The 57,671-nt window shown below is 54.5% G+C and carries 52 protein-coding genes and 2 pseudogenes (1 of these 54 running past the window's edge); 25 read left to right on the top strand and 29 right to left on the bottom strand.

Going from position 1 to position 57,671, the window contains the following annotated elements; genetic code table 11:
* The 6 genes and pseudogenes from JXR15_RS13710 to JXR15_RS13685 form a co-directional block, all read right to left on the bottom strand.
* A protein-coding gene (locus JXR15_RS13710; protein WP_422053960.1) for an ABC transporter permease crosses the window boundary here: on the bottom strand, positions 1-134 show its 5' end (the start). The gene continues 940 nt to the left of window position 1, outside the view; 134 of the gene's 1,074 nt are visible here — the first part of the coding sequence; it begins with the start codon at positions 132-134; its stop codon lies off the left edge, out of view.
* The gene (locus tag JXR15_RS13705; protein WP_422053777.1) at positions 134-1,651 is read right to left on the bottom strand and encodes an ABC transporter ATP-binding protein; all 1,518 of its coding nucleotides are present in this window, start codon (positions 1,649-1,651) and stop codon (positions 134-136) included. Before JXR15_RS13705 ends, JXR15_RS13710 begins: the two co-directional genes overlap by 1 nt.
* A gap of 40 nt (positions 1,652-1,691) precedes the next feature.
* Positions 1,692-2,684: a BMP family protein gene (locus JXR15_RS13700; RefSeq protein ID WP_422053776.1), complete on the bottom strand. Its 993-nt coding sequence runs from the start codon at positions 2,682-2,684 to the stop codon at positions 1,692-1,694.
* 531 nt (positions 2,685-3,215) lie between these two features.
* Positions 3,216-5,654, bottom strand: a complete 2,439-nt coding sequence (locus JXR15_RS13695; protein WP_422053775.1) for an ATP-binding protein — start codon at positions 5,652-5,654, stop codon at positions 3,216-3,218.
* Positions 5,655-5,903: 249 nt separating this feature from the next.
* A pseudogene (locus tag JXR15_RS13690) lies at positions 5,904-6,239 on the bottom strand (transposase); the annotation flags it as partial.
* 412 nt (positions 6,240-6,651) lie between these two features.
* Positions 6,652-8,031 (bottom strand): annotated as a pseudogene (locus tag JXR15_RS13685) (IS3 family transposase).
* A gap of 241 nt (positions 8,032-8,272) precedes the next feature.
* Between JXR15_RS13685 and JXR15_RS13680 the strand changes: the two are divergent.
* From JXR15_RS13680 to JXR15_RS13665, 4 genes are read left to right on the top strand one after another with little or no spacing between them, the layout of a single operon-like run.
* The gene (locus JXR15_RS13680) at positions 8,273-8,857 is read left to right on the top strand and encodes an alginate O-acetyltransferase AlgF (RefSeq protein WP_422053774.1); all 585 of its coding nucleotides are present in this window, start codon (positions 8,273-8,275) and stop codon (positions 8,855-8,857) included.
* 4 nt (positions 8,858-8,861) lie between these two features.
* Positions 8,862-10,238: an MBOAT family O-acyltransferase gene (locus tag JXR15_RS13675; RefSeq protein ID WP_422053773.1), complete on the top strand. Its 1,377-nt coding sequence runs from the start codon at positions 8,862-8,864 to the stop codon at positions 10,236-10,238.
* 11 nt (positions 10,239-10,249) lie between these two features.
* Complete coding sequence (locus tag JXR15_RS13670; RefSeq protein ID WP_422053772.1) at positions 10,250-11,263, top strand: alginate O-acetyltransferase AlgX-related protein; 1,014 nt, start codon at positions 10,250-10,252, stop codon at positions 11,261-11,263.
* A complete protein-coding gene (locus JXR15_RS13665; protein WP_422053771.1) occupies positions 11,260-12,564 on the top strand; it encodes an alginate O-acetyltransferase AlgX-related protein in 1,305 nt (434 codons plus the stop codon). The genes JXR15_RS13670 and JXR15_RS13665 overlap by 4 nt, the downstream gene beginning before the upstream one ends.
* A gap of 420 nt (positions 12,565-12,984) precedes the next feature.
* Here JXR15_RS13665 and JXR15_RS13660 read toward each other — a convergent pair whose 3' ends face one another.
* From JXR15_RS13660 to JXR15_RS13625, 8 genes are all read right to left on the bottom strand, one after another.
* Positions 12,985-14,022, bottom strand: a complete 1,038-nt coding sequence (locus JXR15_RS13660) for an AbrB family transcriptional regulator (RefSeq protein WP_422053770.1) — start codon at positions 14,020-14,022, stop codon at positions 12,985-12,987.
* Between the two features lie 39 nt (positions 14,023-14,061).
* The gene (otnC, locus tag JXR15_RS13655; RefSeq protein WP_422053769.1) at positions 14,062-14,703 is read right to left on the bottom strand and encodes a 3-oxo-tetronate 4-phosphate decarboxylase; all 642 of its coding nucleotides are present in this window, start codon (positions 14,701-14,703) and stop codon (positions 14,062-14,064) included.
* Positions 14,700-15,980, bottom strand: a complete 1,281-nt coding sequence (gene otnK, locus JXR15_RS13650; protein WP_422053768.1) for a 3-oxo-tetronate kinase — start codon at positions 15,978-15,980, stop codon at positions 14,700-14,702. Before otnK ends, otnC begins: the two co-directional genes overlap by 4 nt.
* Positions 15,974-16,657: a hypothetical protein gene (locus JXR15_RS13645; protein ID WP_422053767.1), complete on the bottom strand. Its 684-nt coding sequence runs from the start codon at positions 16,655-16,657 to the stop codon at positions 15,974-15,976. The genes otnK and JXR15_RS13645 overlap by 7 nt, the downstream gene beginning before the upstream one ends.
* Positions 16,658-16,738: 81 nt before the next feature.
* Positions 16,739-17,824 (bottom strand): isocitrate/isopropylmalate dehydrogenase family protein, encoded by a 1,086-nt coding sequence (locus JXR15_RS13640; protein ID WP_422053766.1) that lies wholly within the window; start codon positions 17,822-17,824, stop codon positions 16,739-16,741.
* A gap of 64 nt (positions 17,825-17,888) precedes the next feature.
* Complete coding sequence (locus tag JXR15_RS13635) at positions 17,889-19,436, bottom strand: tripartite tricarboxylate transporter permease (RefSeq protein ID WP_422053765.1); 1,548 nt, start codon at positions 19,434-19,436, stop codon at positions 17,889-17,891.
* 10 nt (positions 19,437-19,446) lie between these two features.
* Positions 19,447-19,878: a tripartite tricarboxylate transporter TctB family protein gene (locus JXR15_RS13630; RefSeq protein WP_422053764.1), complete on the bottom strand. Its 432-nt coding sequence runs from the start codon at positions 19,876-19,878 to the stop codon at positions 19,447-19,449.
* A gap of 64 nt (positions 19,879-19,942) precedes the next feature.
* Complete coding sequence (locus JXR15_RS13625; protein ID WP_422053763.1) at positions 19,943-20,932, bottom strand: Bug family tripartite tricarboxylate transporter substrate binding protein; 990 nt, start codon at positions 20,930-20,932, stop codon at positions 19,943-19,945.
* A gap of 410 nt (positions 20,933-21,342) precedes the next feature.
* Here JXR15_RS13625 and JXR15_RS13620 point away from each other — a divergent pair, with 410 nt between their 5' ends.
* From JXR15_RS13620 to JXR15_RS13610, 3 genes are read left to right on the top strand one after another with little or no spacing between them, the layout of a single operon-like run.
* The gene (locus JXR15_RS13620) at positions 21,343-22,263 is read left to right on the top strand and encodes a GntR family transcriptional regulator (RefSeq protein ID WP_422053762.1); all 921 of its coding nucleotides are present in this window, start codon (positions 21,343-21,345) and stop codon (positions 22,261-22,263) included.
* Positions 22,264-22,290: 27 nt separating this feature from the next.
* Positions 22,291-22,644 (top strand): methylglyoxal synthase, encoded by a 354-nt coding sequence (locus JXR15_RS13615; protein ID WP_422053761.1) that lies wholly within the window; start codon positions 22,291-22,293, stop codon positions 22,642-22,644.
* A 32-nt stretch (positions 22,645-22,676) separates the two neighbouring features.
* Positions 22,677-23,624 (top strand): D-2-hydroxyacid dehydrogenase family protein, encoded by a 948-nt coding sequence (locus JXR15_RS13610; RefSeq protein WP_422053760.1) that lies wholly within the window; start codon positions 22,677-22,679, stop codon positions 23,622-23,624.
* Between the two features lie 421 nt (positions 23,625-24,045).
* On the opposite strand, the gene JXR15_RS13605 is transcribed toward JXR15_RS13610, so the two are convergent.
* The 12 genes from JXR15_RS13605 to JXR15_RS13550 all read right to left on the bottom strand — a co-directional run bounded on the left by JXR15_RS13605 (position 24,046) and on the right by JXR15_RS13550 (position 36,968).
* Complete coding sequence (locus JXR15_RS13605; protein WP_422053959.1) at positions 24,046-24,750, bottom strand: IS6 family transposase; 705 nt, start codon at positions 24,748-24,750, stop codon at positions 24,046-24,048.
* 31 nt (positions 24,751-24,781) lie between these two features.
* Positions 24,782-25,858: an alpha-hydroxy acid oxidase gene (locus JXR15_RS13600; RefSeq protein WP_422053759.1), complete on the bottom strand. Its 1,077-nt coding sequence runs from the start codon at positions 25,856-25,858 to the stop codon at positions 24,782-24,784.
* 41 nt (positions 25,859-25,899) lie between these two features.
* The gene (gene comE, locus JXR15_RS13595) at positions 25,900-26,454 is read right to left on the bottom strand and encodes a sulfopyruvate decarboxylase subunit beta (protein WP_422053758.1); all 555 of its coding nucleotides are present in this window, start codon (positions 26,452-26,454) and stop codon (positions 25,900-25,902) included.
* Positions 26,451-26,957 (bottom strand): sulfopyruvate decarboxylase subunit alpha, encoded by a 507-nt coding sequence (locus tag JXR15_RS13590; RefSeq protein ID WP_422053757.1) that lies wholly within the window; start codon positions 26,955-26,957, stop codon positions 26,451-26,453. The genes comE and JXR15_RS13590 overlap by 4 nt, the downstream gene beginning before the upstream one ends.
* A gap of 27 nt (positions 26,958-26,984) precedes the next feature.
* Complete coding sequence (locus JXR15_RS13585) at positions 26,985-27,395, bottom strand: universal stress protein (protein WP_422053756.1); 411 nt, start codon at positions 27,393-27,395, stop codon at positions 26,985-26,987.
* Between the two features lie 27 nt (positions 27,396-27,422).
* The gene (locus tag JXR15_RS13580) at positions 27,423-28,403 is read right to left on the bottom strand and encodes an alcohol dehydrogenase catalytic domain-containing protein (RefSeq protein ID WP_422053755.1); all 981 of its coding nucleotides are present in this window, start codon (positions 28,401-28,403) and stop codon (positions 27,423-27,425) included.
* The gene (locus tag JXR15_RS13575) at positions 28,400-29,164 is read right to left on the bottom strand and encodes an SDR family NAD(P)-dependent oxidoreductase (protein ID WP_422053754.1); all 765 of its coding nucleotides are present in this window, start codon (positions 29,162-29,164) and stop codon (positions 28,400-28,402) included. Before JXR15_RS13575 ends, JXR15_RS13580 begins: the two co-directional genes overlap by 4 nt.
* Positions 29,157-30,464, bottom strand: a complete 1,308-nt coding sequence (gene hisD, locus JXR15_RS13570; protein ID WP_422053753.1) for a histidinol dehydrogenase — start codon at positions 30,462-30,464, stop codon at positions 29,157-29,159. The genes JXR15_RS13575 and hisD overlap by 8 nt, the downstream gene beginning before the upstream one ends.
* Before the next feature lie 27 nt (positions 30,465-30,491).
* Complete coding sequence (locus JXR15_RS13565; RefSeq protein ID WP_422053752.1) at positions 30,492-31,538, bottom strand: DUF475 domain-containing protein; 1,047 nt, start codon at positions 31,536-31,538, stop codon at positions 30,492-30,494.
* 3 nt (positions 31,539-31,541) lie between these two features.
* A complete protein-coding gene (locus JXR15_RS13560; RefSeq protein ID WP_422053751.1) occupies positions 31,542-34,016 on the bottom strand; it encodes a TRAP transporter large permease subunit in 2,475 nt (824 codons plus the stop codon).
* A 117-nt stretch (positions 34,017-34,133) separates the two neighbouring features.
* On the bottom strand, positions 34,134-35,228 hold the full coding sequence (locus JXR15_RS13555; protein ID WP_294114083.1) for a TRAP transporter substrate-binding protein: 1,095 nt from the start codon (positions 35,226-35,228) through the stop codon (positions 34,134-34,136).
* 141 nt (positions 35,229-35,369) lie between these two features.
* Complete coding sequence (locus tag JXR15_RS13550) at positions 35,370-36,968, bottom strand: GMC family oxidoreductase (protein ID WP_422053750.1); 1,599 nt, start codon at positions 36,966-36,968, stop codon at positions 35,370-35,372.
* 105 nt (positions 36,969-37,073) lie between these two features.
* On the opposite strand from JXR15_RS13550, the gene JXR15_RS13545 reads away from it, so the two are divergent.
* Entirely contained in the window at positions 37,074-37,841 is a 768-nt protein-coding gene (locus tag JXR15_RS13545; RefSeq protein WP_422053749.1) for an IclR family transcriptional regulator, read from the top strand.
* Positions 37,842-38,156: 315 nt separating this feature from the next.
* Entirely contained in the window at positions 38,157-38,663 is a 507-nt protein-coding gene (locus JXR15_RS13540) for a hypothetical protein (RefSeq protein ID WP_422053748.1), read from the top strand.
* Positions 38,664-38,803: 140 nt separating this feature from the next.
* On the opposite strand, the gene JXR15_RS13535 is transcribed toward JXR15_RS13540, so the two are convergent.
* Positions 38,804-40,195: a tetratricopeptide repeat protein gene (locus JXR15_RS13535; protein WP_422053747.1), complete on the bottom strand. Its 1,392-nt coding sequence runs from the start codon at positions 40,193-40,195 to the stop codon at positions 38,804-38,806.
* 96 nt (positions 40,196-40,291) lie between these two features.
* Between JXR15_RS13535 and JXR15_RS13530 the strand changes: the two genes are divergently transcribed.
* The 9 genes from JXR15_RS13530 (at position 40,292) to JXR15_RS13490 (ending at position 49,539) form a co-directional block, all read left to right on the top strand.
* Entirely contained in the window at positions 40,292-40,561 is a 270-nt protein-coding gene (locus JXR15_RS13530; protein ID WP_422053746.1) for a hypothetical protein, read from the top strand.
* 12 nt (positions 40,562-40,573) lie between these two features.
* Positions 40,574-42,217: a sulfatase-like hydrolase/transferase gene (locus JXR15_RS13525; RefSeq protein WP_422053745.1), complete on the top strand. Its 1,644-nt coding sequence runs from the start codon at positions 40,574-40,576 to the stop codon at positions 42,215-42,217.
* A 394-nt stretch (positions 42,218-42,611) separates the two neighbouring features.
* Positions 42,612-43,019 carry a hypothetical protein gene (locus JXR15_RS13520; RefSeq protein WP_422053744.1) on the top strand — a complete coding sequence of 136 codons (408 nt, stop codon included), beginning with the start codon at positions 42,612-42,614 and terminating at the stop codon, positions 43,017-43,019.
* A 232-nt stretch (positions 43,020-43,251) separates the two neighbouring features.
* Entirely contained in the window at positions 43,252-43,995 is a 744-nt protein-coding gene (locus JXR15_RS13515; protein ID WP_422053743.1) for an HlyD family secretion protein, read from the top strand.
* An 86-nt stretch (positions 43,996-44,081) separates the two neighbouring features.
* Positions 44,082-44,354: a hypothetical protein gene (locus tag JXR15_RS13510; RefSeq protein ID WP_422053742.1), complete on the top strand. Its 273-nt coding sequence runs from the start codon at positions 44,082-44,084 to the stop codon at positions 44,352-44,354.
* A gap of 1,227 nt (positions 44,355-45,581) precedes the next feature.
* Complete coding sequence (locus JXR15_RS13505) at positions 45,582-46,196, top strand: thermonuclease family protein (protein ID WP_422053741.1); 615 nt, start codon at positions 45,582-45,584, stop codon at positions 46,194-46,196.
* Positions 46,197-46,334: 138 nt separating this feature from the next.
* Positions 46,335-47,612, top strand: a complete 1,278-nt coding sequence (locus JXR15_RS13500; protein WP_422053740.1) for a hypothetical protein — start codon at positions 46,335-46,337, stop codon at positions 47,610-47,612.
* A complete protein-coding gene (locus tag JXR15_RS13495) occupies positions 47,609-48,394 on the top strand; it encodes a hypothetical protein (protein WP_422053739.1) in 786 nt (261 codons plus the stop codon). The genes JXR15_RS13500 and JXR15_RS13495 overlap by 4 nt, the downstream gene beginning before the upstream one ends.
* A gap of 149 nt (positions 48,395-48,543) precedes the next feature.
* Entirely contained in the window at positions 48,544-49,539 is a 996-nt protein-coding gene (locus JXR15_RS13490) for a helix-turn-helix domain-containing protein (protein WP_422053738.1), read from the top strand.
* Positions 49,540-50,270: 731 nt separating this feature from the next.
* On the opposite strand, the gene JXR15_RS13485 is transcribed toward JXR15_RS13490, so the two are convergent.
* Positions 50,271-51,611, bottom strand: coding sequence for a hypothetical protein (locus tag JXR15_RS13485; protein WP_422053737.1), 1,341 nt, complete (start codon positions 51,609-51,611; stop codon positions 50,271-50,273).
* 62 nt (positions 51,612-51,673) lie between these two features.
* Here JXR15_RS13485 and JXR15_RS13480 point away from each other — a divergent pair, with 62 nt between their 5' ends.
* The 4 genes from JXR15_RS13480 to JXR15_RS13465 all read left to right on the top strand — a co-directional run bounded on the left by JXR15_RS13480 (position 51,674) and on the right by JXR15_RS13465 (position 55,314).
* Complete coding sequence (locus JXR15_RS13480; protein WP_422053736.1) at positions 51,674-51,937, top strand: hypothetical protein; 264 nt, start codon at positions 51,674-51,676, stop codon at positions 51,935-51,937.
* The gene (locus JXR15_RS13475) at positions 51,937-52,626 is read left to right on the top strand and encodes a DUF3299 domain-containing protein (RefSeq protein WP_422053735.1); all 690 of its coding nucleotides are present in this window, start codon (positions 51,937-51,939) and stop codon (positions 52,624-52,626) included. The genes JXR15_RS13480 and JXR15_RS13475 overlap by 1 nt, the downstream gene beginning before the upstream one ends.
* Positions 52,627-52,683: 57 nt before the next feature.
* Positions 52,684-54,123 carry a guanitoxin biosynthesis MBL fold metallo-hydrolase GntH gene (gntH, locus tag JXR15_RS13470; protein ID WP_422053734.1) on the top strand — a complete coding sequence of 480 codons (1,440 nt, stop codon included), beginning with the start codon at positions 52,684-52,686 and terminating at the stop codon, positions 54,121-54,123.
* Positions 54,124-54,204: 81 nt separating this feature from the next.
* The gene (locus tag JXR15_RS13465; RefSeq protein ID WP_422053733.1) at positions 54,205-55,314 is read left to right on the top strand and encodes an HlyD family secretion protein; all 1,110 of its coding nucleotides are present in this window, start codon (positions 54,205-54,207) and stop codon (positions 55,312-55,314) included.
* A 354-nt stretch (positions 55,315-55,668) separates the two neighbouring features.
* Here JXR15_RS13465 and JXR15_RS13460 read toward each other — a convergent pair whose 3' ends face one another.
* The gene (locus JXR15_RS13460; RefSeq protein WP_422053732.1) at positions 55,669-55,905 is read right to left on the bottom strand and encodes a helix-turn-helix domain-containing protein; all 237 of its coding nucleotides are present in this window, start codon (positions 55,903-55,905) and stop codon (positions 55,669-55,671) included.
* 121 nt (positions 55,906-56,026) lie between these two features.
* Here JXR15_RS13460 and JXR15_RS13455 point away from each other — a divergent pair, with 121 nt between their 5' ends.
* The 3 genes from JXR15_RS13455 (at position 56,027) to JXR15_RS13445 (ending at position 57,327) form a co-directional block, all read left to right on the top strand.
* Positions 56,027-56,524, top strand: coding sequence for a hypothetical protein (locus JXR15_RS13455; protein WP_422053731.1), 498 nt, complete (start codon positions 56,027-56,029; stop codon positions 56,522-56,524).
* 505 nt (positions 56,525-57,029) lie between these two features.
* On the top strand, positions 57,030-57,194 hold the full coding sequence (locus JXR15_RS13450; protein ID WP_422053730.1) for a hypothetical protein: 165 nt from the start codon (positions 57,030-57,032) through the stop codon (positions 57,192-57,194).
* Positions 57,187-57,327 carry a helix-turn-helix domain-containing protein gene (locus JXR15_RS13445; protein ID WP_422053729.1) on the top strand — a complete coding sequence of 47 codons (141 nt, stop codon included), beginning with the start codon at positions 57,187-57,189 and terminating at the stop codon, positions 57,325-57,327. The genes JXR15_RS13450 and JXR15_RS13445 overlap by 8 nt, the downstream gene beginning before the upstream one ends.
* The last annotated feature ends 344 nt before the right edge of the window (positions 57,328-57,671 follow it).

The raw sequence follows: 57,671 nt of genomic DNA, 5'->3' as shown, positions 1-57,671 counted from the left end.
TGATAGGCTGTGGTGACATCTGCTCCGGCAAAGGCCAGCGGCAGAGCCGCCAAGGCCAGCGCCACAAAGGCGGAGAGCACCGGGATGCCCAAAGTCATCAGGCGCGAGGAAGACTGTCTGGGTTCGATGCGGATCATGTCAGCTCTCCCGCCATCATCAGGCCAATGTGCGCGCGATCGCGGCCGTCCGCCTCGATCAAGGCGCCGTCGTGGATCACCATGATGCGGTCCGCAAGGCTCAGGACTTCGTCGAGGTCTTCGGAGATCAGCACAATGCCTGCGCCGCGGGTACGTGCTTCCAGAAGACGGCGGGCCACTTCGGCGGCGGCCCCCATGTCAAGGCCACGGGTGGGTTGGTTGGCCAGGATCAGCTTCGGGTTTTGCTCAAACACCCGCGCCAGGATTAGTTTTTGGATGTTGCCGCCGGACAGAAGCCGCGCGCGGGCGGTCACACCGGGGCCGCGCACGTCATAATCCGCCGTTAACCGGTCCGCGTTGGCGTGAATGGCCTCGCGTTTCAGCAGGCCATTCGTCTGCACTTCCGGTTCATCCAACCGCTCGATCACCATGTTTTCGGCCACGCTCATCGCCCCGACGATGCCGTCGTGGTGGCGATCTTCCGGGATACGCCCCACCCCGGCGTGGATCATCTTGCGCGGGGTTGGATGTGCAATGGCCGTTTCGTCCACCGTCAGCGTCCCACTGGTGGGCTGGTTCAGGCCGGAGATCACGCCTGCCAAGGCGCTTTGGCCGTTGCCGGAGACGCCTGCAATGCCCAGTATTTCATGCTGGCGCACAGTGAGCGTGACATTCTCAAGTGAGTCCCGCTTGGAGCGGCCTGTCACCGACAGGTTTTTCAATTGCAGCACCGCGGGGCCCGGTGTCAGGTCGCGGCGCGGGGTTTCGGGTGTATCGGCCCCCACCATCATGCGCGCAATGACACGCTCGTCTGCCTCGTCAGTGGCAATCTCGCCCACCTTTTCGCCATGGCGCAACACAGCAATACGATGGGAGAAGGCCAGAACTTCGCGCAACTTGTGGGAGATGAAAATCACCGATAGCCCTTCACGAGTCATGGCGCCAATGCTGTCAAACAGCGTGTCAGCCTCTTGCGGCGTCAAAACGGCGGTGGGCTCGTCCAGCACCAGAATCCGTACATCGCGATAAAGCGCCTTGAGGATTTCCACCCGTTGGCGCTCGCCCACGCTCATCTTGCCAACAGGCACGTCGAGCTGTGCCTGAAGGCCGGTGTGCTCCATAATGCGCGCGATCTTGGCACGCGCGCCAGCACGGTCGCGTTTGAGCATCCGCAAAGGCTCTGAGCCCAGCACGATGTTGTCGAGCGCGTTGAGGTTTTCGGCCAGCGTGAAGTGCTGGTGCACCATGCCAATCCCCGCCGCTAGCGCCGCTTGCGGATGGCCGAGCGTCAAGGGGCGCAGAGCACCTGAGCCGTCGGCCACATCCACGGTGCCCGCGTCGGGCATGTAGTGCCCAAACAGCATGTTCATCAACGTTGTTTTGCCCGCGCCGTTTTCTCCCAACAGCGCCAGCACTTCGCCGCGATGCAGGGTCAGATCAACCGCGTTATTCGCCACAACGGAGCCAAACCGTTTGGTCAGCTCGTTTAAAGATAAGACTATATTCTGTGTCACAATGTGAAAAGGCCGACCGCGAGGATCGGCCTTCCCCAAATTAATTGTCAGAGACCGGGCGGTCGTCGTTCACGTTCACACGGAACATGCCGCCCAAGATGTCAGCCTCTTTGGCACGCACGGCTTCGACCACATCCGCTGGCACCAGCTTGTCGTCCAGCACCAAGGAGCCGCCGCCATATTGCATGAAGCTGTATTGTCCGTAGTCTGCCGCCTCATACGAGCCGGTGGCGACACTCTCGATGGCTTTGTCGATGGTGGCTTCCATGTGCCACAGAGCCGACGCCAGTACGGTACCCGGATAGTCACCTGAAGTGTCAATCACGTTGCCGATGGCTTTGACACCGCGCTCCACAGCGGCGTCAGACACGCCAAAGCGCTCGGCGTACATGATGTCCGCGCCTGCATCCATCATCGCAAATGCGCTCTCCTTAGCTTTGGGTGGATCGTACCAGCTGTCGATGAAGTTCACGATGAACTTCACATCCGGGTTCACCTCGCGTGCACCGTCCATAAAGGCATGCATCAGGCGGTTCACCTCTGGAATGGCGTAGCCGCCAACCATGCCGATCACATTGGTTTCAGTTGCCTTACCGGCCACCATGCCCGACAGATAGGACGGCTCATGGATCCAGTTGTCAAACACCGAGAAGTTTGGCGCCACCGCTCCGAAGGACGAGCCCATTAGGAATGCGGTTTCCGGATAGTCCCCAGCCACTTTGCGCGCTGCGCGCTCAAGGCCAAAGACCTCACCCACAATCAATTGCATGCCCTGCTCGGCATATTCACGCATCACACGTTCGTAGTCTGTGTTGGCCACATTTTCGGAGAACACATACTCGATGTCTCCCCTTTCGGAGGCCGCATTTAGCGCCAAATGAATGCGGCTAATCCATTGCTGCTCCACCGGCAGTGTGTAAATGGCCGCAACTTTCACAGCCTCGGCGGCGGCAATTCCCGCAGACGCAAGAACGCTTGCACCCAAGGCGGATGCGAGCAGCACCCGACGAGACATCTTCCCAACGATCTTCATAGATAACCCCCTGATTGAACCCCTCCAATCTCGACAACTTTGACCGTTTGATCAATCCATTTGTTTGCAATTGAGTTTTTCACTGCAAGACAGGACGGCTTTGCCGCAAAATTAGGCCAGATGCTGAACGACAAGTCTGGTTCAGAGGAATACTGGCCCTGTATCTCAGACAGAACACTTTCGGTCTTCTGGAAAGAGGTGGAAGATGTGAAACAGGCATACTGATGTCCCACCCAGACACATTCATGCATCCGTTCGCCTGTTCGACCTCCAGTGCATCTTGACCTTGAGCTCACAAGGACACCACGTCCGCTTCTTGTTGAAGATCACCAAACAGAGACCTACAGCTTACGTTCGAGTGAACAGCGCCGCGTATGTTGGCAAAGGCTACTAAGAACCGAGCCTCCCCAACCTGCAATTCCGACAATCACAGTATTGTCCTAGTACCAACGAAAATTTACGGCAGTCAGAAAACGATACCGTCACATTCCGCACGCAACCGCAATACACGGACGGAAATCTCCCCGGATCTCAGTGGCTGCGGGCGTCTAGTTCATGAACTTTTTCGCTGTTCAGATAGCCGTAATCGCGAGTGATCGGATGGCTGATCGCCTCAATCAATTCGTTCCGCTTTACAGGTTTGCCAATCACGCCGTCAACGCCGGACCTCAGGCACAACTCCACTTGAGTTTTGTGCGTATTTGCCGTCAGCGCAAAGATTTTGCACGGTGGGAGCCCCAGATCCAGTTCAAGTTTTCGGATGTGAGAAGTGGCATCAATTCCGTCCATAACGGGCATTGATACATCCATAAAAATCGTTGCGGGCCGTAACGCCTTGTATAAATCCAACGCCTCCAACCCGTTGCTGGCAAAATCCACCATAACCCCCACTGTTTCCAGTAGTTTTCCGGCCACCAGCCGATTGGTTCTGTTGTCATCGACGACGAGAACCCGTCCTGAACCCAAAGTGTTTTTGCAGGATTCCAAGCTGGCCGTTTCCTTGCCATCGACGGAACGCCCCAGATCTGTCCTTATTTCGGGATGGAGAACCTGTACAATTTCTTCACTTCTCACCGGCTTGAGCCAAGTCGCCGAAAAATCTACGAGGTCAGTTTCAGCAGAAGTAAACCGGAGGGGCGTTGAAACCATCAAGGCATGCGCACAATGGGCCGACTGTTTGTTGAACACTGCCCCAAAAGCCGTCTCCTTACGGTCAACGTGATCACCATCCCAGATGACCGTATGGAATTGTCCACCGTTGTTCAGAAGCTGTTCAGCATTCTCAAATGCAAACGCGCGGCAATTCATCGCCATCAAAGTTCGTTCCAGGACTTCATTTGACTCAGTTCGAGGCCCCACAATAGCCACATCGTAGGTCGGCGCCCGCCCATGCCGCTCGCTTGATTTTGGTCTCGCGCCGGGACAGACAGGCAAATTCAGGGTCACAACAAAACAGGACCCTTTACCAACACGCGAGGTGACTTCGATCGCGCCTCCCATTTGCTCGGCCAAGACCTTGGAGATCGCGAGACCCAACCCGGTCCCCTCAACTGCGTTTTCCGAGGCTTGTTGGGTTTGCTCATACGCGGAAAACAACGTGCTCATTTGATCCTTGGGGATACCGCGACCGCTGTCCACAATCGCCAATGACAGCTGGGCCGTGCCGTCAACAATTTCACAGGCTGCTCGCAAACCGAAATGCCCCTTGTCAGTGAACTTTAGCGCGTTCCCAAGGTGATTGAGGAGAACCTGCCGGATACGCGCACTGTCACCGATAAAATAAGACGGCATCGCGGGTGGGTATTCTATCCAGAAGTCTAGGTTCTTGTCATGTGCCAACGGCTGTATCAGCCCGGCCGCTTCATAAATGGTATCCTTTAATGAGAACCGCTCATTGGCAAAGGTGAATTTACCTTCGGTCGCTTTGGAATAATCCAAAATGTCATTTATGATACCTAAGAGGCTGGTCGCCGAGCCTGCGATGGTTTTCAGGTAGGAGCGTTGTTGCGGGTTCAATGCACTGTGTTGCAACACCTCCGTCAGGCCGAGGATGCCATTCATGGGCGTGCGGAGTTCGTGACTCATTCGGGCAAAAAACCGGTCTTTCGCCAGGCTTGCCGCTTTTGCCTCCTCGTTTGCCTTCGCAAGGTCTCCTGCTTTTTGCTCCAACTCCTGCTGATACTCGTAGTACTGCGTCACATCCGAACGCAAACCCACAAGATCGCCGTTTTCGCTTTCCACTTCCTGAATACGTAGAAACTTGCCACCTGGCAATTTGCGCTCGACAGGGGCTCTTTTTCTGTTTTCACGGTCAAGACGTTCCGCCAACCAGGCGTCCTCTTGGCCTTCTGCTTCGGGATATTGCCCATTTTCGATCCCATACCGCATGATCGATTCAAACGTCACTCCAACTTTGATTGCTGACGCAGAATGTTTATAGAGCTCTGTGTATTTCGAATTAAACGCGACCAAAATGTCGTCGCGATCAAACATCGCGAAACCTTCAGGAATTGAGTTCACCGCATGCTCGAAACGGGATTTCACTGTTTCGACCTCACCCTGTGTTGCCTTCAAGCGCACCCGAAGTGTCTCACGTTCGGTTACATCAACAAAGCAACAGAAAATATGCGCGTCGTCAGCCCCAAGTTGGGCAGGGAGTGCGACCTCGAAATCAAACCACCGCCTATCGCTATCAGCACCTGACACGTTTAGTGCGTTTCTCAACCGGACCGTATCCGTCTTCTTTTCTATCAGGGCTTTCTGCAGAAAATCCGCCGTTTTGCCGTTTAGAAAATGCAACGGTGAACTGTTAAGGCATTCTCCGTCTGGGCGATGAACCAGTTTGGTACAGGCAGAATTGATCCAAACCACCTTCGCAGACGCAAGCCCCCCCGCGCCTTCCAGCGCCAGAACAAAAGCTGGATCTCGCTGGGTCAGCAGAACCGAAGAAAGAAGATCATTTACCGACACCAAAGCGTCCTTTCGAACCAATCCTTTAATTTTGTACAGAAAACCTTAAGGATCTATGAAATGGCACGTCTATTTGGGATCCTCACGCCTCATTTTACCCAACCCATCGTTGAATAGCCTTTTGGACTTGGGGCTCCCTGAAAACCCAGCCCCAATGGCATTTGTGTCTTTCTCACAAAAACCACGTACTGGCATTGTTTGGAAATGGGGCGGGCGTTAGTGTGTTGTTGGTACCGGGGCACCCGTGGCGCCCCCTTTTTTCGCGGCCATGCTGGTCGCTGTGCGGTGGGCTTTCAGACACATCGCGTCGATTGAGACCGCCTTCTCCTCGCCATGATCAGCGGCCAAACCAATCAGTACCCCTGCGAAGATGCCTTTGTCGCTCCACCGCTTGCAGCGATTGTAGAGTGCCTTGTCCGGGCCGTATTCCTTGGGTGCATTTGGCCATCGTAATCCGTTGCGGTTGATGAAGTTAATGTCGTTCAGCACCCGGCGATCATCCAAACGTGGTTTTCCATGGAACTTTGGGAAGAAGGGTTCCAGACGGGCCATCTGCTTGTTGTTCAACCAGAAAAGATCGGACATGTTCACTGCGTATTTTTTGAGCGATGAATCACACCGCACGGCGGAAATCAATGGATCCTGAACCTAGCCCCCCTCGAAGGTTTCGAGTTATCCACATAAACGATCAGCCAACCAGATGCGGACCCCAGGACTTCCGCATACGTCACCTCCAAGCGCGCTAAAATCCTTGTCGCCCATTTTTGGGGAGGCAGTCATTTTGGCCAAACGAACCAGCATCACGACGACAGCAATCGGTGGTACAAACCGCCCGCCATCTGGCGTTGCCTCTTTGCCATCGTATCCGCCCCCTCCTGTAAATCCAAAAGTCGACGACCATTTGAAGGAGCAACTCCCTCAACTGTCCGTAGTCAGGATTTTTGGAACCAAGAGCGGCCTAAACTAAGAGAGAGTTTGGCTCATCTGGTTGGTTTGATTATGCGGCGTGTTGTCTGTGATGCAATCGGTTCGCTTCGAGTGTCTTTCGTTTGATCCTTTCGCGTTGTTTTAGAGTGCTTTATCGCGCCCAAAATAGACGTCAGCGGGTGTGACGTTGTTGATGCTCTCGTGGTCGCGCTGGTGATTGTAGTGGTCGACGAAGGCTGCGATCTGAGCTTGGAGATCACCTGGCAGGAAGTAATTTTCCAGCAGGATGCGGTTCTTCAAAGTCTGATGCCAACGCTCGATCTTGCCCTGCGTTTGCGGATGATATGGCGCGCCGCGAGAGTGCTTCATACCTTTGTCCTGCAACCATTCGGCCAATTCTCCGGACACATAACTGGAGCCGTTATCGCTGAGCAGACGCGGTTTGTGAACGACGTGAACCTGATCACAACCTGATGCCTGCAATGCCAATTCCAGCGTGTCGGTTACATCCTCGGCTCGCATATTTGTGCAGAGCGTCCATGAGACGATGTAGCGGCTGTAATCGTCGAGAACCGTGCTGAGATAGAACCAGCCCCAGCTGTCAGCCGACAGGGTATTTCGAAGCAATGTCCCGAAAGGCCCAGTACTTTGATGTAGGTGAAGTCTGCTTGCCAAAGCTGGTTGATCCCAGTCGTCTTGTGCTGGAACTCACCGGCCGCCTTCAGGACAATGAACGCCGATCTGGTGATCAACTCATGCGCTTTAAGCGTGCGGTATACTGTGGATTCTGACACAAAGTAACGTTCCTGATCCGTGAACGTTACGGCCAGCTCACGGGGCGACAGCTCTGTCTCTTTCAAAGCGAAGTCGACAACCTTGCGCTTCACCTTGTCAGGCACGCGATTCCAGACGTGTTTTGGCTTGGGAGATTGGTCCCGCAATCCAGCCTCACCGCGCCGCAGATACCGATCATACCACCGATAGTGTGGTACGAGGAATACCCAGCTTGGCCAGTGTCCGACGGGCCGATTGATGGCTTTCTTCGACCAGTCGAATGATCTCCAGCTTTTCAGATGCAGCATACCTCATTCGCGGTCGTCCCCATCCCCGAGCATGCTTTTTTGAGAAGGCGCAGTTCAAGCGTCTGCTCCGCAACCACCTCCTTGAGATCCTTGGCCTCACGGCGAAGCTCCTTGACCTCATCAGTGTTGGCAGCACGGGTCGTATCACCAGCGAGCCGCTTCTTGCCAGCTTCCATGAAGTCCTTCGACCACTTGTAGTAAACACCCTGGGAAATCCCCTCACGGCGGCAAATCTCCGCAATGCTATCTTCGCCACGCACGCCATCCAGCACGATCCTGATCTTCTCTTCAGCTCAATATTGTTTGCGGGTTGCCCGTTCGATGTCTTTGACGATCTTCTCGCCGGGGCTCTTGGTTTGCTTCCTCATCGTCCACTCCTCGGTGGTCACGATGAGCCAGAAATACTCTCTTATCAAATCGCCCTATTTGGACCCATAGGCGCTGACGGCAAACACAGTACAGCCTAGTGCAGCGCCAGGCCCGCACAGGGTTTTGCCAACTCAGCCCCCAAAGAGGAGCCCGGTAACCTTTGGAGATAGGTGAGTATCCTTTAGCTGCTGCCCAGAGGCGCCCACGTATCGATAGACCTTTTCGAAAGGGAGTACCTCGATGCACCGATCAAAGTTTTCAGCGATTGTAATTTTTGCAGTTTCATTGCTGCCAGGTCCTATTTGGGCGGCCGACAACGAACTCTATGACGCCCCACCGCCCGAGGACGCGGTATTTGTTCGATGGATTGAGGAAGAAACCGCGCCGGGAATACTGGGAATCCAAATTCCTGAAGAGCCCGGTTACGTTTATTTTTCAGTCTCTGCGGCTCTGACCGATGGCGGGCATGTAGGATCGTTTTACACGGCAGCCGTTGATGCAACAGGCAATGTCCATATTATTCGAGAGCCGGATCGAGGAGACAGATCAAAGGTACTTCTAACACTGCTAAACCTCTCAGATAGTCACGCGCGACTGGTGCTGGCGGAGCAAAACATCGACGTTATCGGCAATACCGACGTCAACAGCGCTGGTGGCAGAACCGTCAATCCTGTCGCCGCCAAACTTTCGGTCATTACCTCTTCAGGGGCCGTCCTTGGGAGTTTCGATATTCAACTGCGAAGAGGGCAGAACCTCACGTTTGTGGCGCGCCCTGACGGAGCGGACCTCATAGAAAATCGGTTTGGCCCCAATATCGGGGAGTGATGGAATGGTTTTCTCGACCCCCATCTTCGTGTTCGGTTTCTTGCCGTGCTTTCTGGCCGCCTACTATGCGCTGCCGAAAGCTCTTAGGAACTGGCTGATCCTGCTGGCCTCAACGTTGTTTTACGCCTGGTGGCGCGCCGATGCCCTTGTCGTGCTTTACGCCATCGCCGGTGGCAGCTACCTTGCGGGCCGCGTTGCATCAAGAACCAATAGCCCCAGAATCAAGGCATGGGCGGTCAGGCTTGGGGTTGCCTTTAACCTCGCCGTCCTCTGTTGGTTCAAATACACAACCTTTCTGCTTGGCAACCTCAATACGGCGCTGGGTGGGGAGACCCTGATTGTACCGGAGATCATCCTGCCAATCGGGCTGTCGTTCCTGGCGTTTCAATCCATCAGCTATGTGGTTGATGTGGCGCGCGGCGATGCGCCTGCCGCTAGGAAGCTCTCGGACTTTCTCGCGTTCTCGTCATTGTACCCGCAGCTGATCGCCGGACCGGTGCTGCGCTACAAGGACCTTGCGCATCAATTTGAGCACCGCACTCACACGCTTTCGCTTTTCTCAATAGGCCTTCGTAGGTTTCTGCAAGGGCTGGCAATGAAGCTACTTGTGGCGGATAGCGTCGCGCCACTCGCAGACAGGATGTTCGCTTTGCCCGACCCGACAATGGCGGAAGCCTGGCTCGGCGCCGCAGCGTACTCCATTCAGCTGTTGTTCGACTTTGCAGGCTATTCAGCCATGGCGATTGGCTTGGGTCTGATGATTGGGTTCCACTTCCCGGAAAACTTCAACGTGCCCTATGTCAGCCGGTCCATCACCGAGTTCTGGCGCCGTTGGCACATCAGCCTGTCCAGTTGGTTGCGCGACTATCTCTATGTGCCCTTGGGCGGCAATAGGAGCGGCAAGGTTAAGACGTATCGCAATCTGCTTTTGACAATGGTTCTGGGAGGGATTTGGCACGGCGCCAATTGGACCTTTGTGGTCTGGGGCATTTGGCATGGTAGCCTAATGGCAATTGAGCGGGCCTTGGGCGCAAAACACCAGGAAACGGTGTGGCCAAAGGCCGTTGCCTGGCCGCTGACCATGGTGTGCGTCATGCTTGGCTGGGTTGTGTTCCGCGCGGAGACGCTTGCCGATGCCGGTGCGATGTATGCGGGCATGTTTGGCGCACATGGCATCGCAATGCGACCGGAGTTGATCACGCTCACCACTACAACGGAATTGTGTTTTCTGCTTATAGGGGTCGCCTTCTCTATCGGTCCGCGCTTGGCACTTCCCAAGCGGACGCTCTCACCAGCGCTACAATCCGCCCTGCTATCGATCCTCTGTTTTGTCGCTCTGCAGGCGCGCACCAACAGCCCTTTCCTTTACTTTCAGTTTTAGGGAGCAATCCTATGCAAGCTTCATTGGACAGCCTTTGCACACTCGGGATCGCCGCGCTTCTGGCAGGCCTCTCGGTCACGGCGTTTTCGCACACCGATGCGGGTGATACATCAAAGGGATGGGCAAATGGCACCTATCAAAGAGGCTATGAGGACCGCTTCGAAACCTCTGTCCCGGCCCATGAAAGCGCGGTTGCACTGTGGTCTGCAGCCAAATGGGTATTCTTTCGTCAACCCGCAACAGGGGCGGTTTCTGGCAACGGCGGCTGGCTCTTCACCGCCGAAGAATTCACCGAGCCGGACACCCCCCGCGATCTCAAAACCGAGTTGGCGCGGGTCACCGACACGTTGGCGGCGGACGGCATAACGCTCGTCCCTGTGATCATTCCCGACAAGGCACGCATTCACGCACACCGGCTAAAGCGCGGGCGATCCGAAGGCTTTGAAACACGTTATGATGCGGCCCTCGCCACGATCCGCGCGGCCGAGTTGATTGAGATTGATCTGCGCAAAGCCCTTCGGTTTGAAGGCAGCTTCATGCGCACAGACACCCACTGGAGCCCGGAAGGCGCGCAAAGCGCAGCGGCAGCCATCGCCAAGCCTCTAGAGAACACAACGTTACCGGAGGCGCAGGTGACCACCATTGCAAAAGGCGCGGCACCATTTGACGGTGACTTATTGCCGTTTGTCGCGACCGGTCGCTATCGGGATCGAGTGGGCCCATCAGCCGAACTCATCAATACGTTCGAAACCACCGTGACCTCATCCGGAGGACTGTTTGGCGCTGCCGATACCCCTGTTGCCCTCATAGGCACGAGTTACTCGGCTAAAGCAGAGTTCCACTTCGAAGGCTTCCTGAAACAGGCTCTGCAGGCCGACGTTCTCAATCTCAGCCGCGTTGGCCAAGGCCCCTTCAAACCAATGGATGTGTTCCTGGAGGAGCGCTCCAACCTTTCGTCGCTCCCGTCCATCGTTGTCTGGGAGATTCCTGAACGTTATTTGACCAGCCGGAGAAAGCTCCCATGAAATTTCACCTCCCATTGATCGCGAGCCTTGTTCTAGGCTCTGCCGCGCAATCCGCTCCCTATTGCGAAAACCTTCTCAACCGAGAAGCTCTTCCCAAAAAATACGCAAAGATAGCCCCAATCTACAGCAATCAAGCTAGTGGCTGGGTCTTCACGCAGGACCAGTTGAAAGACCGCTACGAGATGAAGTCATCTTCACTAAAACTGGTCCAAGCCATCGTTGACGAATTTGCGGCTCGTGACGTGCCTCTGGCCATTGTGGTCGCGCCGCCCCGACCGGTTATCGCCGGGCAAGACAACCTCGATGCGGCCATGGGGCAGTACCTTTACAGCGTGGCAGACGCACGCTCATCATTTGACAAATTGATCGAGCAGCTCGCAAGCACGGGCGCCATTGTGCCTAACCTGTCAGATGTGGCTCTGGCCGACCCCGACCTCAGGGACCGCTTCTATTTTCGGCGCGACACGCACTGGACCGCCGTCGGAAGCGCCGTGAGCGCCACTGCACTCGCACACACCGTGAACACACAAGCACCTGATCTTTTTACCAATGATGGAGACCTGGCTTTCCGGGACCTTGAGGCCTCGGGCGCGATACAGGAAGAAGGGTCCCTTGCCGAAGTTGTTCACAAGGCATGTGGAACAGCCTTGCCCCCAGAAACGTCAGCAACTTTCGACCTGTCGCGAAGTGGCGACCTTCTGGACGCGCTCGCGGACGGGCCCGCAATTGCCCTGCTTGGAAGCAGTTTTTCCAATCGCTACAAACGAGATCACTATAGGGTCGCGGACGCGTTGGCCCGCGCCTTTGATGCTGATGTCGAGAACTTCTCCGTATCCGGCGGAGGCCCAATTGGTGCCATTGAAGCCTATGTGATGTCCGGTGCATTGGATCGTAAAAATCACGACCTTGTGGTTTGGGAGCTGCCCTATACTGAAAGCTTCAACTCGCAATCCTTTTTACGCCAATTGCTGGGCGCCCTCGGCGAAAGCCGCGCACCAATCAAGGCCGCTGAATTGCAAAAACAATCTCAGGCAACCCTAGTCAAACTTGCAGAGGGCGTGACAACTTCCGGCATCGAAATAGAGGCCGAGGATATCGCCAAACAGAGTTTTAACTTGGAGGTGCGCTTCGATAATGGATCAACTGCCAAAGTTTATCTCGGACGCCGAAACTCTGTTCCTGTCGACATGCGCGCATCTAGCTTAAGAAGCAGCCTATCCCACTACGGAAACAGAGCCCCAGTTGAGATTGTGATCACACCCATAAAAGGGGCGCGCATCAAACATGTGGCGGTGTTTTAGCGATGCCGTCCACGGTGCGGCAAACGGCCCCTAAAATGTGCGCGGCTCCTAGGCCAGGTTTCTGGAGTGCGCACAAGCCATAAAGGGCGCGCCACCAAGTAAAGATGTGTCCAAGTGCGCGTGAGTCAATTGGTGCTTTCGCGAACAAACCGGCCTTTGATTTTCAAATGAGCTACGCCCGCAAAGGATCGCCCGCTTGACTTTCCAAACTCTGCTCTGTGCACATTGCCACCTTCGGTTGGCGATTGCCCAGGCGGTAGAAATCTAAACCTCAGGGCCGTCCAACACTACCGCAATGAAAGGCCGCTTCTGCCGAAATCAGAGGTAGCAGCGCGGCCAAGAACTGTCCGAAATAGACTTTGAAGGTTTTCAATCTTGGGAGCCAAAGAACCGGTGCACGGACCGAACTCCAGATCGGGTCTAATTCTTGTTTGGTTCCTGAAAAATCCTTAGCAATATCGGAGCTGCAATCAACGCCTCCAAGACCCGTATCACGTGGTGCAAGCCGACAACGGCTGGATCTGCGTCCGTTGCCACCGCAATGAGAGACATTTCTGCAAGTCCGCCCGGAGCGTAGGCCAAAGTCATAGTAAGGACATCAAACCCCATCGATTGTGCGACCAAAGTCGCTGCTGAATAGGCAACCGAGATTTGAACCACCACGACTAACACAGCGGAGCCAAAAACCGCTGACAGCGCTTTAACCGTGACCCCTGCAAAGCGACCGCCGACATTGATCCCGATGAAGGCCTGTACCGCATCCGACAGGGCACCAGGCACGACAAAGCCGCTCACTCCGCTGACATGCAATGCACCACTGACCACCATAGGCGCCACGACAAGTGGAGCTGGAATTTTCAGGTACCGCTTCGCCAAAAACCCAGCGCCTACGCTGAGCGCAAACCAAAAAAGATCCAGCACCGTAAATGTCACTCCTTCCGCCGCTTGAGCCGAGGAAACAGACAACCCGGTGGTGAGGCTAATCAACAACGGAAGAATCAGAATGGTCAGCGAAATTCTCAGCGCATGCACAATAGAAACCCGAGTTTGATCCGCGCCAGCGCTCTCCGAAAGCAGGATCATTTCTGCGATACCGCCAGGAATGGAACACAACAACGCAGACGGTCGGTCAAACCGCGCAACCTTGCGCAATGCAACAAAGGCCAGACCAAACATCACCGCCATCGCAATCAATAAGCCAGTGATCGAGGCCCACCACTGCGGAAACGACGTGATCAATTCTAATGTGAAGGCCGTGCCCAGCATCGCGCCAACAGACGCACGCACAACATTGAACACTCCAGAGGGTTGCTGCATCGGAAGCTTTGATAGTGCCAATGCGGCAGTTGCCAGCATTGCGCCGATCATCCAGCCCAATGGTATGCCAGTGCGACTTACCAACCAGCCGCCAAGACCAGCAGTCAGCACAGTTATGAGTTGCTTTGAAATTGCATTCATCGTTGCATGTCCGACGTCGGTTTGGTCACAGTTGTCGGCCTAAATCTGGCCAAATGTTTGTTTGATCTCTGCCACATGTTCCGGCGTCAGGCATGTGGCTTGCTGCCCTTTAAGCGCGACCAAGAGTTTGGCGGTTTCTTCAAGCTCTTCGGCGGCGCAGACTGCCGAAAACAAATCCTTGCCGGACACCACCGGGCCATGATTGGCAAGCAGAACCGCGGCGCATTCTCCGTTGAGAGAACGGATCAAATTGCCGGATTTTGGATCGCCTGGAATCACGTAGGGCACGCGTTTCACGGTGCCGACTCGCATTACCACATAAGGCGTCAGCGGTGGTATACAGTCCTCTGGGTCGACATCTTCCAAACAAGAAAGTGCGGTCGCCCAAGTGGAGTGCAAATGCACAACAGCGCCTGCCTGTGGTCGCGTTTCGTAGAATGCTTGGTGCAGGAAGACTTCTTTTGTGGGTTTGTCTCCACTCACATGGTTGCCGTCGAGATCCAGCTTGGCGATGCGATCCGGACCGATGGCCCCAAGTGTAGAGTTTGTCGGCGTCATCAATATCCCGTCCGGCAGTTTTGCCGACACGTTCCCGGCAGTGCCAACAGAAAACCCTCGAGCAAAGAGCGACGCGCAGAGCGTCGACATCTGCGCGCGTAATTCACGTTCCTGATCCGTCATGGCGCCCCCTCCATCATGGTGAGGGCCTTGGCAAAAAAGTCAGATGCGCCAAAATTGCCGGACTTGAGGGCCAGAGTCACAGGCACCTCCTCACCCAAGGTCAGAATAGGAATGCCCGGATCAATCTCCCGCCCCACCACCATGGCAGAGACATTCAATGCCTCCGCGACGGCTTGCGCCACCGCACCGGAAGTTTCCCCACCGGCCACCACGATCCGTCGATAACCAGCTCGCACCAACGCACGCGCGACATTGGCAAACAATGCATCCAAGCGATGCGCCACCGCCTTCCGCCCAAAGCGCGCCTGAATCTCAGCGACAGCGTCCGGTTTGCCCGCTGAATAGGCCAAAGGTGCCTTGCCTTGGTTGGCGCGATAAAACTCAAGGAGCGTGTCTTCTGTAACTGTTCCTTCCATTACGCCAGGCACATCTATGGCCAGCGTTGGATGTGCTTGCTCGTGCTCTTCAATCTGGCCTCGCGTGGCGCCGGAGCAAGACCCAGCCAAAATAGCTTCGGGCCCGGAAACTGTTGCTTCTGCTTCCACGTCCTGTGCACCAGCCAGCCCGGCCTGATGGAAATTACGGGGCAGACCCAGCGCGATGCCTGACCCGCCCGTTATCAAAGTCGCACTGCACAGAGCTTGGCCGAGCCGCAGCAGATCGGCGTCAGCCACCGCGTCCGCTACAAGGAAGCGCTCCGTCGCGGACTCAAATGCCCTTTGCAGCGTCGCGCCACCTGCTTGCACCTGCGCCAGCGGAACCAACCCCACGGAACTGGCCGTTTGTCGCCGCAAAACCCGGCTCAAATTTGGGTCGGTCATGGGCGTCAATGGGTGGTTTTGCATCCCGCTTTCATTCAGCAGACGATCTCCGACAAACAAGTGCCCTTGATAGATTGTCCGCCCCGTGCCCGGAAATGCCGGACAGACGACTACTCCTTTGGCATCCAGCGCCTTTGCCAAGGCGTCAGCGACTGGGCCGATGTTCCCAGCGGGTGTGGAATCAAAGGTGGAGCAATACTTGAAGACGATTTGTTTACAGCCTTGGCTCAGCAGCCATTCCAAAGCTGCCAAACTTTCTGAGACGGCGTCCTCAACCGGGGCCGTCCGGCTTTTGAGGGAAATCACCCCAGCTTCAATGCCATCGCCAATCTCGCCGGTTGGGATGCCGCAAAATTGCGCCGTTTTGAGCCCACCCTCCGGGGCCACACCCTTCACCAATGTATTGGCAATATCACTTGCGCCAGTGAAGTCGTCGGCAATCACGCCAATCAGCATGCGATGTCTTTCTCTTGTTGTTGCAGCCGTTCTTTGATTGCCAAAATGGCGGAATCCGGGCTGCTGAGGATTGGGATGTTAGTCTTTTCCCGTGCCAAGCCTGCGGCGTCTGCCATCGAGAACTGCGCCAGGAGTATGACATCTGCGTCGGCAATGCTGGCCGCCGTTGCAGCGATCAACGCGTCATGCTTCGCATCATCTCCCGTGTGTTTGGCTGCCAATGCGCCTTCGCAAAAATAGGACCTTACCTGGGCGTCGCTTCCACTTGCCTTGGCGGTCTCGCGGAATTCTTCTTCCATGCCTTCAGCCGCTGGAGGGAAGGTGTAGATCATGGCCACACGGGTCCCAATCGCCAGAGCTTCGGTGAACATAGCTTGGTTGGGTTTCAGAACAGGTACTTTGGCGCCATCGGCGGCGTCCTCAATGGCGCGGCCAAATGCGGAGCAAGTGAACAGGATCGCATCTGCGCGGATATCCTCGGCATATCGCGCCAGTCCAATGATGCGGTCCCAAAGATCCAAGCTGAGCTCTGCGTCGTTCTGCCGGTCGGCGGAGAGGCCTTCTTCGAGAATGGTGACGGTTTCCGCCTCTGGCCACAGCTTCTGTGCCGCGGATTCAATTGGGTCAATGGCCACGCGCGTGGCGTGGATCAAGGCCAGTCTGGGTTTGCGTGTCATTGTCTTTCCCTCAGATATGCGGCGGCGCCAATGTCGTGCTGGCGCCGCCAGTCAATGTGAGCATGCGCTCACTGGAGGAACTCAGGCAGCCAGGGCTTTGGCCGCAACTGCCTCGGCCACCAAACGACCAAAGGCATCGGTGTTCACGGAGCCGCCAAGGTCGCGCGTGCGATTGGCTGGCTCGTCGATGACCGCATCAACTGCATCGGCAATGGCTTGACCCGCTTCCATCAACTTGGCCACACCTCGCTGCTCTCCGAGCCAGGTCAGCATCATTGCCGCTGACAAGATAAGCGAGGTCGGATTGGCCACGTTTTGTCCCTGGATGTCCGGAGCCGATCCATGCTGCGCCTGCGCACAGCAGAGACCGGTTTCCGCATTGGCGTTAATGGATCCAGCCAACCCAAGGGAGCCAGACAGCTCAGACGCCAAATCTGACAGAATGTCACCGTAGAAATTGGTCGCCACGACAACGTCATAGGTCTCAGGCTTGCGCACCAACAGCGCCGCAAACGCGTCCACGATTAGTTCCTCGGTTTCTACCTCTGGAAAGTCTTTGGCCACTTCCCGGAAGCACTCAAGGAACAGGCCGTCGGTCATCAAGAAGGAGTTAGCCTTATGGATTGCCGCCACCTTTTTCTTGCGTTGCATCGCCAGTTTGAAGGCCTCGCGGCAAATCCGCATAGACCCATTGCGGGTGATTTTCCGCACCGACAGCGCCATGTTCGGATCGGGCATCATTTCGCCGACGCCTTGATACATGTTGCGGTCTGGATAAAAGCCCTCGGTGGCTTCGCGCATGATCACAAGATCCATGCCTTCTGCCTTGTTCTGCAAGAAGTCCCGACTCCGTGCCGGGCGCACGTTGGCATAAAGATCCAGTCCAATGCGAAAGCCTGCAGAGACGTTGCGCCCCCCTTCGACAACCGGCGGATAGTCCATGTGCGATTGGGTTCCAAGGATCACGCCGTCAAACCCCGTACGGGCACGCTCCAGCACTTCGTCACGCAGGGTGATACCGTGGTTTTTGAGGCTGGTGAAACCACTTTCTTCTTCGTGGAAGGTCAAGCCCAGGTCAAATTTCTGGTTGGCGGCTTCGACCACTTCAAGCGTCGCCGCCATGATTTCCGGGCCAATGCCGTCACAAGGCAAAGTCATGATACGCATAGTATTTCTCCGATTGGTGCCGCCTTGGCCGCACAGTCATTGTGAGATTGGGAGGAGCAGCAGGTCAGTCGCCTGCCGCAATTTCTTCATGGTGAGAACCAGCGTTCTCCATCCGCTTTTTCATCCGGCGCCCCATCAGCATGGGCAGAACAAATCCGGTGATGGCGATGATCCAAAGGATGATGGCCAAGGGACTTCCAACAAGGACAAACCAGTCGCCATCCGAGATCGTCATGGCACGCCGCAGGTTCACTTCCATCTGGTTGCCAAGCAGGATGCCGAGGATCACAGGCACCAATGACACATCCAACTTGCGCAGCACCCAGCCGGCAATGCCAAAGCCCACCATCAACATCACATCAAAGCTCGAACCTGTGATGCTGTAGATACCAACGAAAGAGATCATCGCCACAATCGGCATCAGGATGCGTGTCGGAACCATCAGCACGCGAGTGAAGATGCCAACCAGTGGGATGTTCATGGCCAGCAAGATGAAATTGGCCAGGAACAGTGCGGCGATCAGCCCCCAAACGATATCCGGGTTCTTGGTGAACAGCAGAGGGCCAGGTGTGATGTTCAGCTGCAGCAGGACCGCCAACAAAACTGCCGTTGTGCCAGAGCCAGGCACGCCAAGCGCCAACATGGGCACCAAGGCGCCGCCAGAGGCTGCATTGTTGCCCGCCTCGGGGGCGGCCACACCACGTGGATCGCCTTTGCCAAAGGTTTTGCCGTCCCGATCAACCGATTGCTTTTCAAGAGAATAGGCAAGGAACGAACCCAGTGACGCGCCTGCCCCCGGCAATACACCAGCAAAGAAGCCTAGACCGGTACCCCGTGCCATCGAGGGAATGCAGCGTTTGATCATGCTGAAGTCCGGCATGATGCGACCGACTTTGGTTGCTTTGGCCGATCCAACGGCGCCGCAGCGATGATGCTCAAGGAAGATAAACACTTCACTCAGCGCAAACAGACCAACAATCGCAATTAGGAAGTCGATTCCATCATAGAGGTGGATGTGGTCAAAGGTGAACCGCTGCGACCCAGTTTGGGAGTCACTGCCAATCATTGCGATGCCAAGCCCAAGTGCGGCGGCAAAGGCTGATTTGGCTTGGTTTGTCGAAGAGATACCACCCAAAGTGGCAAAGGCCACTGTGAATAGGACGAAGTATTCGGCAGGGCCAAACAACAGAGCGATTTTCACCAGCTGCGGGGCCAAGAGCACCAATCCGCATGTGGCAAAAAATGCGCCTACAAATGAAGCAACACCAGACAGAGACAAAGCTTCGCCAGCCTTACCTTGTTGGGCCATTGGATAGCCGTCCAAGCAAGTCATCATCGCCGGTTCGTCACCGGGAATATTGAGCAGGATCGAGCTGATACGGCCGCCATACATGGCGCCGTAGTAGACACTGACCAACAGGATCAGGGATGGCGTTGGGCCAAGCCCCATCGAAAAGGCGATAGGAATGAGGATCGCCACGCCATTGGCGGGACCAAGTCCGGGCAGTGCGCCCATGAGCGTGCCCAGAAAACAACCTGCAACAGCGAGGAAGAGGTTTTGCGGCGTAATAGCAACGGCGAAGCCGTCCGCAAGAAGAGATAGGATTTCCATGATACTTTCCTCAGAAGCCCAAGGGACCTTTGGCCAAAGCAAGGCCGAGGATCTTGTGGAAGACGACGTAGATGCCGACCGACGTTGCAACACCGACAACCAGTGACCACAGTGGCTCCGTGCCAAGGCGCCAGGTCAGATAAGCGGTTGCAAAAACTGTGGAAATCAAGAACCCGAATTCTGGCAACGCCCAGCAATACGCGAACATGACTGCGGCCGCGAAGACGATCTCTGTAAACTCCCGCATGTGCGGCCATTCCGGTTCATCGTCCGGACGCAGGATAAAGTAGAGCGAACAAAGTCCGATGATGGTTCCAACGATGTAGGGGAATGCTCTTGGCCCGACGACGTCGACCATAAAGCTGTCTTTGATGATGGACGCGGCCCAGATGTAAAAAACAGCCAGTGCCAATCCAAAAGCGCCAAATATGCGGTCGCTCATTTTTGCCTCCCTGAAGCATTGATCCAAGCCGGCCAGCGGGTGCTAACCGGCTTAAAACTATTGGTTATTGAATGATGCCGATCTCTTTGGAGAGCTTGTAGACATCCTGAATGCTGCCCTCGACGAACTTGTACATGTCGTCATCAAAGTTGTTGAAAGGCGCAATTGCAGCTTCTTCCAAAGTGGCTTGAAAACCAGGGTCGGCCGCCATGGTTTTGATGGCATTGGACCAGAACTCTTTGGCTTCGTCAGACGCACCCGCTGGCATGTAGAGACCGCGCCAGTTTGCGCCCACCACATCATATCCCAGGTCTTTTGCGGTCGGGATATCCGGATAGTTAGTCAGACGCTCCGGCGCCATGATGCCGATGATGCGGATGTCCCCTGATTCCAGGAAACCCAGCATTTCTGAGAAGTCACCGGACAACGCTTCGGTTGCGCCGGACAGCAGGCCGGTCATGGCCTCCCCACCGCCATCAAAAGACACGTATTTCAGCTTGGTGACATCTTCCATGCCCGCTTCGCGCGCAACCAGCATCGGCTTGATGTGGTCAAAGCTGCCGATGGAGGAGCCACCTGCGATGCCAACGGACCGAGGATCTTCCAGAATGGCGTCCATCATGTCCTTTAGCGTCTGATAGGGCGAATCCGCACGTACCGCGATAGCACCGTATTCTGCGCCAAATGTCGCCAGGAAGTGCACGTCGTCTTGAGTCGCGTCCTCATAAATGCCTTGCGCAATACGGGCGCTGGTCGACATAGAGGCCGCCACAATCAGATTGTTGTCCTCATTGCGCTCTTTGGTGACATGAGCAAAAGCTACCCCGCCGCCACCACCGGACATGTTGGTCACCTGCATGGAGTCTTCGATGACTCCCAGATCAAACAAGTATTTCGCGGTCGTGCGACAAATAAAGTCCCAGCCGCCACCTGGATTAGAAGGCGCGATGCACTGTGGGCTTTCCGCCTTGAAGCCATCCGCAATGCCCCCAGTCGCGCCCGCCAAAGTGGCCGCTACTGCGATTACGCCGATACGTGTGAATTTTGTGAACACAGGTTCTCCTCCCCTGAATTTATGCATGTCGAAGCAAGACGAATCTCGCCCCGCCCCCAAGTGATTGCATATTGAACCCCCAAAAGCCAATATTAAATTGCTTTTTGGCGATCAAAAAAGCAAAGCCACTATATCAACGCAACCAACATGGCGGCAAAGTCACATTAACACACTGAAATTTCACCTTTATTCTCGGAGAACCCCTCCTAAAGATTGATAAGGAACGTCGTGGACACCCAAAAATTCACCTTGTCAGAGCCGTTTCGACACTCCAAAAAACCAAATATATCGTTGCAAAACCAATAATTCTGGCTTTTTATAACCCAAAATCCAAACAGTTCGGATTGCGGTCGAACAAAAAAGCAATTTGGCCGTCGCATCGCAAAACGGATACACAGAAAGACCACATCATGCGCGCCAATGCCCTGGCTTCAAAAATCTCCAACCGGCTGCTCCAAGACATTCTGGCAGGTAACATGGCCTTGGGCAGCCATATCAGCGCACAACAACTGGCCGACCGCTATGGCGTATCGCGTACCCCGATCCGAGAAGCTTTGGAGGCATTGGAAACCCAGGGCGTGCTCACCCGACAACCCAATCGAGGGTACTTTGTGGCGGAAGAAATACCGGCTTCCGCGCGCGCCGCTTTGGAAAACGAAGAACTCGCAGACACGGATGACTATCAAACGCTTGCGGCCGATTGGCTAAAAAACGAAATCCCCGAAGAGGTCACAGAGCAATTCCTGCGCCAAAAATACGACTGGACCAAGGCGCAGGTTGGCGAGCTCTTGGTACGCGCTGCGCGTGAGGGCTGGGCAGAGCGCAAAGAAGGGTATGGATGGCGCTTCTTGCCAGTTGCCAAAACACCGGAAGCGTTTGACGAAATTTACCGCTTCCGCATGGCGATTGAACCCGCGGCGATGCTGGAGCCCTCCTTTGAACTGGACCACAAGGTGCTCGCCGAACAGCGCCGCATTCAGGAGAACATGCTGGAGATGGACATCTCCAATGCGCCCGGCGAAACGCTCCTGTCCAATGGTGCGCTTTTTCACGAAGAGCTGATCAAGCTGTCCGGTAATCCGTTTTTCTTCATGGCGCTGCAACGAGTTAACCGCATGCGACGTCTGATGGAGTATCGCGCTGAGGTCAACCGCGACCGATTGATCGAACAATGCACGGAGCATCTCGAAATTCTGTCGCTTCTGGAACGCGGCAACACCGTGGACGCGTCATTCCGGATGCGTCAGCACTTAAGCGGCGCGCTCAAACGCAAATCCCCGTTGGCCTGGACCTGGGCGGCGGATTCGCATCTTACTGGCTCAGACGACTAAGCTTTCACCCCGAATACGGAGTTCAGAATGAAAACCATTGCCCTGGTGGCACATGACCAGAAGAAAGATCAAATGATCGCCTGGGTGCAATCGCACTTGGATGCACTGGCCGATAAAGCCATCTATGCTACTGGCACCACGGGTGGCAGAATCCAAGATGAAACGCCGCTTAAAGTGCACCGCCTCAAAAGCGGACCCTTGGGCGGAGATGCACAAATTGGCGCGATGATTGCAGAGGCCCAAATCGATGCGCTGGTCTTCTTTATCGATCCACTGGCAGCCCAGCCGCACGACGTCGACGTAAAATCGCTCCTGCGCCTGGCAATTTTGTATGACACGCCGCTGGCCGTAAACGAGGCCACCGCATCGTTAATGATGTGACGGGGTCGGCTTCTATTGAGATTGGGAAACAAATGCGCATCGCCATTCTGGACGACTATACCAACGCTGCACCAACCGCCGCCGACTGGGGTGTACTGCCAAACGCTGAACTAACCCCTGTTATGACGTCTATGATGGCCACGGAAGCCGAACGCGCTCAAGCGCTATTGCCCTTTGATGTTGTTGTCGCAATGCGGGAGCGCACCCCGTTTCCCAAATCTCTCATCGAGCAGCTCCCCAACCTAAAACTGCTCATCACGACAGGTATGCGGAATTTCAGCATCGACATGAACGCCGCGCGCGCCAAGGGCATCGATGTTTGCGGCACCCAAATGACGCCCTACGCCGCGTTTGAACACAGCTGGGCGCTTTTGATGTCGCTCGCCAAGCAAATTCCGGCGGAGCATCAAGCAATGGCGTCGGGAGGCTGGCAAGCGCGCACCGGTGTCGGATTGAACGGCAAAACCATAGGCATATTGGGGCTTGGCAAAATTGGCGCAAAGATGGCCCGCGCGGCCAAAGCCTTTGACATGAATGTCATTGCCTGGAGCCCGAATCTAACAAAGGAACGTGCGGATGAGCACGGAGCTACTCTGGTCGATAAAACCGAGCTTTTCGAAACCTCCGATTTTGTCACAGTTCACATGATCTTAAGTGATACTACTCGCGGGTTGATCGATGATCGCGCACTTTCTGGTATGAAAAAGTCCGCGTTTCTCATCAACACCTCACGAGGCCAAATAATCGATGAAGCCGCACTCATTGGATGTCTGGAGGATCAACACATCTCGGGCGCCGCTCTGGATGTTTTTGATATCGAACCTCTGCCAACCGCGCACCCGCTCCGCAAGTTGTCAAATGTGATCCTGACAGGACACACCGGTTACGTGGTACAAGAGCTATTTGACTTGGCATACGGCCAAGCGGTCGAAAACGTCGTCGCTTGGCGGAAAGGCGATCCGCAACGACTGTTGAATTGACCGCTTCTCCAATCTGAACGCGCGCACCCTTTCAGAAACTTGTGCACTGAAAAATGTTGAGCCTTTGGGGGCGCCGACATCGAAAGAAGGAACAGGTCTAAAATTTTGGGCGACGTATTTGAATGCAGACGTGTCGGGCTTCAACCAATAAAAAGCTTTTGCATTGGCGGTTTTCAGACCTTGGTGCAAACCTCAGCGAAAGACCTCTTTCCGCCGTTTTCGACGACGTCAGCTACCGGCCCGTAGCGGACTTTCGACAGCTTGCGTGCGAACGTCCGCAACATTCAATCGAGAGCAATCCAGCGCGCCGTCTTTGAACCCACATAAGGAGCAATGACCATTCCCGGATTTCTCGGGCGTGGCCTAATTGGCGTGGTCAGACAAACTCGACCTCGTGTCAAGTGAGACAGCATCACTGTCTTTATCCCGCGCAGAGACTGCGCCACTCAGACAGAGAGGCTGCACGGTTAAGTTTGAATTTTGATCTGGAGTAGAGGCTGCGCTCCGAGTTGAAGACGTTGTAGACTGAAGCATGAACGGCGGCGAATGTCCGCAGACTTCGCATGCGCCTGAAACACAACATTGCCCGCTCCCTTCGTCGAAAAGGCAGGTGCGAACTCTCAACTCGGTTGTTTAGCCAACGGCTCGTTTTCTGTTTGTGGGCGTTGCCGAGTTCCTTCATCGCAACCCCGTACGACTTCAATCTGTCCGTCACGATCACTTCAGGTTGACCATACTTGCGCATTGCTTTTCTTAGGAATTTTAGCGTAACCTTCTTGCCTCGTTTCCTCGCAACATAGCTACCGAGCACCTCGCCTTCGTGGTCAACAACACACCTGAGGTAATGCCGCTCACTGTTTTTCCCCACCAAAACGTCATTCAGATTCCTACGCCAGCGAATAGGTTTCGTGCCACGGATACGGTGTTTGCTGATCTCAGAAGCGAACGAAGGCCCTAACCGATACCACAAGTATCGCACTGCTTCATGGTTTTCATCGACACCGCGTTCTTGCAGGAGATCCTCTTCATTGCGAAACAAGCGCGGGAAACGGACGCAAAGCATCACTGCAAGGCGGGTAATCTCTGGACTGGTTTTGAAGTAGAGAAACGGAGATTTCTTGGGCATGTCCGGACGTTGGGTCAGCAACTTGTTCTCTTCAACTGCGGCTTCCTTTCACAGTACTGTCACGCTCCAAACCGGACAAACCGACCATTGCCATAGCAATGCTCAATTCCTCTTCCAGCACTTTCCACATTTGAAAAAGGCCCGTCTCTCCATTTGCTGCAATGGCAAATTGAAGGATGCGCCCGACAAAAACAAAGTCCGCCCCCGAAACTATCGCTCTGAGAATGTCGCTGCCAGACCTGATGCCGCTATCCAAGAAAATTGCGTAGTCGGCTCCCAATTTAGACCGGAAATTGGGAACGACCTCGATCGGCGAAGGGCCACAATCAAACTGGCGCGCGCCGTGGTTGGAAACTTGCACCGCATCTACCCCGCGTTCCTTCAACCAAATAGCGTCTTGAACATCCAGGACACCCTTTACGACCAGTTTACCGTGCCACCTTTCCCGTAGTTCCGACAACGTATCCCAAGTCGCTTTGGCCCGGCTTTCCGTTCGGTCAAAGTCAAACCCGTCCTTCCTGAAGTTTGCCATATCTGGCCGCCCTGACCTCAAAGTTCTGAGTGACCAAGAAGGATGCAGCGCGAAATCCACAAATTGCCGGGGCCCAATCCTGAAAGGCATCTTAAATCCATGGCGCAACTCCCTTGGCCGCCTCCCGACCTCCGGTACGTCAACGGTCAGGACAAGCGTTTGATACGCTGCGCTTTTTGCCCTATCGACCAACCGAAATGTCCCCTCTCCGTCACCGCTGAAGTAGAGTTGAAACCAGGCATGCCCCTCAGCGGTCTCTATCATCTCCTCCATAGGGGTCGAAGCCACAGTGGAAACGCCGACAGGAACTTTGTACTTGGCCGCAAGTCTCGCAAGCATCAGATCGGCTCCGGGCGCAGACAGATCGCACATCCCCATCGGCGCAATTCCAAAGGGTACACCCGCTTTCGCGCCAAACACTTCCGTTGCAAGTGAGCGCGTGCTGACATCTCGCAAGATCCGTGGCGTTAAACTCACAGCGTCCAATGCTTGGCGGTTTCTCAACGCTCCGGCTTCGTTGCCAGCCGCGCCATCGATGTAGTCAAAGATCATTCTGGGCAGACGACGCTTGGCCATTTGCCGAGCATCCTCTGCCGAATGGATCTCCTTTTGGAGCATCAACCAGCCACGGCTTTCATGAAACGGTCACGGATGACAACAGGATCCATTGAAATAACAGGCATTTTGGCGTTCCCACTATCGCACTTTACAACCATCACAGTGGCGACACCGTCCTCTATAGCTTTCTGCAAGGCCTCGCCTGTGTCGACGTCCTGAACCTCGACCACATTGTCACAACCGGCGGCCCTCGCCATGCCTGCAAGGTCTGTTTTCATGCCAGAATAGGTCGGCTGGTCTCCGGTTGAGCCATAGGATCCATTGTCGATGATCATCAGGATGTAATTGCTCGGTGCATTGTTCCCAATGGTTGGCAAGGTACCGAGATTGGTCAAAACGGATCCGTCACCATCAATGACGATGACTGGTTTTGGCTGCGCAAGCGCGAGTCCTAAACCGATCGAGGAAGCGAGCCCCATGGTCCCGAGCATGTAGAAGTTTGTCGGTTGATCGTCGATGGCATGCAGTTCTTGCGAAGGAATCCCGATATTACAGACCACAAGTTGGTCACGAAGGATCGGCGCGATGTCTTTAAGAATTTCAGAGCGGATCATTGGTCGCCGTAGCCTCCCCAGAAGTTCGCGTCAGTCAAGATTGCCACAGGTTTGTTGCACATGAAGGTGTATTTCAGAATGTTGTCGAACTCTTCGACGTCTTGTTGCCAATGGAAGTGGTAGGTGGGGATGTTCAACTGCGCCAAAAGCGCTTTGGTGTGCACCGCCATTTCAACCTGGCAAGCCACGGGCTCACGCAGCTCGCCGCGATAGGAAATGATCATAGGAAGCGGCATCCTGTAATACTGAATGAGCGTGGCAAGCGTGTTAATGGTGACGCCAATTGCAGTGTTTTGCATGATGATTGCAGGACGTTTTCCACCCATCCAGGCCCCTGCGCAAAGTCCCATTCCTTCATCTTCCTTGTTTGAGGGAATGTGAAAAATGTCGTCCCGCCGGTCGACTTCTTCGATCACGCCGGCGAGTTGCTTGCAGGGCACAGTGGTGACAAACCGAATGTCGTTGGCAACGAGATCATCGGCGATTTTCTTGTCTATATTCAATGTATTCCTCCTGATTGACGATTGACTTCAGCTGTCGCGATGAACATGCACAGCGCAGGGGGCATGGCGGACGACACGTGCTGCGGTTGAGCCAATGAGGTAATCAACCAAACCCGGTTTGTGAGATCCTATGACGATGCAGTCATGCCCGTGTTTTACGGCATACTCGATGATTGCAAGATGAGCTTGTCCACGCGTGATCTCGGCGCGCACACCTTCCATGCCGGCGACTTTCTCGTTGAGGATTTGGCGCGCTCGAACAAAACCTCGCTCCACCGTTTCCTCACCGATGTAAACACTTACAGACCCCTTTGGCACCTCGTAAACGTGCAGAGCTGTGATCTGCCCCTTCTCACTGCAGAGAGCGCGAGATATTTCCAGCGTTTGAGCTGATATTCCGTGATCGAGTGCCAATGGCACGAGAATACTGTCATACATGTCTTGCTCCTTTCAGGCTCTAACGGCTTATGCCCATGGATCTAAAACGATCTTGGGCGAAGCAACCCGCCCAGCGTGAATATCTTCGAATGCTCTTGCCCCATCTGAGAGAGCGCGGGTTTCGAACCAGTCGAGCGGCCCAAGCCTTCCGTCAAACAGTGCCGAAGCCGTTTCAGAAAAACTCTTCGCTGTGTACGTGTAGCTACCGATGAAGGTGATCTCTTGCAGCGTCATACGCCGAATGTCCAAGCCGTCAGCACTGTCCCCTAGACCGACATGGACAATAACACCTCCGGGCTCCACCCATTTTGTGGCCGATGCCCGTGTCACTCCATACCCAACCGCATCGATGACAATTGGCGCAGTGTGCTCGGGCGCATTACTGACTTTCAAGCCGCACCGTTCCGCCAGAAATTTGCGTCGCAAGGGGTTGGGTTCTGTGATTTTAACGTCTTCAACGCTCATTGCCTTCAAGGCCAGTGCTGCCGCGAGCCCAATGGCGCCTCCACCGATGACCAAAGCACTCCGTTTCACATCCGGATGGATGCGCCCCAAAGCCAACGTCGCCGAATGCCAACTTACCGCCAAGGGTTCGCAAAGAGCGGCTTTTTCCAACGGCACAGCATTAGGAACCTCGATCAAGTTTTGACTCGGAATGGAGACGAACTGAGCAAAGGCTCCTTCGCGCGGCGGCATCGAGATAATTTGCCGATCAGGACACAGGTTTTCTCTGCCAGAATTGCAATAGTGGCAGGCTCCACATGTCACCAAAGGATTGATCGTCACACGTCGCCCTTTCCAAGGGCCTTCCTCGACCACACCCGCCGCTTCGTGCCCTAGGATCAGAGGCGCTGGTCGCCGATCGTCGTGCCCGAAATAGGCGTGCATATCAGAGCCACAAATTCCAACCGACTGAACACGGATCAGTTGCTCCCCTTTTTTTGGAACCGGCCTTTCAACGTCACGCAAAGTGAGCGTTTCAACACCTTCATAAACCAGCGCTTTCATTTTGCCGTGAACCCCCCGTCGACCATGAGAACTTGTCCGGTTACAAAGCTGGACGCCTCGGAGCACAAGAATAGTAGAGGGCCATCAATGTCCTCCAAACGTCCGTTGCGCCCCACGCAAGTTTGAGCCGCGTTACGCTCTCCCCTTTCGGGATCGTGAAACACCGCCTGAGTCAGCTCCGTCGGAAAAAAGCCAGGGCCGATGGCATTTGCAGTGATGCCAAATCTTGACCAAGATTCCGCCATGGCACGCGTCAATTGCGCCACGCCAGCCTTGCTCGCGCCATAAGCGATGCCACCTGGAAATGCCCTTGTGGTCTGCAGTGACGCAAAATTCACAATGCGCCCCCAGCCCTTCGTTTTCATCGGCCCGACAAGAGCTTGCGACAGAAAAAACGGCGCAGACAGATTCAGCTCCAACGTTTTATCCCACCCTTCGCGGGTCACGTCGTCCGCCTCCTGTCTCGTATTCACCCCTGCCGCGTGTACCAAGATGTCAGGGGACCCAAATGGAACTGCGAGATCCTTTGTGAACTCTGTCAGCTTTTTTTGATCAGCAATGTCCGAAACGATATAGGACACCCGTTCGCAGTTGAGGCCAACGACGAGGTCCTGAAGTTCTTTCTCTCTTCTTGCGACCGCAACAACGCATGCTCCAGCCCCGCATAAGGTTTGCGCGGCTCGGCGCCCCAAGCCGGAACTCGCGCCAGTCACAACCGCAACACGCCCGGTAAGGTCAAAGAGATCTCTGGAATCAGCCATGCGCGGTCAAATCGAAGGTTTCGTCGGGGAAGTACTTCGCGAGCCTGACATCGGCAGCGCGTGCGTGGCCCTCCATACCTTCCAATCGCGATATCCGCGCTGTGGCCTCGGCAACTTGCTTGGACCCCTCGCGCGTTGCCCGCTGCCACGTGACAATCTTCATGTACTTGTGAACACTCAGCCCGCCAGTGTAGCTCGCCGCTCCTGATGTAGGGAGAACATGGTTCGTGCCTGCTGCTTTGTCTCCATAAGACACGGTTGTTTCCTCGCCTAAGAACAGCGATCCATAGCAATGGAGGCGATCTAGCCACCAATCGAGGTCATCAGCCTGTACCGTCAGATGCTCCGGCGCATACTCGTCCGATGTGGCCGCCATCTCTTCTCGATCAGAACAAACAATCACTTCGGCGTAATCGCGCCATGCGGCCTCTGCGTTCTCGCGGTTTAGTTCCGGGAGGTCTGCGATCAGGCCAGGGACACGTGACAAAACGTCTTCAGCCAATGGTCGATGGTCCGTCACCAACCAAACAGGCGAGTTATATCCATGCTCTGCCTGACTGACGAGATCAGTTGCCACGATGTGAGGATCAGCATCCTTGTCCGCCAGGATCAGGCTATCTGTCGGTCCGGCTATCATGTCGATGCCAACGCGGCCATAGAGAGTGCGTTTGGCTTCTGCAACGAACTGATTGCCAGGCCCAACAATGATGTTTGCCCTTGGTTGACCAAACAAGCCAAATGCCATGGAAGCGATGCCCTGAACCCCACCAATTGCCATGATTTTGTCTGCACCGCAGACATGCGCAGCATATACGATTGCAGGAAAAATACCCACGCCCGGTTGGGGCGCTGAACACACAGTGATGTGCGCACACCCGGCAACCTTTGCCGTGGTGACCGTCATGATGGCACTGGCAATATGACGATAGCGGCCTGCGGGCACATAACACCCGGCTGCAGAAACCGGGATGGCTTTTTGCCCCGCGAGCAGCCCTGGATTGATCTCAAATTGTACATCCGCAACGGTGGATTTCTGAACTTCAGCGAACCGACGAACATTGTCATGTGCAAAGAGAATGTCGTCTTTGAGTTTTTGCGGCACCATCGCGCATGCAGCGTCAATTTCGTCCTGCGTTAACTGCACATTCCCATCATATTTGTCGAACTTTGCGGCATACTCCAAAGCGGCTTCTTCGCCTCTCGCCTCTATGTCGGCAAGAATTGCCGCAACCGTTTTAGCCGTGTCGCCGGCGTCGGAACGGGAAGTAAGAGTGGCCTTTTTCAAATAGATACGAGACATTTTGAAGTCCTATAGATGAGAGGAAACTCAAGCTTCGCGCTTGTTGTGAAGAATGGAAGCGAAGAAGGCCAAGCTGATAAGCGCGATGCCGATGCCGCCAGTTATCAGTTCATGCACGTGCACGATCGACTGCAAAAACATCACGATAGACAACGCAAAGATCGAATAGAACGCGCCGTGTTCTAGATATCGAAACTCCGCCAAGGTGCCGCGTTCGACTAGCATAATTGTCATCGAGCGCACGTACATGGCGCCAATACCCAGTCCAATTGCAATGAGCAGGATGTTTGTCGTCAGCGCAAAGGCGCCAATCACGCCATCGAAAGAGAAGCTCGCGTCAAGCACTTCAAGGTACAGGAACGCACCCAGTCCCCCCTTGGCACCGATCTCTGTCGTTTTGCCTGCAATGTTGTCGAGATAGGTACCGAGGCCATCTACCAGAGTAAAAACAAGCAAGCCCATAACCGCAGCAGAAAGGAATGGCGCCAACTCTTGAACCGGTAGAGAGCGGGAAATCACCACGACAACGAGAAGCACGAAAGCAATCTCGAAACCGCGGATCGACCCCCAAAGCCGCAGACGTCTTTCTAAAGCAACTAACCAATCAACCGACTTGTCTTCGTCTATGAAGAACTTCAGGGCCACCATCATTAGGAAGGTACCGCCAAAGGCCGATATAGGACCATGTGCATGGCCGATTATTCTGGAATACTCGTCAGGATCAGACAGCGCGAGATGCATGGCCGCAAAGGGGTTAATCCAGGCAAAGATCGCGACAATCGCCAGTGGAAACACAATCCGCATTCCGAACACGGCAATCAAAATGCCCCATGTCAGGAAGCGCCGCTGCCAAACAGGCGTCATCTCCACCAGCTTGTTTGCATTCACGATCGCGTTGTCAAAGGACAAGGCGATTTCGAGTGCGGCAAGCACGGTCCCTACAAGGAGAAACGAAACGACTCCTCCCCAATTCCCCTCTGTCGCCCAACCCAACCATCCGCTGAGTCCAAGACCAATCACGGTCGTGATCAAAGGCCATTTCAAATAAGACAAAGAACTACGTGGTGTACTCATTCGTTAGTTTCCTGACATAAAGGCCGGCAGCCAAAGCACAAGCTGCGGGAAGATGAACAGAAGGATCAGGCCAAAGAGCTGCACGAGCATGAACTGCATCATGCCAAGGTAGATGTCCTTGAGGTCCCAGTTGGGCACCACGCCCTTTAGGAAGTAGGCCGAAAGGGCTACGGGTGGTGACAGCCAAGCGGTTTGAAGGTTCACGGCGACCAGAATGCCGAACCAGACCATCAAGTCGTAACGCTCCAAGCCGTAGACATCCAATGCCTGAACGGTGGGCAGCAAAATTGGGACTACGATCAAAACAATAGGAACCCACTCCAACGGCCAGCCCAACAAGAAGATCAAGGCCATCACAAGGAGGAGGATCAGGTAAGGCGACATGTCCAAACCGAGCAGGAGCTCGGTCATCATCTTTGGTGTTCCAAGTGCACTGAACTGTGCACCAAAGAAATTCGAGGCTGCCACGAGGAACATGATCAACACCGTGATCTCTAAGGCCTTGACCAAGCTGTCAAAGAAACTCGGGATGGTGAACTTGCGATAGGCCAACGAAAGGAGAATGGCCCCGAAAGCGCCCATGGCCGCTGCTTCGGCAGGCGTTGCCAACCCTAAAAGGATCGAGCCCAACGCAAAAGAAATCAATATCGTCGGAGGCATCAAGCCTGCAAAAAACTCATCCCAAAGTTCCGAGAAGTAGAAGCCACCGTCAGCCTCGGCGCTGTAAATCGGCCTCGCAAGGAATGCCAAAAGAAGCGTAAAGACGGCAAAGGTGGTGGACCCAATTGGCAAACCGCCATCGTCACCCATGTTGGCTACGATCATGTAGAAATGGAACAGCACAGCGATTGGCAGAACCATTCGCAAGACATTGAGACGCCTGTATGCAGCATGAGCCACGGCCACCGCGAAGGCCAAAACGATCAGGCCTCCAAACGGCATGACAGCTCCAAAGGCACCTCCCAGGCTCAGCCCGAAAACGCGGCAGACAGTTAGGATGCCAAGGCAGATAAGCGCCACTTCGGCGCCGTAGAACTTGGATGTGTCCGGCTGATCTTCCTCTGGCAATACCGGCCCCAGCTCAGGGTTCAGCCAGCAACGTCCCAAAGTGTAGATCAGATATAGTGACGCCAATATCGCGCCAGGAATAAAAGCGCCGCGGAACAAGTCGAGCGTGGAGACTTCCAAAACCGGGCCCATCACGATCAACATGATTGATGGCGGAATGAGAATGCCGAGGGTTCCCCCTGCAGTGATCGTCCCCGCCGCAAGTTGTACGTTGTACCCCGAGCGGCTCATTGTCGCCCCGGCCATAATGCCAAGCAAGGTAACAGAGGCGCCGACGATCCCCGTAGCAGCTGCAAAAATCGTAGACACGATCAGCACAGCGATAAAAAGTGCACCCCGCACCCGCGCCATGATCATTTGGATCGAAGCGAACAATCGCTCCATCAATCCAGCGGCCTCCATGACGATGCCCATCAAGACAAACAACGGAACCGCCATTAGCTGATCATTTAGCATGGTCGAGTTGGTATTAAGGGTTAGCAACAGCGTGGTCAGCTTGAAATTCGACCCCCAAATCCCAAACACAAATCCCAGAAAAATAAGGGTGAAGGAAATCGGAAACCCGATGAAGATCACAAACAGCATCGCGCCAAGCATGATCAAACCGATTGTGGGTTTGGAGAGTCCTGGCCGTGCCTTCATCACATCCGTAAACCACTCACCGCCCGGCACCGTGTCTGGCAAAAACACAGCAAGGACAAGCCAGATCAAGCCAATCAAATAGAGTGGCAACAAGCGAACAAACCAGCGCTCTCGGTCTTTGCCCATTTTGTGAAAGGCTCGAAATATCTCAGGAATACCTTGCAGGAGCAGCAGGAAAGCCCCCACAGGCATTGCCGTCCGCGCGGGCCATAAAAGCGGTCCCCAAGCGCTGTCGATTTGCATCGTCTCGCCTTTGGAAAACGCAAGCCACCAAAACTGAGACGCAACAATTGTGAAGAAGATCATCGACGGGATGAAGAACAACAGATACAGCGTCGCGTCGACTGTCGCCTGGGTTTTGTCCGTCCAATTGCGATAAAGAAAATCCGCACGAATATGGACACCGCGCATCAAACCATATCCTGCCGCAGCCATAAAAAGCATGCCTGCAATCATACGACTGGTGTCATAAACCCAAAGCGTCGGCCCAAGACCCAATGAACGAGCCAGATCCTCAAACCCAGCGTTTTGCAGGATTGAAAAGGAATTCCGCATAAAAACTTCGTACACAACAACCGCGATCAACGGCACCATCATCAAGGCGATGATCTGGCCGGCGCGGTAATTGATGCGGTCAATAGCGGCAGTGATTGGGCGTTGCCAGGACGTCATATCTTCCGGCGTTTCGCCAGGAGCTTCAGCACGCCTTTCTGCAATCAGTTCGTCAGCAATTTCGAGCTCATCAGGGTTCACCTCCTCTGCAGCCATGCCATTGTCTCCCTTGTCCCGTTCAGCGCCCATTTATTAGGTCTTCAGTTTTGAAAAGGACGCATGTCCTCATCAAAACTGAAGCGCGGGGCCAGCTTGGCCCCGCACGTTTCTAAGTCACTTCAACGTTGCGGCATGCGCTCTGCCGAGCCCCGCGTTTGACGTTTGAGCGCCAGCCCAGAAGGGAACCGCGATGTCTGCGAAATCCTTTTGGGACTGCCAAACTTCAGCAAAGAACTCATTTTCGTCCGCGGCGGCCTGAAGGGCATTCTTGGCTGCGGCCATGTACTCGGTGAAGTAATCAGCCGGAGTGTCTTCCAAAATCACGCCATGGTTCTCGGTCAGGTCCTTAAGGGCCTTGCCGTTCTCATAGATCCGGTATGATAACGATTTGGACAGAGAGGCGTTCGCGGCAACTTCCAGCGCCTTTTTCTCGGTGTCACTCAAGCTGTTATAGAAGTCGAGGTTCACATACATGTCTGCGTTCACAGTGACCTGGTGCAGACCCTGCAAGTAGTAGTGCTTCAAGACTTTCTGGAAACCAAACACGCTGTCGGGCTTCGGGCAGCACCATTCGGCTGCGTCGATGGTACCCTTTTCCAGCGCTGGCAGGATATCTCCGCCGCCCATAGCAACCGCGGGAACACCAATGTCGGCGTAGGCTGCGCCAACCATCCCCGGAGGGGCACGGAACCGCATTTGGCGGAAGTCATCCATGGACTCGATGGGTTTTGGGAACCAACCCAAAGCTTCTGGACCAACTGGCTGCAGCATGAAGCCTTTGACGTTCACACCCATTTCGACCCAGAGCTGATCGTAGAGCTCTTTGCCGCCGCCGTATTGGAACCAACTGAGAAACGCTATGTTGTCCAAGCCAACACCTGCACCCGCCACCGGCGCGCCAAACAGGTTTGCTGCAACGTGTTTGCCGCCCCAATAGTGGGTCCAAGCAAAGCCTCCTTCGACGAGGCCCGCGTCAACTGCATCCATAATGTCGCGTGGCCCAACAACCGCGCCCGCAGGCAAAACTTCGATCGTCAACGAGCCATTTGTCAACGCTGCGACGTCCTTTCCAAATTCGTTCAGCATATGAACTTCGTCAGCGGTGTTTGGCAGCACTGATTGAATACGTAGCACCTTTTCCGCCATTGCGGCTGACGCCATGAGCGCCAGCGCAGCGGCACTGGCTGCTACCTGCTTAAGTTTGAACATTTCTAGTCCTCCCTTGAAAAAAGCCCTCTGTATTTTTCTGATTTATCGCAGGGCTGAAGGCGGTGCCCCGGAGTTTTTGGGGCCATTCTGATGACCCATGTTTCACGCGCGAAAGCGGCAACCTGATTGCTGTGCCTGGCGTCATTTTGCATCCTCCAGCACAAGGTCTGCGGCTTTCTCTCCAATCATGATGCAAGGCGCATTGGTGTTCCCACTCACGATCTGAGGCATGATCGACGCATCGGCGACGCGCAGCCCGTCGATCCCTCTCACCCGCAAACGCGGATCCACAACGGCACGATCATCGTTGCCCATTCTGCAGGTTCCCGTGGGATGATAGATCGTGACCGATGTTCGCCGTGCCCAATCAAGTGTCGCTTGCTCATCATCTAGAGCCACTCCGGGACCTGGCGCATGTTCTTCTGATACGTGGGATTTGAGAGGGGCTGTTTGCGAGATTTTCCTCGCAATCTGAATGCCCTTCACAATCGTCTTGCAGTCCAGATCCGTGGCCAGGTAGTTCGGATGAATCTCCGGGTGATCTTCCATTTTTGAGGAACGTAAAGAAAGGTGGCCCGCGCTTTCGGGGCGCAATTGAAGAACCGAGGCCGTGAAAGCGGAGAACTTATGAGGGCCATCCGCAGGTTTGTCCGCACTCCAGGGCTGAATGTGGAACTGTATGTCTGGGGTCTCTAGATGGTCCTCAGTCTTTAAAAACCCCGCTCCAAGGCTGGCTGCCATCGTCATAGGGCCACGTTGTGTCAGCGCATATTGAAGCGCCATCAGGCCCTGCTTGAAGAGGCTATTGGCTTCTGTGTTGATCGTGCTGAGATTGGTTTTGAAGACAGGCCGCGCCTGCAGGTGGTCCTGCAAGTTTTTTCCAACGCCCGTAAGCGCGGCGCGCGTTTCTATGCCGAGTGGGGACAATTCGTCAGGGTCGCCTACGCCAGACAACATCAAAATCTGAGGGGATCCAATCGCGCCGGCGCTCAGGATCACCTCTTTGCGTGCCCGCACGCTTTTCATGGAACCATGGCGTTTAACACGAACCCCTGTGGCCCTCTGTTGTTCAATCAGGACCTTTTCCGCCTGCGCATTTGTAAGAATGGTGAGGTTTTTTCGGTCTTTGATCGGATTCAGATACGCAACTGCGGCAGAACATCGGCGACCGCCTTTCATGGTCAGTTGGAAGTATCCAACCCCTTCTTGATCCTCGCCATTGTAGTCGGCCGTACGCTTGAAGCCCGCCGCCTCAGCCGCATCGAGCCACACATCCACCACTGTACGAGTCAATCGCGACTCTTGTACCGAAAGCGGACCTTCCGCCCCTCGTACACCGCTCTCATCTACGCCGTGCCAGGTTTCGGCCCGTTTGAACAGCGGTAGCACATCTTCCCAAGACCACCCGAGGCACCCCAGTTGCGCCCAATGGTCGTAGTCCTGCGGTTGGCCCCGCACATAGAGCAACCCGTTGATGGAGCTCGACCCTCCAAGAACCCGGCCTCTGGGCCATGAAATGGCCCGGCCAGAAATGCCGTCGTCCGGTTCAGTGACATACATCCAGTCAGACTTCGGATTGCCCATTGTTCGGAAATATCCAACCGGAATGTGGATCCATGGGTTCCGATCCGCAGGCCCCGCTTCGATCAAAGCAACAGAGTATCGTCCGTCCGCTGACAAGCGGTTCGCCAACGCACAGCCTGCAGACCCAGCTCCAACGATTACGAAGTCGAACTCCATTTCACCTCAAAACTCAAAAATTGAGACTTTTGATCTCGTTTTTCACAAATATTGACGCTACAATGATTCGCGGAAAATGCACTATTGTTTTTTGAAGAGGCTTTCATGTCGCCGACTGACCGGATTCCAACCAATCTGCGCACACTCCTGATCTTGGAGGTTTTGGGGAAAAGCGATCATCCGATGACGGCGACCCAGATCAATGAGCAGCTTGGACTTCCAAAACAAACGGTTCACAGGCTTTGCGTGACTCTTGAGGAAAACGGGTTTCTGACACGCCCCGGCAAGTCGAAGAGTTATCAGGTGGCCCGTCGCCTGAGAGACTTGGGGTCAGGTTTGCTGCACAACTCAAGAGACCACGTCGCGCGGCATCAAATCCTCACTGACGTGGCACGACAGATTGGCGAGACAGTGAATTACGCTGTTCCCGGAAACTCCGGGATGAACTATCTGGATCGCGTTGAGACCGATTGGCCGTTCCGAATTCAGCTGCCAATTGGGTCCAGCGTCCCCTTTCATTGCACGGCAAGTGGCAAAACATTTCTGGCAAGCCTTGCGCCCCAAAAGCGTAAGACTTTAGTCGCCTCGCTTAACCTCAAAGCGATGACCCGACACACACTTGTCGATCCGCAAAAGCTCTTGGATCAACTCGCCACCATCAGGAAGCAAGGGTACTCTCTAGACCAGGAAGAATTCTTAGACGGCATGGTTGCGATCGCCGTTCCGGTTCTGGATCCAGCCAGCCGTTACTTTGCAGCTTTAGCCTATCACGGCCCAGCTCAAAGGATGTCTCTGAAAGAAGCCGTGGAACGGAAACACATTTTGCATGATGCGGCCACTCGGCTGAGCAGCGTTTTGTTTCAAGAAGACTGACTTGGTTGCAAGGTATAGGATGTCAAAACTTGGACAGATTTAATTTAACGATTCTGCTCGAGACCTGAATTACTGAGGGTTGTCTTGAAGACACCCAACGGCAATTAAACGACCATCGCTGCCACAAAACCTCCCCCCAAACGAGACAGTACAATTTTCTTACTGAACTAAACACATTGGCTAGTGCAACTTTTGAGTATGGCGAAGCTTAGGCGCGATCCTTAGAAACGCCGGAATCTGCCAATCCATGCAACCGCTACAATCTTCACCAGTCTTCTCCTCTTTTGCAAAGAGTTCATCGCAGAGACCAATCGGTTGCGTGCCTCGTCTCAATCGTCTCGCGCATCCAAGGAAACCGAACTCGCCAAGACAAGTCTCGCGCTGGAACGTCTGGTTCAGGCACTCATAGACGGCGCACCAGCATTCACAGTCAAGGATAAGATGGCTAAGTTGGAAGCGAGGAAAGCCCAATTGGACAGTGACTTGAACGCGGCGCCAGCGTCCCAACCTACCCTGCATTCGAACATGTCAGGTATCTATCACTCAAAGGTCAGCAACCTTGCCGACGCTCTCAATAAGCCCGATGTGCGTGGCGAAGCTGCGGAGGCGCTGCGCGCTCTGATCGACCATGTGGTTCTGACGCCGTCGGCGGAAGGATATGACATTGATCCACATGGCGATCTTGCAGGTATTTTGGCTTTAGCGACTGTTGAGAACGCAAAAACCGCCGTAGCCGATGTGGCTGAGGCGGTTTCGCAAGCATCGTTGGTTGCGGGAGTACGCAACCGCCGATGTCGAACGGAATTAAAATGCCGCATTTGATGGCTATCGGCCGATAGCTGGCATTGACCGAATGCGAAGGCACGGCATTACGACTCTCCTAAAGCGGCCATTGAAGCATACGCACAGAATGACTCTTAGCGTTTTCTGATCTGGAGCGCCTTCCCAAGAAACATGAAACGCTACTCCGAGTTCACAGCGCTGTTATTTTGGTTCGGCGACCACCCCGCTCCTTCCATGCCTTTCAAGAGCTTCGCGGCATCCTCTGGGTCGCGAAACAGCTTGTCGGATAGCAAATCCACTCGTTGGTCAGGCCAGGACTGAGTGTATTTTTGGACTAACTCAGATGCTTGCTGATCTTCTCCAAGAAAATGATGTCCTGCCATAAGATACGCCACGGTGATCGGCCCAAGGGGAGCTCCACTCGCAATGGCCTCTTCAAATCCCTCAATTGCCTGCCGATAATTTCCTTGATGGAAGAAAGCCGCTGATCTCGCGTTCTGGAAAACAAATGGCGCTTTTTCTTGTGATCTTCCAACCAATTTGGATGTGACGTCGACAACTTCTCTAAATTCTCCACTGTAAAGTGAAATGAGAGCATCGAATTCCAAAATATTCAGATCATCAGGGGCCAACTCTCTGGCTCGACGTGACCACATCAAAGCTTTGTCGTAGCTCCCCGAGGCAAATTTTGTCCAAGCGTGAGCTGAAATTGCCCACGCGGAGTCGGGCTGCAACGCTAGCGCTTTGTCCGAGTTCAATTTTGCAGCATCAAGCATTGCGGCAGATTGGACTGGGTCCGCAACGATCACCGCCATCAATCCGGACACCTGCGCCAAACCAGCGTACCCGCCCGAATAAGCTGGATCCAAATTGACCACAGACTCAAAAATCAATTCAGCTGCAATCAGTCTTTTCATATCGGTCGCCGGGAAAATGATGCCGCGTCCCTGTTTGGCCAAGTTGATGGCTTGCAGTCGTTCTGGAGACGTATCGAACAGCACCTTTCTTTGTTCGTCAGCACTGGCAGACACTGTCACCGTGGTTGTGGATCGCCCCCATTCGGAGCCAAAATACACGAAGCCGGAAAAAACGAGCAAAATGACAATTCCCGAAACGCTCCAAATCATCGATGACCTGCGTGTTGCGCGCCCAACTTGATGCACTTCGGTGTCTAAATTGACATCTGCCGCGGCGATCTCAAAGACGGGCCGGTACTGCCCTTTGGGGAGCTGAAAGCGCAAGCTCTCTCCGGCGCCTTCTTCGGAATAGTATTCGTCCAGTTTTCTACGTAAACGCCCTGCGTCTACTCGTACGACGCTCTCGCGCTTTTCTATTTCGGTCGTGTCATACCCATAGAAATCCATCGCTATGGTCTTGGCTCGAACCAACGCACCTCGATCTGCCATCTCTTCTTTTACAACGTATTCCAGGAACCCTATCAACCGATCAGAACCGGAAAAGGTTTGCGAAGTTGAAATCCTACTAAACGCCTCGCCCACGCTCTGGGCGCTAATGCCTGACCTTTCGTCTGTTTCAAAATTTCGCCCTGAAGCGCGGTTCTCAATTGCCATTAAGTGCTTTAGAATCCTGAAATCTCTATGCGTATGAAACCGTAGCATGCGCCTTGAAACGTTCAAATGCTAGTGTCGCGCTGCAAAAGTGGCGAGATGGATTTAGAGCGTTCCAATATTTTGCATTCCGAGCAAGTCTTAGAGCAGTTGTTTGGCATTTGTCCGCAGCTTGTCGCAAAATTTCGCGCGCAAGATCCTTTGTTCGATGAACTGATCGAAGATTACCTGACGATTTCTGAGACACTCCGGAACTCAAGGCGGGCATCAAACGAAACCAACCGTCAATTCCGGTCGGACTTACTTGAGACGCAACGCTCCCTAGAAGCCGAAATCAAAATGCATCTCTCAAAAGCCGCACAAACATGAAAAGGATACAAAATGATGCGAATAGCATGGGCATTGCCCGCGATACTGTCAGGCTCTCTCGCCACAGCACAAGAATCCCCGATCATTCAAGACGGGGAGTACAATTTTCTGCGCGCACAATTCGGTGAACAATGGGATGCTCAGGACGATGAAGTTGACGCGCGCCTCGAGGAAATCAGGGAAGCCAACGGAGGCAAACCACCCAACATTGTGTATATCCTGATCGATGACGTGAGCTTTGGGTTGTTGGGAAACAGAACGCTGAACTATGTGACGGGCATTAGCACCCCGCGCATCAACGAATTTGCCGAAGAAGGCATGTCCCTGATGCGCATGTATACCGAACCATCTTGTACACCGACGCGGACCGCAATGCTGACTGGACGGCATCCCGTGCGGGCAGGTGTGGAAGAAGTGAAGGTCGCGCTCGTTGGAGAAGGTCTGGCCGAGGAAGAAGTGACAATCGCCGAAATTCTTAAAGATGTTGGGTACAACACCGCGCACGTTGGCAAGTGGCACCAGGGCGACATCGAACAGTCGTTTCCACACAACCAAGGCTTTGACTGGGCTGCTTTTCCAACGCATCAACAAGTGCAGCTGTCGCTCATGACGCGTGAAGCAATGGAGGCCAACAACATGGTTAGCCTCGATCCATCCGCAGCTACAAACCCATTTGCTATCGATCAGCGGTTCAAACCCTATGGGCTTGTGACCGGCCTGGAAGCCGAAGCTGGCGGAATGGCGCGCGAGGTGCACATGAAAGCCGGTGAGGTTTGGACCCAAGCGAAGTATCACGAAATGAACGTGCGCTATCAGGATCAAACGCTTGAAAAGCTGAACGAACTGGCCGCCAAAGACGAGCCGTTCTTTTTGCAGTACTGGCCATTGTACCCATTGAACTTCGTTTACGATCAAGAACAGCAGACTTCCCGAAATGGTGGGTATATGGCTGAAAAGCTCGAGTTTCTCGACGGATGGTTGGGTGAAGTTTTTGACGAAATCGACAAATTGGGCATTGCTGAAAACACTGTGGTGGCACTGATGGCCGACAATGGCATCTTCAACTACTACACGCCGGCTCAGTCAGGTTTCATGGAGTTGATTTATCGGGGTGGCAAGACACAGCATCTCGAAGGCGGTGTACGCACCGATGCCTTCATTCGCTGGCCGGGAGCGATTGAGGCAGGCAGCGCAGCCGGAGATATCTTTCACGTTTCTGACCTATTTACCACGTTTGCAAGACTTGCGGGCGCAACAGACTTCATTCCCCGGGATCGCGTAATTGACGGTATTGATCAAACCGCATTGCTTCTTGAAGGTGAAGGAAACGGACGTCGCGACTATGTTTATGTATATGAAGGTCCGGTCCTGCGTTCCGTCGTGAAACAAGACTACAAAATGCACCTACCGCCTCCAGGATTGCCGGGTGCTGCGGCCGATGTCTACAATGTTGTTCGCGACCCACGGGAAGAGCACCCACAGATCGGAATGGCTCTTTGGTCAGGTGCGTCTTTCCAGGACATGATCAAGCGTCACATGATCACTATCAAGAAGCATCCGCATTTGCCTTTAGGCACGGACGTTCCTTACAGCGGCATCGAAAATCTCCGCCCCGAGAGCCAACTTGCCCGCGAAGTTTTTGATAGCTGGCAGTAACCTTCTTCCGCGCGCTCACCTTGGCTCCAAGCCAATGTGCGATCTATCGGCGGGATCTGCCAGAAAGTGCCTGCGGTTGACGCGAACTGTGTTTGCCGCAGGTGCAAATTGAATAACTCACAGCAACACAAATGGAACAGGTACCAATTCTCGATCTGAACATCCCTTTGAAATGTACGGTTTGACACCGCCAGATTTCAAACCACCGGTCCCAAATTGCAATGTAAGAGCGCTGCGATCGTTTCGTCGAGGCCAGCCAAATCCCGGGGTAAGAAATGCAGAAGAACCCTATGATCAGCGTTGCCGTCGCTTTGATGGTCTCTGCAACTCCTGTTTGGGCAGATCAAACGGCTGAAAGGAACTATCGTGCCTTCGTCTATCTTTGGGGTCGGCTTTGGGCGACAACACATCAACCGGCGAGAACGTCGAAATGAGTTTTGCCGATGTTGTTGACAAACTCGACTTTACACTCGTGGGCGCCATTGAAGCGCGAAAACGTCCAGTGGCGCTGTTTGGCGACGCGCTCTATCTAAACCTTTCAGAAGGGAGGAATGCGGCCGTTGGCCCAGGTATCCCAGTCACTGCAGACGCAAACGTCAAGGGCGCGGCCTTTACATTCGGAACGGGTCGAGACTTTTCCCTAACCGGCAACCTAAATTTAAATGGTTTTGTCGGTTTGAGGCATGCGATACTGGATACCTCTGCGAACATTGCCGTTGGCGGCGGATCACAGCGCGCCAATGACACCCTGCGCAACTGGGACGCAATCATTGGCTTACGCGGAACGTCGGAGACGTTCTGACCGTTGGGCCGTAACCTACTACGGTGATGTTGGCGCAGGTCAAAGCGACCTGACATGGCAGGCAAACCTATCATTTGACTATCGAATTAACGATTGGAGCCTGAGCTTTGGGTATCGTCACTTGAGCTGGGACATCAGCAATTCTGCGGTATTGTCAAAACTATCCTTCTCCGGCCTATATCTTGGCGCCAAGTTCAAATTTTGACGGCATTAGCTTAAGAGGGCAGCACACATGCTGATTGTTTTAGGTGCCTACTTTGGACTGATCTGGCTGGTCTTTTCTAAGCTCCGATTGCTGCCATGGAATATGACGTCAAAAAGTGTTGTCTATGCAGTTGCGATCGTCATTGCTTTGGTCGTTATAGGCTTGCTCCCCCCCCCTTCTGGGTCCATTTCGGTTCAAGGCGCTGTTGGGGAGATCAGACCTAACATTGGCGGCACAGTTACTAACGTTGACGTTGAACCCAGCACAGATGTTGACGATGGCGACGTGCTCCTCACGATTGATGACACGTCGCAAAAAGCTGATCTGGCGATTGCCAAGGCCGCGTTGGCAGCGGCTCAATCAGCCGCAGATCAACTCATCTTGGACCTTGAAGCTACAACTGCAGACATTGAGGGTTTGGAGGCTCAACTCGAATTTGGTGTGCAACGTCGAGACGACATCGTTCGCCTCGAAGATCGTGGTGCATCTACCGGCTTTCAAATGCAGGAAGCAGTGAGCACAATCGAGCAATTTTCCGCAGCAATTCGCGCCACAGAAGCCAGAAGGGCAAGCTTGGAGCACAGGATTGCCGCAAAGATTGATGAAACGGACATAGGTGCCATTGAAGCAAGAGCCCAACTTGCCAAAGCCCAATGGGCATTGGATCAAACTATCGTCTGGGCACCAGCTGACGGAGAGGTAACGGCTCTCAACCTAAGAGTTGGTGATCGTGTGGCGCCGACAAGGGGCGCGGTGAACTTCGCCAAATAAGACGACCGGGCGTTTGTTGCGTCCTTACCTCAATCAAGCCGCGCCAACGTTGCTGTCGGCGATGAAATCAGAGTGCGCTACGCACTGTGCCGGGCTTAGAGTTTGAAGTTCCCATAAAGGCGATCCCATTTGGCAGCGCGGAAGGCGTTTTCGCGCCGAGAAATGGATTACCTTCTCTTCGCGAAATCGGCGACGGCTCGCGTTTTACTGTCACGATGTATAACCCGGATGAAGCCTCACTGGAAGCAGTTCAATTGGGCGCATCGGGTACGGTTTTGATCCTAACGGAGGAAGCCGGTGCAATTTCCGCACTCGCCGAAATCCTGTTTTGGATCGGTAAGATGATGAACAACCTTTGAACCCATTAGACGTTACGTTGCAGCGCTCCTTTTTTGATTTCGGATTGCCGACGTACGATCTGATCGCAGCGAAAGTTAGCTTTCCGCCCACAGTGATTAGGTCAGCTACCGGCCTTTACCGGTCATTGGACATTGACGACGCGCAGCAGGTCGGCTTCCCCGAAACAGACATTGGGTACACGATGCAGCATTTGGGGCGCCTGAGCGGCAGCACTGCGGACAAAAGCTGCGATTGGTCGTTATTTGCGTAAAGACCGCTATCAGCCCAAAGCAGAGTTTGGGCCGACGCGCAGCAAAATCCGTAAAGAGCCCATTCTGACTGATGCTGCTCATGGCACGAACGGTAGCAATGCGCAGGAAGCGGACTTTAAATTGTGTTGTGAACGGTCCTTTTCGGACGTTGAGGTCAACCGAATTGAGCTTCCGCTTGCCCTGGGGCGGGTTAATGCTTGCGGCGACTCTTGCGCGTTCTCAGCGGCTGTGAGGGTGCCCATTCACGCCATGTAGAGGCCATTCGTTCACGTCTTGGGAAACCTTCAGCCGCGCCTGCCGACGGCTTAGTTTGTTGCGTTTCGAGAGTGCCTCATAGACCGTCAGGTTGTGGCAAGTGTGGTTCGTGACAACGATGCCCATGGCCTTGGGGAGCGGCGTGTTTTCCCACTCACGCGCGGTCAGCTTCTGAACAACGGCTGGGATTTGGTCTTTAGAAAAAGCGGGTATTCTAACGCAAGATATGCGAGGGTAGTTTCCGTGTCGTAGCTGTATTCTGTCTATGATGGTCTCTGCTGGTATTGTGATTGCGGTCGGGCCAAAAGGGCGGCCGACGGGTTTAAGTGCGAAGTCGATGCAGAGACAAATCGAAGAGTGAGTAGCCCTGACTGGGCACGCCTGTATAAGGATCGGCAACTGGCCAGCGGAGTTGGTTAGGTAATGCCCTATATGCTTTATCCAGATAGGCTAGGACTTCCTGTCAGGTGTTTAGCTGGGTAACTCGAGTGATGCGCGAAAGATCCTTTCCCAGAGCGCTTGTTTAACTGCCTGTCGAAAGAGGTTTGGTTGCTTAGGGACACCTTCATGGCGACCTAAGGCAACCTCGCGCCTCAAGCTGGAATCTTAAGCAACTGCATGGCAACCGCTCAAAAGTTTTTGGCCACAAATCAAATGCGCCGTCTGCCATCGCTCACCAAGTCTCTGTCGTAACTGATGTAATTCGTTGGGACCGAGAAAATGGAAATACTTATTGGCGCAGTCGCAGTGTTTTTCATGCTGAAGCTTGTGGTGCAATCGGTCCTAAGGGTTGCACCTAAACCGGTGAGGCCGAAACGGAAAAACACACCGCATGCAAAGCAAAAATCTGAGGTTCCGCGCGCTATAGATCGCGCCTTGCATCGCGATAATCGAAGCGCTAGCCGTCCCGTTCAACCGCGCGTTCTGATGGGGTCCGCTTGGATCACAGATGGTGACTCCATATGGATCCAAAACACTCAAATTCGCCTCTTTGGGATCGACGCGCCAGAATTGAACCATCCTTACGGGATCAAAGCGAAGTGGGCTTTGCACAAACTCTGCAAGCATCAGAGCATTCGTGCGGAAGTGACTGATGTGGATCACTACGGGCGTACAGTTGCCAAATGCTACTTATCCGACGGTCGTGATCTTTCCGCGGAAATGGTGAAGCAGGGCTTAGCGCTCGATTGGCCCAGATATTCCGGCAGAATATACCAGTCCCTTGAGACAGACGATACACGCAAGAAGCTCTTTCTCGCAGATGCCCGACAGAAAGGTCGAATGCACGTGTGGGAGCAATACGAAGCTAGACAAAAAGCGAATTCACGAGCCTGACGTCCCACGTTTTGGAGTGTGTCCCGTCGTGGCAAGGCAATCGCATGGCGCGCCATCGAGACAGACGGGCGATTTTCCATAAACAGCTGCAGGTTTTCAAACCTAGGTTCAACCCGAACTGATTAGGAGGTCAATTCAATGGTAGAAAAGAATGGTCGGTTGACGGCAGAAGAGGCCAAGGGGCTTCGGACGGCCAAAGAACTTGAAGGTCACCTAGCTTGGCTAGATACATTTACACCTGCGGCGCTGGGTGTGCTGGCGATTGCATCGGGTGTCTATACATTTCTTGGGGTTTCGTCGCTGCTAGAAAACAATGGCGCCGTTTCGTTTTTTGCTGCCATCGCTTATTCGATCGCTGTGTCGGTCGGTATCTTTGTGTTCTGGAGTTATATGCTTAGGCTCCTTCCTGCGATGCGCAGCGCGGCCGGGTTTATAGGTCTCACCGTTTCAACGATAGTTGGATCCGCCGCAATAATTGCAATGTCCAGCTGGTTGAATGCGGCGGCTCTTGCTGGATCTGCGGCGGTTGAACAGCACTTGGAAAACACTGTGCGAAATTATCAAACTGCGCTTGAGCAGGCGCATGACATCGCATTGAAAGGCCAGTCCCTTGGACGAGAAGTCGAACGAGCTCGTCAGAGTTTCGAAGACCTTGCGGAGTTGGAACGCACTGGGGAGCTATCTGGAACCGCAGGCAGAGGCGCGGTTTTTCGCGTGCTGACCCAGAAATCTGACGAGCTAGGCAACCTCCTAGAACAAATAGATTCACAACAACCGTTGATCGAAGAGGCGTTTGGGAGCGGAAACTTGATCCTCGGTCGAATGCGCGAACTGACAGTGGCGCCAGGCCCTGTTGAGAGGCGATCCGTCGAGTTTTCAGAGGAAAGCGTTAAGTTGGCGGGGGCTTTATCCCAGCTCAACCAGTACAATGTTGCACCACTTGTTGCCCGTGCCGCTGCCGACTTGCCAGCTTCCGTCGTGCTCCCGGATTTGGATGGTAAGAACACCTCGGTTCGGGAGGCGCAGTCGAGCACAATTGCCTCTGTCTTGAATGCGTTGGACCAACGAAGCGAAACGTTGAAGGACGCCGCAACAGAAGTTTTGGAAATGGAGCCTCCAAAAGAGACCGCCTATAACCCAGTGTCTAGTGCGGATGCGATCATCCGATACGCTCACAATTTTGTACCTTCCTGGGCCGGTGCGATTGCAATCGATTTGCTGCCAGCAGTTTTGGTGTTTGTTCTCGCAATTACTCAAACTGCTATCCGTAGCGGAAGGGACGGCATGAGCATCGAGGACACCCTCACGCTTGCAGACCTCAAAGCAGCAATGGTCGCGATGAAAGATGCTGAACTGACGATGGGGGCGGCGGACGCAGCAATTCAGGTACGTTCAGGACAGAAAGACATTGCGTGACGCGGTACATTACAGGTTTTGACCCCAGCACGGGAATACGTTTTGTACTTTTCGTCCAGCTTGTGATGGCCGGGCTCCTGCTTGCGACGAACGTGTTCAACACACTTTCAACCGTTTTCACGGAACCGCCAGTGACTCAAATTGGCCCGGTGACGCCCGGGGATCAAACGCGGGACTATAGGAAGGACAAACGCTCACCTAGTCTCCTTCACATTGAAGATCCTTCTGCGCCGTCGGACTTTGCAGTGTCTCCCGACCAGTTGACGTTCTCGGAACAGGAAACTGAGGCGTTCGGGCGAGTACTCCTTTTGGAAGGCGCAATTGAGCAAGGCGATGCCAACCGTTTTGACGCTTTTCTGTCGGGTGTGGATAGAAAGCCAGATCTGGTCGCTCTGCATAGTCCGGGCGGGTCCGTGTCCGAGGCTCAAGCCATTGGGCGCCTGATCCGGCGCAAAAAGCTTTCAACCGCGGTACTTGCACGCGCGAACTGCCTTTCGAGTTGTCCATATATTCTGGCAGGAGGGCAGGACAGGATTGTGTCGCTTCGTGCGATCATTGGCATGCATCAGCACTACTACGAGCAACCGCGTTATATTCCAGTCATGTTCGCTGTGGAGGATATCCAGACCAATCAAGGTGAAACGATGCAGTTCCTGATAGAGATGGGCATTGCGCCGTCGCTGATGCTCTATTCGTTAAAAACCCCGCCGGAACAGATCTATGCCCTCATCAAAGAAGAATTGGTACGAACTAAGCTCGCGACTGAGATTGTTGACGATTGACCGCGGCCTGTTTTGGCAACACAGGGCGTGACACCAGTTTTTAGGCAGGGTTTCAGTCTTATGCCGATCAATATTCCGTGGTAAATACTGTGTCTCTCGAGCAAAATTTGCCTTGTTGTTCCGCGCGAAACCGACTTCACTTGATCATAATGAAAGTTGAAACCTCAAGGCTGCTCCATCTGATTTCGGAACTCGAGCGCGCGGGAGCCTCTCGCGCGGTGGTCTCTGAGGTGTTGAGCCAAGCGGGCTTGAAGCGGCAAGATGTGAATGCCAGTTCTGGGAGCTATGACTACCAGAAGGAGGTCCTTTTTGTCCAAAAAGCTTGCGATGCCCTTGGCGATATTACATTTGGCGCCAAAGCCGGCTTGTCCTGGGGGCTCATGGGGGAGCTTACGGACTACATCGGGAAGTACTCGAAGGACCTCAGGTCGGCCATTGAAGCGATCATCCAGTTTCAAGATCTTGTGAACCCCGCCCTAGGAGCCAAACTTCGCATTTCTGGCAATTCTGCCGTCATCGAGTTCTTCTGGAAAGACGCCAGCTTCGCCAAGTATCACCGGCACACAGAGTTTGTGGTGTTCGGGTCTCTGTGTTGGTTAAGAGAAGTTACACGCACAAACCTCTTCCCACTTTTAGTTCAGTTTGATCACGATGTTCGTAAGTCTGCAGACGCGTTTCAAAAACTAGCGGGATCCTCAGTGAATTTTGGGATGGACACTGTCGAGTTGCTGCTTCCAACATCTGTTTTGGACTTGCCAATACCAAGTTACGACCCGCGCTTACGAAACCATTTGATCGCCTACGCCAACACCCTTCTGAACAAGGAGAGCTCCAAAAGTCCGTCGTTACGTTCAAGAATTGAGGGCCTCCTTATGGCTGCATTACCCGGTAAGTTGCTCAGTTCTGATGAGGTGGCCGCCAGCCTTGGGATGAGCCAGCGAACTTTGGGCCGTAGGTTGAAAGATGGTGGCGTTACTTATCGAGAAATTGTGGACACACTCAGATACGATTTAGCTATAACCTTCTTGCAAGACGACATGAGCATGTCGGAAATTTCATTTGCTCTCGGGTATTCAGACCAATCGGCGTTTTCGACTGCGTTTAAGCGTTGGACTGGCAAGTCGCCTAGAGATTTTGAGGGATAATCGTTGTACTTATCGTTTCACCTGTAGCTTTCTCTACAGTCCTTCAAGGTAGAGTAGATGCCTCGCAATGCATATGGCGGGACTCAATTAGAACATTTGGCTTGAACCTGCGCGCACCGCAGGTTTCCGAAACCGTTGAAGTGGCAACTTTCATAATATTGAACGCGGACACTTACAAAATTGCGTTGATCAACTGTGTGACGCTTTTCGTTGTCGCCTGGCAGACCTCGGCGCGAACAGCGGCGAACTTCCACCGTCCGCCAATACGTTTGAGTGTCGTTTCCCCCCTGGGTTGAAAGCGGACATTGTACAAGTTGACGCCAGGGATAGCTTTGTCCGCTCAGTAGGCGTTTAGATTTCAACTTCGCAAAGTCCGCTTTCTGCGCGTTGCTGCCGTTCGTGGCTTGAGCAGCATCCGTGAGAAGGGCTCGAAGCGGACATGCGGCGGCGCGGCGGCGTGGTTGCAGCGAAATCACGCTCCAACTTTGTGGTCAAATGACGGCTGTCAGCCCAAAGCCGACATGCCAGGTCAACACGCTCGGCGGACAGCTGACCTTCGCCGCGGAATGGATCAATGATCCGCTATGCGCAGACAGCGTAGTGCGCAAAGTCCTACGCTCACCCCTTAGCGGTCATTGAGACGGCCAAATTGATTGTGTCTGCTTTTGTGCGGTTGTCCACCACAGCCTTCGGCCAGAAACGTCGCACTGCGCACAGCAACGTTGCTATAGTTAGTTGTGGTATATCCCTACTGTTTTCAAAACTGTTTGCTCCACGTCAGAGCCGTCCGCAAACATCGCATCCACCACAAAGGCCGCCGGAAAACTAGGCCATGTGCGATTGAGCTCCATCATCAACTCCTGGGCCCTTTCAGGTTCCGCCATCTGATCAAACGCTACAACTTGGAACAACAACGACGGCGGGCTAACAGGCGCGCCAGCAGCAGCTGCCCCCTGAAAAGCTTCCACCGTCTCGGGGTAGTTTTCCAACATCAGTTGGGACACCGCCCAGATGTTGCGGGACCCAAAACGCCCAGCCCCTTCCCGGTCAATGCTTGGGTCGCTGGCCTGCGCCGCCAACTCAGCATCATTTGACACAATCGCGGCCATCCCTACCAAGTCCAGAACATGGCCATCCTCCGGCGCCAGCGCCAATGCAATCCGCGCATGTTTAAGCGCATCCGCCGGCTCCTGACGCGCCGCCAACGCAAAGGCCATGGCCCCATTTGCCCAGGCATCTGTTGGCGCAATGTCCAGCGCTTTTTGCGCGGCCTCCAACGCCTCATTTAGAGCGACTGTTGCCGCTTCGCGATCCGGTGAGAACAGGCCAATCACCGCCAACGTCTGCGCCTCGCCTGCATGTCCATCCGGCAAAGAAGCGTCCAGATCAATCGCGTGCCGGAACATGCCAAGCGCTAACTCCTGACGTTTCAGATCAAACACAGGAAACAACATGCCCTGGGCCTGCTGTGCCATGTTCTTGGCCTGCAACGACAACATAGAATACTCCCGCAATGCCATGCGCGCCGGATCATGTGGCTCTGCTGCCAGAACTGCATCCGGCAGCGGGCGCCACAGAACCGCCGCCAAAACAACAAGCGCTGCGATCACGCCCCCGCCCGCCATAGCTGCCGGATGAAGCCGGCGCGCCTGCGTCTGCGAGCTTGGCGGCATTTCCTCACTCGCAGCCCCCGCCGAGGGCGGCGTGGCCACTTCAAATCGAGGATGATAGCCGCCGGGGTCAACGATGATATGCACCGACGCATCTTTGCCTTCGCCCGCATTGTACTCCGCCAGAAGCCGGCGCAACCGACGCGCCTCCACGCTGACCAGGTTAAGTCCGGCATCTTTTTCAAGCTTACGCCCATAGACATCAACGGCCACCGACTTACCACGGATATCCGCGCCGCGCCCCTCCAGCGTTTCGCTGACAATATACTTCAGAAAGTCTTGTAGACGGGGGGAACCATTAAAACCGGAGCTGACCAACACGCGCTGCAACGCATTTTTGATCAACGCCTCAAATTCGGCACTAAAGTCCTGTTCTGAATTTGTTTTTTCCAACTGGCTCACACCCAACTCACCCCAAGCTCACAGTGACTCACTTATGCCGGGCACCCAATTCGGCGCACGTTATGAGTGTTCAGATGGTATTAGCCGGTGGTGCAGAGTCAATGTCCAACCTCGAAGAAGATCTCCCACATCTTGCGGTCTCGATACGTGCCGCCCTCCCTGACAACACCACTTTGAGCGAGGCATATGCCGACTACGAAGTCGCCTGCCAAAACCAAAACGCCCCCGACATCAGCGACGCCGAACGTGCCGAGTGGACCCGCATCCGGCGCGAGGTCGCCGATGAGCTCGCCCGCCTCTGCCAACGCGCCAAGGAGTCCAAATAATGACGCGAGAAACCATTTTTCCCAAACCGTGGCGACGGCTGGGGCTGACCTTCGCCCTCGCTATCGGCTTGGGCGTTTCCCAAGTCGGAAACAGCTTGGCCGCAGAGCCTCGCAGTCTGGGCTGGGCCGATCTGGTTCCCACCGTCACCATTGGCACCAACCCATTTGAGACACTCAATTTCCGCCAGAAAAACGATCTTGTAAGGCTCTATCGCATCGAGGTGAAAGAGGCCGCAACCGCCAATGACTTTGCCAAATCGCAAGCCCTGGAAATCCGCCGCCGCCTGGAAGCCGGTGGTCTCGATCCGGATTGGCTCTTTGCAGAGCGCGAACGAATGATGGCGGAGCACACCCGCAAAATCAGCGCGCCAAACACCGAGATACTCGCGCAAACTGTTCGCATGCCTGGCTACATTCTGCCGCTGGAAATGGACGGTGCATTGGCCGTCGAGTTCCTGCTGGTGCCCACCGTTGGCGCCTGTGTGCACACCCCGCCACCGGCGGCAAACCAACTCATTCATGTGCGCTTCCCCGAAGGCTACCCGCTGCGTGGCATGTACGATCCCGTCTGGATCATAGGTGCGCTGGAAGCGGAAACGCAGATCGAACAAGTCATCTACTCCGACGGACAGCGCGACGTCGTGAGCAGCTACACCATGACCGCAACCGGCGTGGAGCAATTCAAGTAGTCCGCAATTTCCCGTCAGCGAACGGAAAATGTTTCCAAATCTCTCCAGGAGGAAAAAATGAAAACAATAAAAGCCTTAAGTGTGGCGGCCCTCACCTCCCTGTCTCTGACAGGCTGGGCCAGTGCACAACAAATCCCTGAACCTGCAGAACCATCCTCGCCAGAGGACATTCAAAGCGCATTGCTTGGCGGTGTGCCCAACGGCCGTTGGAAGGAAGGCCTAATGTTTGAGGGCATTTCCCCACAGCCATGGCTTCAGAGCGCCGCCAACTGGTTCCCGGGAACCGAAGAAGTTCAGCCAGAAGAAATGCGTATAACCTTTATGGGTACGGCCCCGCTGCTGCGTCCGGGGCAAATGAACACTTCGGTGTTTGTGGAGCTTGGCAATGGCGACAACTTCATCTTCGACATTGGCGAAGGTTCGGTAGCCAACTATCAAGCCGCGCGAATTGCTCTTAATGAACTGACAGATGTGTTCCTCACCCACCTGCACGTCGACCACTTTGGTGCCTTGCCCTATCTGTGGATGTTCCGCACTTGGAACGGTGGCTGGCACGAACCCCTACGCATCCACGGCCCATCAGGTCGCACGCCAGAATACGGCACCGCGGCTATGGTCGAGGGCATGAAGATGATGACCGCCTGGCACCGCGATGCCTTTAGCGTCTTTCCAACCGGTACAGGTTGGGACATCGAGGTCAACGAGTTCGATTTTGCGGACAACGGCGGCATCATTTACGAGAAGAACGGCGTGACCGTGCGCCACTGGCAGCGCAGCCACGCGAAAGACGGCGCCACAGCGTACCGTCTGGATTGGAATGACCTTTGCTTCGTCTGGACAGGTGATGGCCGCCCCAACTTGTTGGATGTCGATTACGCAAAGGGCTGTGATGTCTACATCACGGAACAACAGCAGGAAGTTGTGGAAATCAACTCCGGCGTACAGGGTGTGCCACCTTTCCTGGCGCGTTACACCATCGATACGCACCACACCCCAACTTACGCAGCCGGCTACATTGCCAACCTCATTCAACCACGTCTCTTCATGACCACCCATATGAGCTACGACAAGTATCTGCTCGAAGAGTCGGTTGCTGAGATCCGCGAGCATTGGAAAGGCCCGTTCCACTTTGGCGCACCAGACGGAATTGTTGTGAACGTCACCAAGGATCAAATCTGGGTACGCGAAGGCATCCTGCCTGAGTTCCCCAACGTGCGTGCGCCACAGTTTGACTTCACCAACGAGCAACTGGTTGTTCCTTTGCCACCGCAAGCGCGTGAAGACATTCAAAATGCGGAAGTGCGTGCCACGGAGTTGGATCCAGAGCTGTATTACCCTGAAGGCTATCATCCAGAGTTGCTCCCCTTCTGGCCCGTCGACGACGATCTGGTTGTGCCCATGGATATGATGCCTGAAGCACTCAAAAACAGTATGGGCGCGGCTTGGCGTCATCGCGAGAAGAACCGCGCAATCCTAAAAGAGATGGGTAAATTCTAATCCCATCAAGGCGGCGCTGGATTTTAGCGCCGCCTTTCCCCAAAGTAGGGACGACGTTCGCCCCATCAAAGGACAGCAACTGTGCTGATTGTACTTGGCGCCTATTTTGGCTTGATCTGGTTGATTTTTTCGAAGTTCCGGTTGCTGCCGTGGAACGCGGTTACCAAAGGGGTGACCTACTTTATTGCGCTTGTCATTGCCTTGGTCGTAATTGGCTTACTCAATCACACCACACCCACTGGCCCGATCTCCGTGCAAGGGGCGGTTGTGGAAATCAAACCCAACATCGGCGGCACCGTCACAAGCGTTGACGTCACGCCCAACACGCCGGTGGCCAAAGGCGATGTGTTCTTCACCATTGACGCGGCGCCACAAGAGGCTGACCTCGCAATAGCGCAGGCCGGTTTGGAAACCGCCAAGGCGACAGCCGATCAACTGACAACCGACCTCATCGCTGTGACCTCGGAAATCGAAGGGCTGGAAGCCCAGTTGGCGTTTGGTATCCAACGGCGCGATGACATTGTCCGGCTTGAGGAACGTGGCGCTTCCACCGGCTTCCAGATGCAAGAAGCCGTCACCACAATTGACCAGCTCTCTGCCGCCATCCGCGGCGCACAGGCCCGCAGGGCCAGCTTGGAGCGCCGCATCGCCGCCCAGATTGATCAAACAGACGTCGGCGTGGTCGACGCGCGCGGCAAACTTGCCAAGGCTGAATGGGCTCTGGCCCAAACCGTGGTCCGCGCCCCCTCCGATGGAGAAGTCACCGCGCTCGATCTGCGGGTTGGCGACAGGGTGTCTCCTGTCAATGGCGCGATCAGCTTCGCCTCCCAAAGTGACCGCGCCCTTGTGGCCACCCTGCCTCAATCCAGTCGCGGCAACGTCCATGTCGGCGACACGGTCCGCATTGCTCTGCGCACGCTCCCCGGCCAGCAGTTTGCCGCCCCAATTTCTGCCATTCCTCTTGGCAGCGCGGAAGGCGCCTTTGCGCCAAGAAACGGCCTGCCGTCCTTACGTGAAATCAGTGGCGGCTCCCGGTTCATTATCAAAGTCGATGTCCCAGATGACGTGCCACAAGAAGCGCTCCAATTGGGCGCGTCCGGCACTGTCATGATCATCACGGAAGAGGCCGGTGCCATTGCAGCCCTGGCCGAAGTGCTGTTCTGGGTCACCCGCATGATGAACTTCATCTGATGGAAGGGGATGATTGGTGTTGCCCAACCCGCTAACCGGCACCTACTCCGCCGCAATTGGCATCTTGTCCGCACGACTGCCTTTCTTCTAAAAGAAACCATGTAAACGCAGCGAAAGGCCAAAATGACAGGCTGCAGCGCAGCGACGAAACCTTCAGCCAACGTCGGCTTTGGGCCGGTTGCGACCCATAGTCGATTTCGCTCACAGTACTTTGCAAAGTTCACAAACTGCGCATTTCTGACCTTTATGCTCAGTGCAGCAAGAAGGTCCGCACTGATTGGGTTTAAATGGCCGCTTTGGCCGCGGAGAAGCTGTGCCTTCGCGAATGCAGAGAACGGAAGCTGTCCGCCCATACTACCTTTGCTTTGCCGTCCGTTGAGCCGCCTCAGCATCAAACAACTCCACCACATCCGCTCCAAGCGCATCTGCAATCCGTTCAAGAACCTGCGCTGACGGATTTCGCACACCACGCTCGACGCCGCTGATATAGCCCTGATCGAACCCGCTGTCGTTTGCGAAGTCTTCTTGCGTCACACCTTTCGCCTTACGCAAGCGGCGCAGGTTCCAGCCAATTCTCTCTCTGACATCCATGGGATTGTAGGTGCTGCAATGAGACTTTTAATCTCACGACATATAAGCCTCATTGCTCTATGGACGCACTCCAACAGGTGTGTAATTTGTATGGACCTCCAAATAGAAAGGCACTACACCCATGATTTCAAATGATAATTCACTTCATGGGATCGCCGTCCTGCCGCCTCGTAAACGTCCGATACCAATCGACCGCGGTAAGCTCTATGGAGATTTTGCTCATCTCATGCTGCCGGGGGAACGTATTCGCGATGTTATTCGCGATCGTGCAGCCTTCCTTCACATCACCGGCTTTATGCCCACGCACCTCCATGCACAGGCGGTCAATATTCTAAATCAGATTTCCCGCCCCTACCAACGTCCCGCAAGCATTCGTGGCCACTGTGGCAATCGTAAACTGCATGACGAAGCGATACGTGACCTTAAACTCAAGCAACACGCGATGGTGCGGGCAGCTCGGGAGCAACCCGCCAAGGGCTTTTTTGTGCACGGCCACAAAGAGTTTGGCGAACGGCGCACCTTTAAAAAGGTATTGATGCGGACGGGAGACCACCCAACCGAATCCATTCGCCAGTTCACAGTGACCCTTGAAGATGCAATCAAATCTGGTTGGGACTGACCAGCTAACTCGGCGCCCCCAATCAAAACCACGATAAAGTTGTGCTATACTGGGAACACGTTTGCGGGGATGTGGCGCCGAGTTGAGAACGAGAGACACCAGTCTTGTCAGAGAGAGGAGCCAGCCGACATTCTCGACGCCACGGGCAAACTGATATCAGCGGCTCCCTCAACGCACAATTCTAGTTAAAAATTAATATGTTGTTATAATCTTTACACCAAATCAGCCACACATGTAGCTTGCAAAATTTGCCCCCAGTGTAGCTTTCAATTCCTTTTCCCCTCTTGACGTTTTTCTCAGCCCACCTAGATTGATTTCACAATCGCCACAGGCCGACGCGCCGGGCCGCGGGAGCATGCGGAGGCCTTTTAGACTGATCAGCGAGCACTCAATGGCAATGATCGCAGCCCACTTCTGAGGCGGTGTTTTGTCGTTTGAGTTGCTGATGTAGCAAGCCACAAAAGAGATCATTGTCATGCGCGGTTCCTCTTAAAGGAACTGTCTGATGACGACCGTACTCAACGCTCCGACGGAGCAAACCTTTCCCTCAATTCCCACCGCGTTGATCGACTTGGTGCGCCTTCTGGCCCGCCAAGCCGCGCGTGACGCCATTGCAACGCGCTGCACTGACGGATGCGCCTCCACAACGGAGGACATGCAGCATGGCTAAGCTTCCTATGCCGGATGACGCAACCTACCTGAGCGTCAATGAGATCGTCGCGCTTCTGCGCGTCCACTGCAAGACGGTGCGCCGCTGGATTGCGGCTGGAACACTGCCCACGACACAGATGGGCCGTGGCTGACGCATCAAGCGTAGCGACCTGAAGGCCTGCCTTGCAGCCAAAGGCAACCGGGTGGAGGGCCATGCTCTCTAATATCCTGTTATGACTCAAATTTTCTGGCTTCAGGGAGAACGCAGCTACGGATTATGGCTACAAATTCGTACCTCTCATCTCCCGAATGTCCGCTCGTGGGCCAACACTCGCGCTGCGTTCCCCACTGCCCCCTCAAAACTCACCTTTAAGGAGCAAATCACTTACTTGATACATCTCAACCGATCCAGTCGCTGCCCGATGTTCGCGCCCGTTTGATCGCCAACTACAGCGCAGACCAGAAGCGCCTCAAAGCACAACCGCCTCACAGCCCA

The sequence above is a fragment of the Shimia sp. genome (genome assembly GCF_049116215.1).
Taxonomy (GTDB): Bacteria; Pseudomonadota; Alphaproteobacteria; order Rhodobacterales; family Rhodobacteraceae; genus Shimia.
This window is presented reverse-complemented; position numbering and strand designations above follow the sequence as displayed.

Bases quoted from the DNA above. Each gene is read 5' to 3' on its own strand.
- JXR15_RS13610 (WP_422053760.1), top strand. From the start codon at position 22,677: ATGCGCATCGCCATTCTGGACGACTATACCAACGCTGCACCAACCGCC.
- JXR15_RS13680 (WP_422053774.1), top strand. From the start codon at position 8,273: ATGCACCGATCAAAGTTTTCAGCGATTGTAATTTTTGCAGTTTCATTG.
- comE (WP_422053758.1), bottom strand. From the start codon at position 26,454: ATGATCCGCTCTGAAATTCTTAAAGACATCGCGCCGATCCTTCGTGAC.
- JXR15_RS13545 (WP_422053749.1), top strand. From the start codon at position 37,074: ATGTCGCCGACTGACCGGATTCCAACCAATCTGCGCACACTCCTGATC.
- JXR15_RS13560 (WP_422053751.1), bottom strand. From the start codon at position 34,016: ATGGCTGCAGAGGAGGTGAACCCTGATGAGCTCGAAATTGCTGACGAA.
- JXR15_RS13640 (WP_422053766.1), bottom strand. From the start codon at position 17,824: ATGCGTATCATGACTTTGCCTTGTGACGGCATTGGCCCGGAAATCATG.
- JXR15_RS13675 (WP_422053773.1), top strand. From the start codon at position 8,862: ATGGTTTTCTCGACCCCCATCTTCGTGTTCGGTTTCTTGCCGTGCTTT.
- JXR15_RS13505 (WP_422053741.1), top strand. From the start codon at position 45,582: ATGGAAATACTTATTGGCGCAGTCGCAGTGTTTTTCATGCTGAAGCTT.
- JXR15_RS13630 (WP_422053764.1), bottom strand. From the start codon at position 19,878: ATGAGCGACCGCATATTTGGCGCTTTTGGATTGGCACTGGCTGTTTTT.
- JXR15_RS13445 (WP_422053729.1), top strand. From the start codon at position 57,187: ATGGCTAAGCTTCCTATGCCGGATGACGCAACCTACCTGAGCGTCAAT.
- JXR15_RS13700 (WP_422053776.1), bottom strand. From the start codon at position 2,684: ATGAAGATCGTTGGGAAGATGTCTCGTCGGGTGCTGCTCGCATCCGCC.
- JXR15_RS13645 (WP_422053767.1), bottom strand. From the start codon at position 16,657: ATGACACGCAAACCCAGACTGGCCTTGATCCACGCCACGCGCGTGGCC.
- JXR15_RS13525 (WP_422053745.1), top strand. From the start codon at position 40,574: ATGATGCGAATAGCATGGGCATTGCCCGCGATACTGTCAGGCTCTCTC.
- JXR15_RS13455 (WP_422053731.1), top strand. From the start codon at position 56,027: ATGATTTCAAATGATAATTCACTTCATGGGATCGCCGTCCTGCCGCCT.
- JXR15_RS13580 (WP_422053755.1), bottom strand. From the start codon at position 28,403: ATGAAAGCGCTGGTTTATGAAGGTGTTGAAACGCTCACTTTGCGTGAC.
- JXR15_RS13665 (WP_422053771.1), top strand. From the start codon at position 11,260: ATGAAATTTCACCTCCCATTGATCGCGAGCCTTGTTCTAGGCTCTGCC.
- JXR15_RS13635 (WP_422053765.1), bottom strand. From the start codon at position 19,436: ATGGAAATCCTATCTCTTCTTGCGGACGGCTTCGCCGTTGCTATTACG.
- JXR15_RS13565 (WP_422053752.1), bottom strand. From the start codon at position 31,538: ATGAGTACACCACGTAGTTCTTTGTCTTATTTGAAATGGCCTTTGATC.
- JXR15_RS13585 (WP_422053756.1), bottom strand. From the start codon at position 27,395: ATGTATGACAGTATTCTCGTGCCATTGGCACTCGATCACGGAATATCA.
- JXR15_RS13660 (WP_422053770.1), bottom strand. From the start codon at position 14,022: ATGAATGCAATTTCAAAGCAACTCATAACTGTGCTGACTGCTGGTCTT.
- gntH (WP_422053734.1), top strand. From the start codon at position 52,684: ATGAAAACAATAAAAGCCTTAAGTGTGGCGGCCCTCACCTCCCTGTCT.
- otnC (WP_422053769.1), bottom strand. From the start codon at position 14,703: ATGACGGATCAGGAACGTGAATTACGCGCGCAGATGTCGACGCTCTGC.
- JXR15_RS13600 (WP_422053759.1), bottom strand. From the start codon at position 25,858: ATGGCCAAGCGTCGTCTGCCCAGAATGATCTTTGACTACATCGATGGC.
- JXR15_RS13620 (WP_422053762.1), top strand. From the start codon at position 21,343: ATGCGCGCCAATGCCCTGGCTTCAAAAATCTCCAACCGGCTGCTCCAA.
- JXR15_RS13555 (WP_294114083.1), bottom strand. From the start codon at position 35,228: ATGTTCAAACTTAAGCAGGTAGCAGCCAGTGCCGCTGCGCTGGCGCTC.
- otnK (WP_422053768.1), bottom strand. From the start codon at position 15,980: ATGCTGATTGGCGTGATTGCCGACGACTTCACTGGCGCAAGTGATATT.
- JXR15_RS13615 (WP_422053761.1), top strand. From the start codon at position 22,291: ATGAAAACCATTGCCCTGGTGGCACATGACCAGAAGAAAGATCAAATG.
- JXR15_RS13480 (WP_422053736.1), top strand. From the start codon at position 51,674: ATGAGTGTTCAGATGGTATTAGCCGGTGGTGCAGAGTCAATGTCCAAC.
- JXR15_RS13550 (WP_422053750.1), bottom strand. From the start codon at position 36,968: ATGGAGTTCGACTTCGTAATCGTTGGAGCTGGGTCTGCAGGCTGTGCG.
- JXR15_RS13490 (WP_422053738.1), top strand. From the start codon at position 48,544: ATGAAAGTTGAAACCTCAAGGCTGCTCCATCTGATTTCGGAACTCGAG.
- hisD (WP_422053753.1), bottom strand. From the start codon at position 30,464: ATGTCTCGTATCTATTTGAAAAAGGCCACTCTTACTTCCCGTTCCGAC.
- JXR15_RS13575 (WP_422053754.1), bottom strand. From the start codon at position 29,164: ATGGCTGATTCCAGAGATCTCTTTGACCTTACCGGGCGTGTTGCGGTT.
- JXR15_RS13500 (WP_422053740.1), top strand. From the start codon at position 46,335: ATGGTAGAAAAGAATGGTCGGTTGACGGCAGAAGAGGCCAAGGGGCTT.
- JXR15_RS13535 (WP_422053747.1), bottom strand. From the start codon at position 40,195: ATGGCAATTGAGAACCGCGCTTCAGGGCGAAATTTTGAAACAGACGAA.
- JXR15_RS13530 (WP_422053746.1), top strand. From the start codon at position 40,292: ATGGATTTAGAGCGTTCCAATATTTTGCATTCCGAGCAAGTCTTAGAG.
- JXR15_RS13475 (WP_422053735.1), top strand. From the start codon at position 51,937: ATGACGCGAGAAACCATTTTTCCCAAACCGTGGCGACGGCTGGGGCTG.
- JXR15_RS13670 (WP_422053772.1), top strand. From the start codon at position 10,250: ATGCAAGCTTCATTGGACAGCCTTTGCACACTCGGGATCGCCGCGCTT.
- JXR15_RS13515 (WP_422053743.1), top strand. From the start codon at position 43,252: ATGCTGATTGTTTTAGGTGCCTACTTTGGACTGATCTGGCTGGTCTTT.
- JXR15_RS13605 (WP_422053959.1), bottom strand. From the start codon at position 24,750: ATGCCCAAGAAATCTCCGTTTCTCTACTTCAAAACCAGTCCAGAGATT.
- JXR15_RS13460 (WP_422053732.1), bottom strand. From the start codon at position 55,905: ATGGATGTCAGAGAGAGAATTGGCTGGAACCTGCGCCGCTTGCGTAAG.
- JXR15_RS13450 (WP_422053730.1), top strand. From the start codon at position 57,030: ATGACGACCGTACTCAACGCTCCGACGGAGCAAACCTTTCCCTCAATT.